This window comes from Curtobacterium sp. APC 4022, from assembly GCF_030407555.1.
Taxonomy (GTDB): domain Bacteria; phylum Actinomycetota; class Actinomycetes; order Actinomycetales; family Microbacteriaceae; genus Curtobacterium.
Map to the genome: position 1 here is coordinate 1 of NZ_JASDDD010000028.1, position 42542 is coordinate 42542.

Sequence of the window (42542 nt, forward strand, 5' to 3'; positions counted from 1 at the left end):
CACCGCCCTCGCCCGCTTCTCCGGACGGGCGACCCCCGGGCACCAGGTGCGGGTCGCCGAACCCGCCGTCCCCTCGGCCTCGGTCTGCCGTGCCCTCACGAGCACCGCCGGCTCGTGGTCCTGCGTCGGGACGGTGCGCTCCGGCCCCGCGCAGGTCTTCACCGTCCTCGACACGACGGCCTCCGCCCTGCCGAGTGCCGACGCCGCTCCGTCGGACGTCATCGTGCCGCCGACCATCGACGCCCGACGGCCCACCACCGGGACGGTCACCGGGACGGGCCTCCCCGGCGCCACGGTCACCGTCAGCCGGTCCGGTTCCACCGCGGTGCTGACCGCCGTCGTCACCGCTGCCGGCACGTGGACTGCCCGGTGGGGATCCGGTGCGAGCGCCCCGGCCGAGGGCACCGTCAGTGTCAGCGCCACCCAGACCGCGAGCACCGCCACCGGGTACCGGTCGGACCTCCGGAGCGCCGCTTCCGCCGCGCGGACCCTCGTCGTCGACCGGACCGCGCCCGCTGCGCCACGGATCACCGCGCCGGCCGGATCCGGCGCCGTCGGTCCGCAGCGCGTGCGCATCGCGGGGACCGCCGAACCACAGACAGTCGTCACCGCGTACGTCGACTCGACCGCGGTGTGCCGGGCGTCGGTCGCTGCGGACGGGACGTGGTCCTGCCGGGTCGCGGACAGCCTCCGCGCCGGCACGCACGAGATCCGGGCGGTCGCACAGGACGAGGCGGGCAACACCTCGGCGGCCGCGAGCGCCACCACCTTCCGGGTCACCGGCGACGCGTCCGCGACCCCGACGACCAGCACGCCCGGGGCGACCCCCGGCAGCGGAGCCGGCAGCGGCACCCCCGGTGGCGGGACGCACGGCGGTGGGACGCACGGCAGCGGACCCGGCAGCGCCGACGGCACCACCGGCCCGACCAGCGGGTCCGGCACCGGCCCGACCGGCGGCACCGGACCGACGGACGGCACCGGCACGGGCACCAGCGGCGACGGGACCCCCGGCAGCGCACTGCCCGGTGGAGGCCCGAGCAGCCACGCCGGCGGCCCCGACTGGACGGGACCCGCAGGCGACTGGACCGTCGCGACCGGGTACGACCACGCCGTCCCCACGATCCAGTCCGCGTTCTCGTGGCGCACCCTCGCCATCGCCGGCGGCGTCGCCGCCGCGTTCCTCCTGCTCGTCGCCGGCCCGGGGCGGGTCCTCGCCGGTGCCCTGCGCGGACGGATCCCGTTCGGCGCCGCCCGCTTCACCGGCCGCAACCGCACCCGCTCGGAACGTCGCCACGGTGACGACGCCGTGGCGAGCTGGGTCACCGTCACGATCGGGATCGCCGTCGCCGGTCTGCTCGCCCTCCTCGGCACCGGCATCGCACTCGAGGCCCGCTACGTCCGTCTCGCGATCGGCGTCGTCGCCGGCGTCGCGGTGCTCAGCGCCGGCGTCGTCCTCGCCACCCGCTGGACCGCGGGCGAAGACCGCCACACCGTCACCTACCGGCTCTCCCCCGGCCTGCTCCTCGCCGCGGTCCTGGCGAGCGGACTGACCCGTGCCGCCGACCTCTCCCCCGCCCTCGTCGTCGGGGTCCTGCTGGTGCCGGTGGCCCGGACCGACCTCGACACCGCCACCCTGCACCTCGGCCGGAGCGTCGCCGCCTGCGCGCGGAGCGCCACCTGGCGATCGGTTGCGCTGCTCGTCCTCGCGGTCGTCGGCTGGGTCCTGCACAGCGTCACCCCGTCCGTCGGCTTCGCCGGATCGCTCGTCTCCGAGTTCGCCAGCACCCTCTGCGTCGGTGGCCTCGGCTCCCTGGTCGTCACGCTGCTGCCCCTCCGCGGGACGGCGGGCGCCGCGCTCGCCTCGGTCTCCCGGCCCCGGTACGCGGCCCTCGCGGCGGTCGGCGTCGGTCTCGCCGCCGCGGTCTACTCCGGTGCGGCCGGCACGCACGTCCCCGTCGCCGCGATGGCGACCGGTGTCGGCGTGGTCCTGGTGGCGGCAGCTGCCGCCTGGGCATGGCTCCGGTTCGACGGGGCCGCCGTCCGGTCCTGACCCGGGTCCGGCGCGGCCGGTGGACAGGGCGGTCCGACCAGCCGGGAGGCTCGACGCGGCCCCGCCACGGGCCTCCCGTCCGTCGTCGGCACCGTCACCGAGGCGTGTCCAGCGACCCGACCGGGCCGGGCCTCCCGTCCGTCGTCGGCACCGTCACCGATCCGTGTTCGACGACCGGAGGGGGCCCGATTGCGCCGGACCGCCGTCGGCCGGGGCCCGGCCCGGTCGTCGTGCGTCAGCACGCCGATGCGTTCGCCGTTCAGCGCGTCAACGTGTATATGCGTCAGTGCGTCAGTGCGTCAGTGCGTCGGGGGCGTCAGTGCGTCAGTGCGTCGGGGGCGTCAGTGCGTCAGTGCGTCAGTGCGTCGGGGGCGTCAGTGCGTCGGGGCCGAGCGGGCGAAGAGGCCGGGCAGGAGGCCGCCGATCTTCGTGCCGACGCAGAGGCTGATGAACGTCGCGAGCGGCGTCGCGAGGGCCCCGGCATCGAAGGTCGAGAGCGCGACGAGCCCGACCGTGCCCGGGACGAGCAGCAGGAACGCCGGACGGAACGACACCGTCGCCGGGATGACGGGCACGATCCGCTCCAGGACGCGCGTCGCGACGAAGAGCAGCGCGGCGGCCAGCCCGGTCGCGACGACGCTGCCGCTGAACGGGGTCAGCCACGAGACGACCGCGTAGGCGGTGACCATCACGACGACCGAGGCTGCGGTGAGCCGCCAGCCCGAGCCGAAGACCAGGCTGATGCCGGTCGCCAGGACCACGACGGCGACCCAGGACGCCCACAGTGGTGGCACGGCCTCCCACCCGGCGCGGTCCGTGCCGATGCCGGCGACCTCACCGACCAGGGCCGCCGAGGTCGGGTCGACGTGCAGACCGGTGACGGCGCTGCCGGCCGCGATGCCCGCCGCCATGAAGCCGAGCATGATGAGGCCCTGCATCAGTCGCGCCGACCCGGTGACGATGTCGGCCGCGGTGAGCTCGAGTAGGGCGTTGGTGATGAGCGCTCCCGGCACGAACACCGCGACCGGGGCGCAGACGGCGTAGAGGGGGACGTGGTCGAACCCGGTGCTCGCGGCCACGAGCCCGACGACCGCGGTCGCACAGAACGCCGCGAGGAACGGGACAACGGCGATGGCCTCGCGGAAGCGCCGGAGCAGCAGGCCGATCACACCGACGAGGGCGCCGACCGCCAGCGCGACCAGGACCGCCCACCACGGGCAGCGGAACACGACCGCCAGGCCGGCCGACGTCAGCGCGTTGCCGAGCACCCAGGGCAGCGGCGCCGGCGGACGGGTGCCCTGCCGGATGCTGCGGACCCGTGCGGGGATCTCGGCCAGGGCGATCGCGCCGCGTTCGAGTCCGAGGACCAGGCGGTTCGCCCGTGCGGACTGCCGGAACGACAGTTCGATGCCCTCGGCGTTCACGATGGTGGCGGCACCGGTGGCCGCCTCGCTGACGATCACCAGCGCCGGCAGGACGCCGATCGCCAGGCCGTCCACCCCGGCGGCGTCGCGGGTCTTCTCGAGGGCCGAGCGGACGTCGGTGACCGAGCTGCCAGCATCCAGCAGCAGGGCGCCGAGCGTGCCGAGGAGCATGCCGATCGGGACGGTCTCGCCGTCGATGACCTCGACGTGGGCCTCGGGGCGACGGAGGGCGTCCCGGAGGTTCGTCAGCGCACTCCCGATCCCGACCACAGGGTCAGCGTAACGAGTCCGGCAGCCCGTCCGGTTCGGGTGCCCGTCCGGTTCTCGTACCCCCGGTGGGACTCGAACCCACAACTCAGCGATTTTAAGTCGCGTGCCTCTACCGATTGGGCCACGGGGGCGCACGACCGCTGCCGGTCGGGCCCGATCAGCCTACCGACGCGGGAGCGGGCGGCCACCCATGGGGGGACCGCCCGCTCTCGGACGTGCTCGAGCTGTCCGCTCGGCCTGCTTACTCGGTCTTCGCCGACTCACCGGCGCCGACGGGCGCGGCTTCCTTCGAGACGTCCTCGGCGGGCGTCGCGTAGGCGGGACCGGCAGCGCCGGCAGGCTGGCCGGCGGCCGGGGACTCCGCTTCCGGAGCGGCCTCGACGGCCGGCTTCGGGCGGGAGGCCCAGGCCTCGAACGCGGCGCGCGGGGTCTCGCGGTCGTCGAGGGACGCGATGTCGCGGCCCAGGAAGAAGTTGCCGACCCAGTCGCCGACGACGCGGATCTTGCGCTCCCACGACGGCATGGCCAGACCGTGGTAGCCGCGGTGGGCGCCCCAGGCCAGGAAGCCCTTCATGGCGAACTTGCCGGACTGGAACACACCGATGCCGAGACCGAGGCCCGCGACGGCGCCGAGGTTCTCGTGCTTGTAGTCGACCGTCGCTTCGCCGCGGATGGTGGCGACGAGGTTCTTGGCGAGCTGCTTGGCCTGACGGACCGCGTGCTGGGCGTTCGGGACGCACATGCCGCCGACGCCACCGCCGGTGAGGTCCGGGACCGCCGCGACGTCACCGCAGGCCCAGGCGTCGGTGATGACGGTGTCCTCGTCGACGATGCGGAGGTCGGGCTGCACGGTGATGCGGCCGCGGGGCTCGAGCGGGAAGTCGGTGCCCTTGACCATCGGGTTCGCCATGACGCCGGCGGTCCAGATGATCAGGTCGGACTCGATGACCTCGATCGACTCGTCCTTGGCCTTGAGCTGGCAGACGCCACCCACGGCCGAGGCCAGCTGCGTCTCGAGGTGCACCGTGGCTCCGCGCTCGGCGAGGTTCTTGAGCACCCAGTGCGAGGTCTCGAGCGAGACCTCGGGCATGATGCGGCCCATCGCCTCGACCAGGTGGAAGTGCGTGTCCTCGAAGGCGATCTGCGGGTAGCTGCTGAGCAGGTCGGACACGAAGGAGCGGAGCTCGGCGAACACCTCGATGCCGGCGAAGCCACCGCCGACGACGACGACCGTGAGCAGACGCTGCCGCTCGGGGCCGGCCGGCATGTTGGCGGCCTTGGCGAAGTTGGTGAGGATCTTGTCGCGGATCGCGGCGGCCTCTTCGATGGTCTTCAGGCCGATGGCCTCGTCCGCGACGCCCGGGATCGGGAACGTGCGGGACACGGCGCCGGCCGTCATGACGATCTGGTCGTAGGACTCTTCCCACGGCTCGCCGAGCTCGGGGGTGATCGTCGCGGTGCGGTTCGCGTGGTCGACCTTGGTGACCTTCGCGGTGACGACGCGCGTCGACTTGAGGTGACGGCGGTGCGAGACCACGGCGTGACGCGGCTCGATGGAGCCGGCGGCGACCTCGGGCAGGAACGGCTGGTACGTCATGTACGGCAGCGGGTCCACCATCACGACGTCGGCTTCGCCCTTGCGAAGGTGCTTCTCGAGCTTCCAGGCGGTGTAGAAGCCGGCGTAACCGCCGCCGACGACGAGGATCTTGGGCACGGTTCGTGTTCTCCTTGGGGTGGGGTGAGCTGCTGGGAGGCTGGTCAGTTCTCGCCGCCACCCGCCCCGACTCCGGCGTCTGCATCCTCATCATATGCCCGGCATTCACACCGGGAGGGCGACCAGTCCGCGCGCTCCAGCGCGAGGTCGCCGATGGGGTTGACTCCGGGGCCGGCGGCGAGGGCGTGACCGACGAGCGCATGCAGGCACTTGACGCGGGTGGGCATGCCGCCCGCGCTGATGCCCACGATCTCCTCGACGTGCTCGATCGACTCGCGGTCGTCGAGGTACGCCTGGTGTGCGCGGCGGTACTGCTCAGCGGTGTCGGGGTCCTCGAGGAGGGCAGCCAGTTCGGGCATGACCTGGTTCGCCTCGAGGGTGCTGACCGCCGCGGTGGCAGCGGGGTGGCACAGGTAGTACAGCGTCGGGAACGGGGTGCCGTTGCCCAGGCGGGGCTTCGTGGACACGACCGTCGGGTTGCCGCAGACGCAGCGCGCCGCGATGCCGATGACGTCACGAGCGGGACGTCCGAGCTGGGCGGACACCACCCGGACGTCGTGGGCGGTCGGCGGGTCGAACGGAGGGGTCGTCACGGGGACGTGAGCCTACCGGAATCCCGGCGTCGGCCCTACTTCGATGACGAGCCGCTGTCCGTGCTGCCGCTGCGCTCGAGTTCGCTGCGGGTCTCGTCGGACAGGCCGGCCTGCAGCACCGAGGACAGCATCGACTGCACCCAGTCCACCTTCGGCGTCTGCACGCTCGAGCTGACCGGCGTGCCGGAGTCCGTGGTCGGTGCCGGCGTCGCCGTGGTGCCCTTCTCGGCACCCATCACGAGGTAGCTCTCCTCGCCCGGGTACACGTAGAGCAGCCGGTCGCGGGCCTGCGCCTCGATGTAGGCGGGGTCGTCCCAGCGGGCCAGGTCGTGCTTCTTCTGCGCCACGTCGGCCTTCTGCGCCGCCACCTGTCGCTGCATGCCGGTGATCTGCTCCTGCTGCTGCACCAGGGTGCGGAGCGAGGGTGCCAGGACCACGACGAAGAGCACGATGATGGCGAGCATCAGCAGGCTGAAGCCGGAGAAGTGCAGCGAGCGGTACCAGGGCTGCTCGGCGGCGGCTCCCTCGGGCATCGCCACGGGGACGCGGCGGACACGGGGCTTCTGGCTGGGCACGTCTCGACGATAACGCGGCATCGGGGCACCGGTACCTCCGGCACGCGCGTGTGCCGGACCCTCTCAGGGACGGCAGCCGGTCTGGAGGCGCGCCACGGGCCTCCCGGCTGGCTCGCCTCACCGAGACGCCGTGAAGTCCGCGAGACGCCGCGGTGTTCGCAAGACACCGCCGGGATCCGCGGCGTCTCACCCAGAGCGCGGCGCCATCCGCAGACGGCGGCGTCTCGGCCGGGAGGCCCGCCACCCCTCCCCGGGTTCGCCCCCGGCTCATAGCACGGCAGAACGCCGCCCTCCCCGGCGGGGAGGACGGCGTTCCGAGGGTGCTGGTTACAGCGAGGCCGAGCGCGGGAACGCCGAGCGGCCGGCGTAGACCGCGGCGTCGCCGAGCTCTTCCTCGATGCGGAGGAGCTGGTTGTACTTCGCGACACGGTCCGAGCGGGCCGGCGCACCGGTCTTGATCTGGCCGCCGTCGACCGCGACCGCGATGTCGGCGATGGTGGTGTCCTCGGTCTCGCCGGAGCGGTGGGAGAGGATCGCCGTCATGCCGTGGCGCTGGGCGAGCGAGACCGCGTCGAGGGTCTCGGTCAGCGTGCCGATCTGGTTCACCTTGACCAGGATCGAGTTGCCGGCCTTCTCGTCGATGCCGCGCTGCAGGCGCTTCGGGTTCGTGACGTAGAGGTCGTCGCCGACGATCTGCAGCTTCGAGCCGAGCTCGGCGGTCAGGTGGGTCCAGCCCTCCCAGTCGTCCTCGGCCAGCGGGTCCTCGATCGTGGCGAGCGGGTAGTCGCGCGCCAGGTCGACGAAGTACTGGGTGAACTCCTGGCTGGAGAGCTGCTTGCCCTCGAACGCGTACTTGCCGTCGTGGAAGAACTCGGTGCTGGCGACGTCCAGGCCCAGCGCGATGTCCTTGCCCGGGGTGAAGCCGGCCTTCTCGATGGCGGCGAGCAGGAAGTCGAGCGCTGCACGGTTCGAGGCGAGCTCCGGAGCGAAGCCGCCCTCGTCGCCGAGGCCGGTCGCCAGACCCTGCTTCTTCAGCTCACCCTTGAGCGCGTGGTAGGTCTCGACGCCCCAGCGGAGCGCTTCCGAGAAGGACTCGGCACCGTAGGGCACCAGGAAGAACTCCTGGATGTCGACGTTGGTGTCCGCGTGGGCACCGCCGTTGACGACGTTCATGAGCGGGACCGGCAGCGTGTGCGCGTTCGGGCCACCGAGGTAGCGGAACAGCGGCAGGTCGACCGAGTCGGCCGCGGCACGGGCGACGGCGAGCGAGGCGCCGAGGATCGCGTTCGCGCCGAGGCGGGACTTGTTCTCGGTGCCGTCGAGCTCGATGAGCGCGGCGTCGACGAGGCGCTGGTCGGTGGCGTCGAAGCCCTCGAGCGCCGGGCCGATCTCGTCGAGCACGGCCTCGACGGCCTTGAGCACGCCCTTGCCGCCGTAGCGCGAGTCGTCGCCGTCACGCAGTTCGTACGCTTCGAAGGCGCCGGTGGAGGCACCGGAGGGGACGAGCGCGCGCGAGACGACGCCGTCATCCAGGAGGACCTCGACCTCGACCGTCGGGTTGCCTCGGGAATCGAGGACTTCGCGTGCGCCTACGGCATCGATCACTGCCACTGGGTACTCCCTGTCGTTGGGTTGTTGTGGTTCACGGTCGATCCTAGCGACGCCGGTCATCGCCGACGGCGGCCTGTGGATGACCGGTGGGCGTCGATCAGGCGAGCGGCCGGAACGCGACGCCGTCGAGCGTCGTCGTGTCCGAGTCCACCGTCGCGAACGACCCGAAGCCCTGCTCCACCAGGCCGGCGAGCAGGTTCTTCATGTTCTTCGTGCGCTTCTCGAGGCGCACCCGGTGGTGCGACCCGAGGGCCTCGGTCTTGAGTGCGGCGAGGCGCACCGGGTCGATGTCCTTGTCGTACACGAGCACGACGGCGTCGTCCGCGTCGGCGTCCGGCAGCGTGACCAGGTCGACGAGCCGCTCGAACCCGAGCGAGAATCCGACCGCCGGCACGTCCTGGCCGAGGAACCGGCCGATCATGCCGTCGTAGCGTCCGCCGCCGCCCAGGCTGTAGCCGAAGTCCGGGTGGGCGACCTCGAAGATCGTCCCGGTGTAGTACCCCATGCCGCGCACGAGCGTCGGGTCGAAGCGCAGGTCCACACCGGGCAGCGCGGCCCGCAGGCGCTCGAGGTCCGCGAAGGCCTCGACGTCCAGCCACGCGGCGCCGCGGACGCTGTCCCAGTCGGCGGACTCGAGCGCGCGGATCGTGTCGGCGAGCCCGGCACCGTCGATCTCCAGCGTCTCGCCGAGCTCCTTCGCGACGCCGTCCGGCCCGATCTTGTCGAGCTTGTCGACCGTGATGAGCGCCCGGTCGGCGGCCGCCTGCTCGGTGATCCCCCACGAGGCGAGGAGCGCGAGCAGGATCCGGCGGTCGTTGATGCGGATCGCGGTGCCGGCGATGCCCAGGGCGTCGAGCGCCGCCGTGGTCGCACGGATCAGTTCGATCTCGGCCAGTTGCCCGGGCTCGCCGAGGATGTCGATGTCGCACTGCACGAATTGGCGGTAGCGGCCCTTCTGCGGTCGCTCGGCACGCCAGACCGGCGCGATCTGCACGGCCCGGAAGACGGTGGGCAGCTCGGCGCGGTGGGACGCGTAGAAGCGGGCGAGCGGGACGGTCAGGTCGAACCGGAGGCCGAGGTCGGCGAGCTCCAGCGGCGTCTCGGCCCGTTGCAGGTCGTCGACGCCCAGGCCGCGCTTCATGACCGCGAACGCGAGCTTCTCGTTGTCGCCGCCGAGTCCCGAGTGCAGGCGAGCAGCGTCCTCGAGCACGGGGGTCTCGATCTCGTCGAACCCGTGGCGCGCGTAGACACCCCGGATGACGCCGAGCACGTGCTCGCGCCGCGCCTTGTCGGCCGGGAGGTGGTCTCGCATGCCCCGGGGGGCCGTCACGGTCGTCGCCATGTGGTCGATTCTCGCAGAGCACCGAGGGCGGTTGCAGACCGCTGGTGTCCGCTGATATGCTTCATCCAGAACCTCGGCCGGTGGGTGCCTGATCCACGCATCGGTCGTCAGCGAGGGCAAGTGCTGCAAACGCCCACGCGGTTCGAGCGGGATCCCCTGACGACGTTGCTCCCTGGTGGCGTCTTCTCCCGCTCGCGGGCGTCCTCCTTTTTCGGGTTAGGAGGACGCCCGCTCTTCGTCTCCGTGCGCGCGCTCCGGCGCCGAGTCCAGCGCAGCTACGGCGCCCTACTCCGCTGCGGGGTCCGCTGCCGTGGTGTCCGGTGCCACCGCCGACTCTTCCTCCGCCTGGCGAGCTGCCGCCTCCAGCAGCGTCACCGCCGCCCGCAGGCTGGCCACCGGGTCGATCCCCTGCTCGTGCACCACCGCCACCTCGGCGAGCATCCCCGCTCCCCAGGCGGCGTCGACACGACTGCCGAACGGCTGCTGGACCATCCCGTCCGCGGCCGGACCAGCGCTCCCGACGTCCAGCCCGACGTCCACCCCGACCTGCTCCACGACACTGCCGTCCGCGACCGACGCGACCGCTGCGTGCAGGTCCCCACGCTCCTCCAGCCGTTCGAACAGCTTCACCGCACGCTCGAGCGGCGGCATCGCCCGCGGCACGCCGGCGTACACGCTGCTGCGTCCCGCCTTCTCGGCGGCCTTCGCCGCACGCCAGACCCGAACGACGTCCTCGACGGTGTGCGCTTCCTCGTCCCCGAAGACGTGCGGGTGGCGGCGCTGCATCTTCTCGCGGACACCGTCGGCGACGTCGTCCAGGTCGAACCGCCCCTGGTGCGCGGCGATCCCGGCGTGCAACACCACCTGGTAGAGCACGTCGCCGAGTTCTTCGCGCAGTTCGTCGGTGTCGTCGCCGTCGATGGCGTCGACCAGTTCGTAGGTCTCCTCGACGGCGTAGCGGGCGAGGCTCGCATGGGTCTGCTCGCGGTTCCAGACGCATCCGTGCTCGGGGTCGAGCAGGCGGTCCACGACGGCGACGAGTTCGTCAACGGAGGTCATGCCGCCATGCTGCCACCGCCGGCTCCGCATCGATCGGACCCGTCGGCGCCGGTCGCACCCGTCGGACGCCGATCGGACAGCGGCCGCAGCCGCAGCCGCAGCCGGTACGATGGTCGAGGCGTGTCGGGAAGTCTGGTCGACGATCCGTTCCCCGTACCCGAATCGCCTCCGGAGTCGCATGCCCTCCTTCGTCCGTTCCCCCCGGTTCAGCGCCATCGCGCTGCTGTCCGCCGCCGTCCTCGGCCTGGTCATCGCGAACACCGCGCTCGGCCCGGGCCTCGAGCGCGGCCTCGACTGGCACACCCCGTGGGGAGCGATCGGGCTGGACCTGTCGATCGCGCACTGGGTCAGCGACGGCCTGCTGGCGGTGTTCTTCCTGCTCGTCGCCGTGGAGCTGAAGCACGAACTCGTCGCCGGCGAACTCGCGAACCCCAAGACCGCCGTGGTCCCCGCCATCGCAGCGGTCGGCGGTGTGCTCGTCCCGGCGCTGGTCTACCTGCTCGTCACGTCCGGCGCCCCGTACACGCACGGCTGGCCGATCCCGACGGCGACGGACATCGCGTTCGCACTCGGGGTCCTGGCGATGTTCGGTCGGGGTCTGCCCTCCACGATCCGGGTGTTCCTGCTGGCCCTGGCCGTCCTCGACGACCTCATCGCGATCGTCATCATCGCGGTGGTCTTCGCCCACGGCACCGACTTCCTGGCGCTCGGCGGAGCCGCGGTCCTGCTCGTGGTCTTCGCGGTCCTCGGCCGACGGCTGCGCCCCGGCAGCCGGGCGCAGCCGTTCCTCATCGTCGCGATGGTCGGCATCGGCCTGGTCACCTGGTGGCTCGTGTACCACTCGGGGGTGCACGCGACGATCGCCGGTGTCGCGCTCGGCCTGGTGCTCCCCCGCCGTCCGGGCGGCACGCTCCACGAGCAGGTCGAGCCGTACTCGAACGCCATCGTCCTGCCGGTCTTCGCCTTCGTCTCCGCCGCGGTCGTCATCCCCGCGGTCGGGATCGCTGAGCTCTCGCCGACGTTCTGGGGCGTCGTCCTCGCGCTGCCGGTCGGCAAGGTCATCGGCATCACCCTGTTCGGCACGATCGCGGGTCGACTGTTCCGCGGACCCGGTCGGTCGACCCTGTCGTTCGGTTCGGTGATGACCGTCGGAGTGCTCGGCGGCATCGGGTTCACCGTGTCGCTGCTCATGAACGAGCTGGCGTTCGCCGCGAACGAGGAGATCGTCGACGAGGGCGTCCTCGCCGTGCTCGTCGGTTCCGGCATCGCGATGGTCGCCTCCGCCGTGGTCGTGTCGGTCCGCGCCCGCCGCTACCGGCAGCGTCGCGAGCTCTCCGAAGCCGAGGCGACCGAGTAGCGTCCGTCAGGTGCGAGCGACGAGCACGTCGGGTCGTCGGTCAGACCGTCGACGCCTCTTCGCGCGCCGGCGCGCCGTAGACGGCGGTGAGGATGCTCTCCACCCAGCCGATGAGCGCGTCGTCGGGCAGGGTCTCGCCGTGCGGCTTCGGCACCGGGATGCTCGCCGCGTCCTGCTGCGGGAACCAGCGCGCCCCCGGGAACATCCGCTTCAACCGGACCTGTGCCGAATCGGCCAGTTCCTTGCCGGCGACGCGGAGGTTCGAGCCCATCACGACGACGTCGGACAGGCCGACCTGCTGCGCCATCCGGCGGAGACGGGAGACCTCGATGAGGGTGAGGACGGCCTGCGGCGGGGTGCCGTAGCGGTCGGTGAGCTCGTCGAGGACCATGTCGATCGCCTCGGCCTGCGCGGCCGGGGCCGAGGCAGCGGAGAGCTTCTGGTACGCCTCGAGACGCAGCCGCTCGGACTCGACGTAGTCGTCCGGGATGTGCGCGTCGACGGGGATCTCGAGCCGGAGTTCGGTCTGCCCCTCGGCGACGTCACCGCGGAACTGCGACACCGCCTCACCGATCATGCGGAGGTAGAGGTCGAAGCCGACGCCCGCGATGTGGCCGGACTGCTCGCCACCGAGCAGGTTGCCCGCGCCGCGGATCTCGAGGTCCTTCATCGCGACCTGCATGCCGGCGCCCAGCTCGTTGTTGGCGGCGATCGTCTCGAGGCGGTCCTGCGCGGTCTCGGACAGCGGCTTCTCGGCGTCGTAGAGGAAGTACGCGTAGCCGCGCTCCCGGCCACGACCGACCCGGCCGCGCAGCTGGTGCAGCTGCGACAGGCCGTACTTGTCGGCCTTGTCGATGATCAGCGTGTTCGCGTTCGCGATGTCCAGGCCGGTCTCGATGATCGTCGTCGACACCAGGACGTCGAACCGGCGCTCCCAGAAGTCCACCATGACCTGCTCGAGCGTGCCCTCCGCCATCTGCCCGTGCGCGACGCCGATGCGGGCGTCCGGCACGATCTCGGCCAGGTGGGAGGCGACCGACTGGATGTCCTTGACGCGGTTGTGCACGTAGAACACCTGCCCCTCGCGGAGCATCTCGCGCTTGATCGCCGCGGCGACCTGCAGGTCGGACTGCGGCCCGACGAAGGTGAGGATCGGGTGCCGGTCCTCCGGCGGGGTCGCCAGGGTCGACATCTCACGGATGCCGGTGACCGCCATCTCCAGCGATCGCGGGATCGGCGTCGCGGACATCGCCAGGACGTCGACGTTGGTCTTGAGCTTCTTCAGCTGGTCCTTGTGCTCGACGCCGAACCGCTGCTCCTCGTCGATGATGACGAGCCCGACGTCCTTGAACTGCACGTTCTGCGACAGGATCCGGTGCGTGCCGATGACGATGTCGACCGTGCCGTCGGCGAGGCCCGCGAGCGTCTCCTTCGACTCCTTCTCGGTCTGGAACCGGCTGAGGGCGCGGAGGTTCACCGGGAACCCGGCGAAGCGCTCCTGGAACGTCTCCATGTGCTGACGGACCAGCAGCGTTGTCGGCACGAGGACCGCGACCTGCTTGCCGTCCTGCACGGCCTTGAACGCCGCACGGATCGCGACCTCGGTCTTGCCGTAGCCGACGTCGCCGGACAGCAGCCGGTCCATCGGGATCGGGCTCTCCATGTCGCGCTTGATCTCGTCGATGGTGGTCAGCTGGTCGGCGGTCTCCGCGAACGGGAACGCCTCTTCCAGCTCGCGCTGCCACGGGGTGTCCGGGCCGAACGCGTGCCCCTTCGACGCCATCCGCGCCGAGTACAGCTTCACCAGGTCGACGGCGATGTCGCGGACGGCCTTGCGCGCCTTGGACTTCGCCGCGGACCAGTCCGAGCCGCCCATCTTCGACAGGGTCGGGTTCTCGCCACCGACGTACCGCGACAACTGGTCGAGCTGGTCGGTCGGCACGAACAGCTTGTCGCCCGGGTAGTTCCGCTTCGACGGCGCGTACTCGAGCACCAGGTACTCACGCTGCTGCTTCACCGCGTTCCGGCCGCCGCTCGAGACCTCGCGACTGACGAGCTCGACGAACTTGCCGATGCCGTGGGTCGCGTGCACGACGACGTCGCCCGGCTTGAGCTGCAGCGGGTCGACGACGTTCTTCCGGCGGCTCGCCAGCTTCTTGACCGTCCGGGCGCCCTGCTGGACGCTCCGGCCGTAGAACTCGGCCTCGCTGAAGAGCGCGATGCGCGGGTCGGCGACGGCGAACCCGTGCTCGACGCTGGCGGTCGTGACGATGGCGACACCCGGTTCGGGAGGCCCGTCCAACGCCCCGGCGCGCGCGGCCACCCCGGCGTCGGCCAGCACCTGCACCGCCCGTTCGACGAGCCCCTGGCCCTGCGCGGTCACCACGACGGCCCACTGGTCGGCGGTGAGTTCCTTGACGTGGGCGACCGCTCCGTCGGCGCTGCCCGCGAAGCTCGGGATCGACTCACCCGGCACGCGGATGTACTCCCCCGCCTCGGCCACGGCGTCGGAGTCGGTGATCGGCTCGTCGGCACCGGAGTCGAACGGCGACACCGTCCACCACGTGCGCTGCCCGCGGGTGTTCTTGAGCTGCTGCACCGTCATGAAGTTGCCGGCGTCGAGGTCGATCGGCGCCTGCGCTCCGGCGACCGCGGCGCTCCAGGCGGCCTGCAGGAACTCCTGGTTGGTTTCGGCCAGGCTGTGCGCGCGACCGCTGACCCGCTCGGGCGAGAACACGGCGATCGTCGCTGCCTCGGGCAGGTAGTCGGTGACCGGTACGAGCTTCCGGACCAGTGCGGGTGCGAGGGACTCCATGCCCTCGACCGGGATCCCCTCGGCGACCTTGGCCAGCATCTGGGACAGGTTCGGGAACTCGTGCAGCATCTCTCGCGCGCGCTGCCGGACGTCGTCACTGAGGAGCAGTTCGCGGGAGGCCGTCAGCTCGACCGAGCCCAGGTCGTCCTCCGTCGAACGCTGGTCGGCGACGGAGAACGCCTTGACGCCGTCGATCTCGTCGCCGAAGAAGTCGACGCGGACCGGGTGGTCGGCGGTCGGCGGGAAGACGTCGAGGATGCCACCGCGGACGGCGAACTCGCCACGACGGGTGACCAGGTCGACGCGGGCGTAGGCCAGGTCGACGAGCTGGGAGGCGAGCCGGCTGAGGTCGTTGCCACGGGACCCGGTGTGCAGGACGACCGGGGCGAGCTCGGTGAGGTTGTCGGCGATCGGCTGCAGGGCCGCACGGACGCTGGCCACGACGACGGTCGTGCGACGCTCGTCCACCGGGGTGTCCTGCCAGCGCTGCAGTGCACGGAGTGTGGCGATGCGGGTGCCGACCGTCTGCGGGCTCGGGCTGAGGCGCTCGTGCGGCAGGGTCTCCCACGCCGGGAACTCGAGCACGTCGGCGTCCGGGATCGTGCAGCTCAGGGCGTCGCGGACCGCCTCGGCTTCACGGCCGGTGGCGGTGATGACGAAGGCGCACTGCGGGCCGGTGCGAGCGGCCAGGAGCGCGGCGAACAGCGGCACGCGGAGCCCGTCGATGACCGAGAAGTCGGCGTCACGAGGAGCGGCACGGAGCGCACGATCGAAGGAGGAGTCGCGCGAGAGCGCAGGGATGAGGCCCGAGATCGTCACTCACACGATGGTACCGGCGGCCCCCGACAGCGGTCGCCCCGTGCGCGACGGGCGAACAGGAGGCGCGTGGCGGGGCCGGGACGTGCCTCCCGTCCGGTCCGCGTTCAGGACCTGCGGTCATGCGGGCGCGTGGAAACGCTGCTGCGCGGCGAGCAGGCCATCAGTCACGATCGCCTCGACCGCGTCGGCGGCGTCGGCCAGCAGGTTCGGCAGCAGCTTCTTCTCGGCTGCGGCGAAGTCACGCAGCACGTAGTCGGCCGGGTCCTGGCGACCGGGCGGACGGCCGATGCCGACCCGCACCCGGGCGAACTCGTTCGTGTTCGTCGCCTTGATGACGTCACGGATGCCGTTGTGGCCGCCGTGCCCGCCGTTGCCCTTGAGGCGCACGGTGTCGAACGGCAGGTCGAGCTCGTCGTGGACCAGGATCAGGTCCTCCGGCGACGCGGAGTAGAACCCGAGGACGGCCGAGACCGGTCCCCCGGAGGTGTTCATGAACGACCCGGGCTTCGCGAGGACGAGCTTCGGGCCACCCGGCACCAGGCGCCCCTCGGCGACCTGGTTCGGGGTCTTGTGCTTCTTGAACGTGGCACCCATGCGGGCGGCCAGTTCGTCGAGGACCATCTGGCCGACGTTGTGGCGGTTGCCCGAGTAGTCGGGCCCGGGGTTCCCGAGCCCGACCACGACGAACGAACGATCTGCCATCAGCGTCGACCAGATGTCTCTACGGGGTGTTGCTTACTCGGAGTCGACCGGAGCGGAGCCGCCCTCGGCACCGGCTTCGGCGCCCGCCTCGGCGGAGGCCTCGTCAGCGGCCTCGTCGTCAGCGGTGCCACGCGGGGTGACGATCTGCACGACGAGTGCCTCGGGGTCGGTCTCGAGCTCGGCGCCCTCGGGGAGGGTCAGCTCGGAGGCGACGATCTGCTTGCCGTCCTCGAGGCCCTCGACGTCGACGACGACGTGCTCGGGGATGTCCGTCGCCAGGACGAGCAGCGAGACGGTGTTGAGGTCCTGCACGTGGATGGTGCCGGAGAAGGACTCGCCCTCGACGACCACGGGGACGTCGACGGTGACCTTCTCGCCACGACGGAGGACGACGAGGTCGATGTGCTCGATGATCTGGCGCACCGGGTCACGCTGGACGTCCTTGACGAGGGCGAGCTGGGCCGCACCCTCGATGTCGAGGTCGACGACCGCGTTGGCGGTACGGACGAGCAGCATGGTCTCGTGGCCCGGCAGGCTGATGTGCTTCGGCTCGGTGCCGTGGCCGTAGACGACGGCGGGGATCTTGTCGGCAGCGCGGAGCTTGCGCGCCGCACCCTTGCCGAACTTGGTGCGGACTTCCGCCGCGAGCTTGGTGTAGTCAGCCATGATGCCTCCTGGTGTCGGGGACGACGCCGGAGTGCCGGCATCGGGGGTCTGTGGTGTTGCAACTCGAACGCGTGCGCGCGTGAGGAACGGTCCCAGAGTCTGGCCGGGTCTCCCACTGCGTCGATCACGGCCGCGCGTACGCGGCCCTCGCCGAAGTCGTGGGAAAGCCTACCAGTACCGGCCCGGGCGTGTCGGACCACGTCGTCCGTCCGGGCACAGACCGGACGGGAGGCTCGTGGCGGCGCCGCCACGAGCCTCCCGTCCGTCAGCGGGTTCAGTCGACGTCGGCCGGCGCCTCCGGCGCGAGGCGCTCGATCGTCCGGTCGAGCCGTCGGTCGACGGCCAGCTGCTGCGGCTCCGCCGCCCCGAGCGCGGCGGCGTCGGTCGCGGTGACGTGCAGGAGCCGGTGCCACTCGGCGTCGTACAGTGCCCGCCGGTAGCCCGAGGACGCCTGGCAGGCGACGTCGCGCTCAGCGACCGCGACCTCGGCGTCCTGGACGGGCGTCGATCCGATGTCCGTGCCGAACTGTCGCCGCACGGACTCCGACGGCATCTCGGCGGGGGACGCTGGCAGGTCCCGCACGCCCGACGGTGCCATGCAGCTGCGCCACCGGGCGGCGGCGGCCACGACGGCGTCGTCCTGCCGAGCGGCCGTCGCCGCGACGTACGTCAGGCGTTTGGCGGTCATCGACGCGGTCTGCGCGGTGCCGTCCTCGTCGTCCAGGCCGAGGGTCCGGTAGCCCTCGTGGAAGCACCGGCTCACCGCCGGCTGCGATGCGTCCGCGAACGCGGCGTTCCGCTCCGGGTCCTGACCCCACTCGCGGATGCCGTCCTCGTTCGCTCCGGCGGCCGAGGGGCCGTGGTAGCCCCGCGTCCGTGCGAGGTCGGCGTCGAGCGGCCTCGTCCACGAGAGCGCCGGCGAGGGGTTCCCCCGCTCGGGCGTCTCATCGGCGTCAGAGGCCGCTTCGAGCCCGGCCGAGGTGGCCCACGGCACCGGGAAGTCGATGCCCGCGTGGCGGAGGCACGGCTGGACGGCGAGGTTCTCCGCGTAGTCCTGCTTGCCGCCGGCCGGCTGGGCCCACCCGTCGAGCGGCATCGTCCACGCGGCCTGGTCCCGCTCGACCGACGGCCTGACCGCGACGTCGGCGGGCTCGGGCAGGCCGTGGACCACGCCCGCGACGAGGCCGAGGACGACGAGGCCGAGCGTCCCGGTCTTCGCGACCCGTGTGGTGATCTGCATGGTTCCCCCTAGGCGCGGACGAGGCCGCGTTCGTGTGCGGTGATGACGACCTGGATGCGGTTCCGGAGCCCGAGCTTCATGAGCACCGACCGGACGTGGCTCTTCACGGTGGCCTCGCTGAGGAACACCGACGCCGCGATCTCGGCGTTGGTGAGGCCCTTCGCCACGAGGAGGAAGACCTCGCGTTCGCGGGCGGTGAGGGCGTCGAGCACCGCGTCACGACGGTCCACCCCGACCGGGGTGCCCTGCGCGCGGAGCAGTTCCAGCGCCTCAGCCTCGGTCGGTGCCGGGCGTCCTTCGTGCACGTCGCGGATCGTGGCCGTGACGACCTCGGGCAGCGCGTCCTTCGTCAGGAACGCGGCGGCCCCGGCACGCAGTGCGGCGAGGACGGCGTCGTCCCGACGGATGGTCGTCAGGGCGATCACGCGCGGGCGGTCCCCGTCCCGCTCCCCCAGCCGCGCAAGCGTCTCGATGCCGTTCAGCACCGGCATCCGGAGGTCGAGCAGCAGGACGTCCGGGTGCGCGACGTCGCAGAGCTCGAGGGCGGCGGCACCGTCGCCGGCCGTCCCCACGCAGGCCATGTCGTCCTGGGCGTCGACGAGCATCCGCATGCCGGAGGCGAACAGCCGCTGGTCGTCGACGACCGCGACCCGGATCGCGGTCACCGTGCGACCTCGAGTTCGGCCGCTGCGGTCGGTGCTGTCGGTGCGACCGGTCCACCCGCGGGCACCCACGCGGTCACGACGAACTCGTGTTCCTCGTCCCCGGAGCCGGCGCGGAGCCAGCCGCCCGCCAACCGCGCCCGTTCCTGCATCCCGATGATGCCCGTCCCCACCCCGTCGAGTACGACGAGGGGTGCGGCGCCGCGCGACGACACCACGACGCCGAGGCCCGGTCCGCGCCAGTCGAGGACCACCCGAGCGCTCGCGGTCCGGCCCTGGTGCTTGAGGACGTTCGTCAGGCTCTCCTGGACGATCCGGTGCACTGCGGCGGCCACGCCGGGGAGCAGCTCCGCCGGATCGCCGTGCTGCTCGAACGTGGCGTCCATGCCGAGCTCCCGCATGTCCGCGACGAGCGGTGGGACGTCCGCCAACCCGTACCGGGCGTCGTCGCCCGCGCCCTGGATGCGCTCGACGAGCGCGCGGACGTCCCCGAGCGCCGACCGGCTGACCTCGGCGATGTCGCGGAGTGCGGTCGCCGCGTGCTCGTCCCGCACGGCGATCGCCGCGGCACCCTGCGCCTGGGAGACCACGACCGCGAGCGAGTGCGCCAGCGAGTCGTGCACGTCGCGGGCGATCCGCGCACGCTCCTGCTCGGCGTGCAGCTCGACCGTCGTCACCTGGGTCTCCCGCTCGGCCTCGACCACCCGGACCCTGGCCAGGCCGATGCGCCACGTCGCGCCGATCGCCACCCCGATCGCCCAGCCGATGCCGCTCGCTCCCGCCAGGGACAGCGCGATGAGCACGAGGTTCGTCCGGGTCCCGGCCACGGAGGCGACCCAGTTCGCCCACACGTCCTGGTCGGCGACCGTCGGCACCACCATCGCCCAGGCCGCCGCGGCGCTGGCGACCGCCAGCACGGGGACGGCGAGCCACCGGAGCAGGTCCGAGCGCCCGGCCCCCACGATGCCGACGACGATCACGATCGCCAGGTACTCCGGCCAGGTCGTGTCGGTGGGGCGGTGCAGCAGTCGGAGCGCCTGCAGCAGCGGGACGACGACGATCAGCCCGAGGGCGGTCGAGGGCATCCAGGCAGCCAGACCGATGGCCACCGCGAAGGCGGACACCACGACGACGTGGTCGGCGAGTCCGGCCCTGCCGGCCTCGGCGACGATCCAGAGCACGAGGTAGACGACGCCGGTGGCGGGTGCCAGCAGGTGTCGGAACCGTCGGAGGAAGGTGGTCATGCCGCCGAGCGTATGGGGACGCTGCGGCGGTCAGCGAGCCGTGCGCGCGGTTTTCATCCGAGGTGATGAAGGGGGTGGTCAGCGGCCGAGGGATCGGCGGTGCTCCTGCGCGGCCGCGAGGAGGTCCCGCGCGCGGTCGCTGGCCGTCTCGGCGTCGTCGCGGGAGCGTTCGAGCCGCTCGACCTCGGCGGTGGCACGCTCGAGCTCGCGCGCGAGTCCGGCGCGGCGGTCCTCGGCGGCGCCGAGTTCACGCTCCGCTTCGTCGAGAGCCGCGTCCGCCTCGCGGGACTCCGTCCGCGCTGCGGTCTCAGCCTGGCGGGCGGCGCGGCGCTCGGCAGCGGGGTCGGGCGTGGGATCCGGGGCGCGGTCCTGCTGGTCCTGCTGGTCCTGCTCGTCCTGTTCGGCCGGTTCGGCCGGTTCGGCCTGTTCGGCCTGTTTCTCCGGCCTGGAGGATCGGGTCGACCTCCGTGCGCGCCGCCCCTCCTCGATGTCGATGGGCGGGGCACCGCTGCCCGACCAGGCGTCGGGGACCGCGTCCGGCACGGCGAGGGCGCCGTCGAGGTCGACGTCCTCGAAGCCGACGCTCTCCAGGGGCTGCACGAGGAGCCCCGAGCGGACGGCGGCTCCGGCGTGCGGGTCGGCCATCGCGGCCTCGATCGTGGAGCGGACCTGCTCGAGGACCGCCGGCGTGGCAGGGTGGCCGGCATCCGTGGCCAGGTCTGCCCCGGCCTGTGCCAGTGCATCCACCACGCTCGTGCGCTGGCGACGGAGCGCGCTGATCTCCTGCGGGTCCGCGTTCGCCTGGGCCTCACGCAGGGACGGGCCGAGGTCGACCGCCTCGTCGAGGGCCTGCTCGTGCGCCAGCAGGTCGACCACCCAGGCGGCCGGAGTCGGTTTCCGGAGCTTCCCGATCGCCGCGGCCGTGTCGCGGTCGTCAGCGCGCATCGCCCGCTGCCGGGCGGTCCGCTCGGCGACGAAGTCCGCCGGCGCGACGAGCAGGAGCTCACGGGCGGCCGCAGCGAGCGTGTCGATGTCCACGCTCGCCGAGGCTACCCGCGAGGCCTCACCAGTCGTGGACGGTGCCGTCGGCCAGGCGGTTGAACGGCAGGTAGGCCTGCTCGTACGGGTACTTGCCCGCCTCGTCGACGTCGAGCGACACCCCGAGGCCGGGCTCGTCGCCCGGGTGCAGGTAGCCGTCGGTGAACGTGAACGACTGCCGGAACACCTGGTTCGTCCGGGGACCGTGCTGCATGTACTCCTGGATGCCGAAGTTGTGGATCGCGAGTCCGACGTGCATCTGGGCGGCGAGCCCCACCGGCGAGATGTCGGTCGGCCCGTGGAACCCGGACCTGACCTGGTACAGCGCGGCGTACTCCATCGTCTTCTTCAACGGGGTGACCCCGCCCATGTGCGTCACGGCGCCGCGGACGTAGTCGATGAGCTGGTCGCGGATGATGTCCTTGAAGTCCCAGATGGTGTTGAAGACCTCGCCGATCGCCAGGGGCGTCGTGGTGTGCTGCCGGACGAGCTTCAGGGCCTCTTGGTTCTCGGCGGGGGTGCAGTCCTCGAGCCAGAAGAGGTCGTACGGCTCGAGGGACTTGCCGAGCTGCGCGGCCTGCATCGGGGTCATCCGGTGGTGGCCGTCGTGCAGGAGCGGCAGCTCGGGGCCGAACTCGTTGCGGACCGCCTCGAACACGGCGGGCACGTGCCGCATGTAGGCGCGGGTGTCCCAGTCCTCCATGGCCGGGAAGGCCCCGCGTTGTGCGGGCTCGAAGTCGTACCGCACCCCCTCGTTGCCGGACGTGGTGGTGTTCGACGCGATGCCGTAGATGGACTGCAGGCCCGGCACACCGGTCTGGACGCGGATCGAACGGTAGCCCTCGGCCTGGTGTGCGCGGATCGAGTCGAACAGCTCGGGCAGTTCCTTGCCCGAGGCGTGGCCGTACGCCATCAGCCCGGTGCGGGAGGCGCCGCCGAGCAGCTGGTAGAGCGGCATGCCGGCGACCTTGGCCTTGACGTCCCAGAGGGCCATGTCGACGGCGGCGATCGCGGCCATGGTCACGGGGCCGCGCCGCCAGTACGACGAGCGGTACAGGAACTGCCAGGTGTCCTCGATGCGGCTGGCATCGCGCCCGATCAGCAGCGGCACGACGTGCTCGGACAGGTACGCAGCCGAGGCGAGCTCCCGCCCATTGAGCGTCGCGTCGCCGAGCCCGACCACGCCGTCGGCGGTCGTGATCCGCAGGGTGACGAAGTTCCGGTCCGGGCTGGTCACGATGACCTCGGCCGTGTCGATCAGCTGTCCGCGGTCGGCGCTGGCCCAGGTGTCGGGGCGCCCCGCGGTGGCGTCGCCGCTGCGGTCGTCCGTCGCGCCCGGCACGGGTGCTGCCGGGTCGGTCGTGTTCGTGGTCCCGGTCGGAACTGCGGTGGCGTCGGTCATGCGGTGACTCCTTCGTCGGCGGGCTGGCGTTCCGCTGCCGCGGCGGTGCGGATGCGGTCGGCCGCGGCGGTGACGGCCGCGACCACGGGTGTGGTGTCGAGGTCGGGCGCGACGACGGCCAGGACGTCGTGCACGTCCGAGCCTGCTCCCGGTGCACCCGGGTCGTTCACGAGGTCCGGCTGCGTGGTCACGTGGAGCCACCACGCCGCGAGGAGCGTCGCCGCCCCGGGTCCGATGCCGGCCGCTGGATCACGGTCGAGGCGGTGCCGGACGACGTCGACCACGCGCACGGGCAGCTTCTGCGAGCCGCCGGCCGCGATCTGCACCAGGGTGTGCCGGATGCGCGGGTTCGCGAAGCGCTCCACCAGGGCAGCTCGTGCTCCCGCGATCTCGTCCGCGGGCAGCGGGAGCTCCTGGGCGGCCTCGTCCCAGAGCTGTTCCACGGCGGCCCGGCAGACCGGGTCTGCCATGGCCTGCGCGACGGTCTCGTGGCCGAGCAGCAGTCCGAGGGAGGCGAGCAGGGAGTGCGACCCGTTGAGGAGCCACAGCTTCCGCTGCTCGTACGGGGTCACGTCGTCCACGATGCGCGCGCCGGCGGTCTCCCACGCGGGGCGCTCCCCCGCGAAGGCGTCCTCCACCACCCACTCGGTGAAGGGCTCCGTGACGACGGGCACCCGGTCGCCGTCGAGGGCTCCGGGCAGCGCGGCGAGCGCCGCGACGTCGTCCTCGGTCGTCGCCGGGGTGATCCGGTCGACCATCGAGCTCGGGAACGTCACGGAGGCGTCGATCCAGGCCTGGAGGCCCGGGTCGGTCACGGCGTCGCGCACGGCCTGGCGCAGGACCTCGCCGTTGTGGGTGAGGTTGTCGAGGCTCATGAGCGTCAGCGGCCCGGCGTCGGCACGCCGACGAGCGTCGAGGCCACTGACGAGGCGTGCCGGGACGTCGGAGCCCTTGCGGTACCCCTGCTCGGTGACGGTCAGCGTCACGACGGTCGTGTCCGGTGCCGCGAGCGCCGTCGTCCACGCGGTCTCGTCACTACCCGGGTGTGCGGCAACGACGGCGTCGATCACCTCGGCGGTGTCGCCGTCCGCGGCCCGGGTGACGAGCGTGTAGCGACCGTCCTGCGCGGCGAGCGCCTCGGCCATGTCCGGGGAACGCCCGGTGAACGCGGTGATGCCCCATGGCTGCCCCGTCGCGTGCTGTGTGTACCAGGCGAGGTGGGCGCGAGCGAAGGCACCGACCCCGAGGTGGACGATGCCGGGTCGACGGCTCACGCGGTCACCGGCACCAGGGAGCGCAGGTAGGCCAGGTTGTCGGCCGTGCGCTCTGCCAGGGGTAGGTCGGTGGAGAAGTCCTCGATCGTCACCCAGCCGTCGTACCCGAACGTGCGCAGGTCGTCGAGGTACGCCGACACCGAGGCCTGACCGGAGCGCAGCGGCGCCCACTCGTGCTGCCAGGTGCTGCTGCCGTCGGCCCGGGCGGCGCCGGTGTCGACCCAGCGGGCGTTCTTCACGTGCACGTGCGCCAGGTACGGGCCGAGCATCTCGAACGCGGCGAGGTGGTCCTCGTGGCCCTCGATGACGAGGTTGCCGAGGTCGTGGATGACCCCGACGTGCTCCGGGTCGAGGCCGTCGACGAGCCGCAGGGCCGCCGAGGCCGAGGGCGTGATGGTCATGTGGTGCAGCTCGACCAGGGCCTTGACGCCGAGGTCCGCCGCGCGGGACACCGCCCACTCGAGGTCGGCGCGGGTGCGGTCGAACAGCTGCGGGTAGGTCTCACCGGTGCGGGTCTTCTCCTGCCGGTAGACGGGCATGCTGATCCGCACCTGCCGGGCACCGAGCTCGCTCGTCACGCGGAGCATCGTCTCGACGCCGTCGTGGTCGTCGGCCTGCTGGTAGCCGCCGATGCCCGAGTACGCGAGCCCGGCGCCGTCGGTGATCCGGGCGATCTCCCCGACCTGGTCGGTGATGCCCGTGTACTGCCAAGTCGATTCGTTGCCGGCCCAGAAGGCGCGCTCGGCGGGGACCGTGGCGCCGTCGGCGGGACGGTCGTCGACGATCCGCCACTCGATGCCGTCCCAGCCCTGCGCGGCGAGGGTCTCCGCCGCCTGCGACGGGGTCCAGTCGGGGGTGGACGCGGTGAACACGGAGAACTTCATCGTGCTGCTCCTTCTGCTGCGGCGACGGGCGAGGCGTGCACGACGGGGACGACGGGGACGACGTCGTCGTACCGTCCGTCGATGACGTCGGCAATGCGCACGGGCTGTCCCAGCGTGGCGCTCACGTAGAGACCGCGGACCGTGGCGAGGGACACGAGGGCGTCGTCGACGGTCACGCCCGGGTCGCGACCGGTGCGGATCGCGTCGACGATGTCGTCGTACTGCCGGCCGTGCCCGGCGAGGAAGTGCTCGGCCTCCGGCGGTCCACCGACGACGTGCTCGGTGGGGACGACGTCGGACTTCTGGTCGACGGCGTCGGCGACCGCGGTGGCGTTCGCCGTGGTGGCGGCCGACTGGAGCGTGTCGGCGTCCGGCGCGACGTGGAAGTAGGCGAGTCGGTCGTCGTCGACGACGGCCGATCCCTGCGTGCCGTAGACGGCGTAGCGGGCGGACAGGCCCGGGTACGCGGCCGTGGTGCAGTGGATGACCCCGAGCGCGCCCGTGTCGAATCGGACGGTGGCGACGGCGGTGTCCTCGACCTCGATCCGGTCGTGGGCGAGCAGCCCGATCTGCGCGGAGATCTCCACCGGACGTCCGAGGCTCCAGACGAGCAGGTCGACGGTGTGCACCCCCTGGTTCATCACCGCGCCGCCGCCGTCGAGCTCCCAGGTGCCGCGCCAGTCGCCGGAGTCGTAGTAGCCCTGCGAGCGGTACCACGCCACGCTCGCGACACCCGAGGTCACCCGGCCGAAGCCGCCCCCGTGTGCGGCTCTCGCGACCGCGACGGACGCCGGGTCGAAGCGGTGCTGGCTGATCACGCTGACGACGAGCCCGCGCTGCCGGGCGGCCGCGGCGAGCGCCGCGATCTGCCGGGCGCGGGGCATCGTGGTGTCGAGCGGCTTCTCGATCACGACGTGCTTGCCCGCGTCGAGCGCCGCCTCGGCCAGCTGGACGTGCATGCCGGACGGGGAACAGATCGCGACGACGTCGATGTCGATCTGGGCGATGGCGTCCTCGATGGTGGCGGTCGTGAGCGGGCGGGGTGCCCCCGAGGCCTCGATCTCGTCGGCGGCGCCGGTGGCCGCGGCCGGGACCGCGTCGACGAGGGCGACGACGACGAGACCGTCGTTCGCGAGGGCGACGCGGGCGTGGTGGCGGCCGATGACGCCCGCGCCGACGACGGCCAGGCGGAGCGGTGCGGTGGGGCTGGTGGTGTCTGCGGTCATCGCAGGGTCACTCCGATCTGGTCGGTGAGGGTGCGGAAGGCCCGGCCGGCGCGGCCGAACGCCGCCGGGCCGGAGAACCCGCCGAGGGCGGTGAAGTCGCTGAGGTGGGGTTCGAGCGAGGCGTACCCGGAGTACCCGGCGTCGCGCAGCGCCGTGAGCGTGAGCAGGAGCTCGCCGTCGCCCTCGCCGGCGGGGACGACGGACGAGTCGGCGGCGAGGGCGTCCTTCACCTGCAGGTAGTCGACGTAGGGGGCGAGCTGCGCCCAGCCGTCGGTGAAGGGCGGCACGCCGCACTGGACGTAGTTGGCGTTGTCCCACGCGAGCCGGAGCGACGAGGACCCGACGCTCTCGACGAGGTCGAGCACCCGGGAGGGCACGTCGCCGTAGATGTCCTTCTCGTTCTCGTGCAGCAGGGTGATGCCCTCGCGCTCCGCCAGGTCGGCGAGCGCCCGCATCCGGACGAGCACGTCGTCGCGGACGGACTCGGGGGTGCGCCCGGCGAAGTAGAACGAGAAGATCCGGATGTTCGTCGTGCCGAGCGCGTGTGCGGCGGCGATCGCGCGCCGGAGCCGGACGAGCTCGTGCTCGACGGGTTCGTCGACCGGGACCTTGCCGATCGGCGACGCGATGGCGGACACGGTCTGGCCGCGCTCGTCGAAGAGGCGGTGCAGCCCGGCGAGCTGCTCGTCGTCGAGGTCGACGACGTTGACGCCCCAGGCACTGCGGACCTCGATCGCGTGCGCGCCGAGGGCCTGCAGCACCGCGACCTGGACGACGGGGTCGGCGTCGATCTCGTCGCCGAAGCCGGACAGTTCCCAAGTGGGTCGATCGCTGGTGGGCTGGGTCATTGCGTTCCCTTCATGAGGACCAGGGTGACCGGCGGGGCGGACGCGCGCCGGGCCTCCAGTCCGATCTGTGGACGAATCGCTACTTCACACTCCCGGCGGTCAGCCCGCCGACGAGGTAGCGCTGGAAGACCAGGTACAGGGCGACGACCGGCAGCGCGCAGACGATCGAGGCGGCCATCATCTGGCCGTAGATCGGGACCGCGCCGCCCTCCTGGGTGGTGCCGAGCACCTGCAGGACCACGGCGACCGTCCGGGTGTTCGGGGTCGTCATGATCGTGGAGAACAGGACGTCGTTCCAGCCGAGCAGGAAGGCGAAGATCGCGGACACGACGATCCCCGGCCAGGACAGCGGCAGGACGATCTTCATGAGGATCCCCGTCGAGGACGCGCCGTCGATGCGGGCCGCTTCCTCGAGTTCCTTCGGCAAGCCGCGGAGGTACGTGACCATCACCCAGGTGGAGAACGGCAGGGCGAACGTCAGGTAGGTGACGAACAGGCCCCAGCGGGTGCCGATGATCTGCACACCCGTGGCGCTCGCGATGTTGGCGAAGACGACGAACACCGGCAGCAGCAGGAGCGTGCCGGGGATCGACTGCAGTGCGAGCAGCCCGCGGAGGAACGTCAGGCGGCCGAGGAACCGGAATCGGACGAGCACGTAGGCCGTCGACACGGCGAGTGCGGCACTGCAGACGGCGACCGCGCCGGCGGTCAGGATGCTGTTGACGAGTCCCTGTCCGAGGGCGACCGTCGACCAGATGTCGGTGTAGTTGGCGAGGGTGAACTCGGACGGGAAGTACTCGCCACGGGCGACCGCGACGTCCGAGTTGACCGAGCCGAAGACGATGTAGAGCACCGGGACGGCGATGAACGCGACGATGACGGCGATCACGGTGACGAGCAGCCAGCGCGGCAGCAGCCGGGTGACGTCGGTGTCGTAGGGGCGCTTCGGTCGGCGACCACCGCCCGGGGCCGTGATGCTCTCGGTGAGCGTCGCTGTCGGACGGGTCCTGGTGGTGCTGTACCCGCTCATGCGCGTGCTCCCTCGACGTCGGCGGCGGCCGGGGCGGCCAGCACGGCGCGGTCGGCGCGGCGCTGCTTCCGGTTCGGGCCCGCGTCGTCGCCGGTGTCGAGCTGGACGGCCCGCAGGTAGACGAAGAGCGGGATGGCGACGATCACGAGCGAGCAGATCGCCATCGCGGCGGAGAGACCGAAGCGGAACGACTGGAAGCTCGCGATGTACGTCAGGACGGGCATGACCTCGACGCTCGAGGGCAGCGGGATGCCGAACAGGACGAACGGCAGCGTGAAGTTGTTGATGTTGTGCAGGATCGCGATGATCACCGCCAGGCTCAGCGGACCGCGCAGGTACGGGAACACGACGTCGCGGAGCTTGATCCACCAGGTCGCGCCGTCGAGCGACGCGGCCTCGTGCACCTCCAGGTCAACGGCCTGGAGGCCCGCCAGGCTCAGCAGGTACACGAACGGCCACGACGTCCAGACCATGACGCCGGCGAGCGCCCAGTAGGACGCCGAGCCGTTCAGCCAGAGCACGTCGGTGTGCAGGACCGAGTTCACCACGCCCTGCGGCTGGAGCATCGTGCGGAAGAACGTGCCGACGACGAACGCCGGGAGCACGTACGGGATCAGGTAGACCGACCGGACGAGTCCGCGACCGCGGAACCGGTTCTGCGTCGAGATCGCGGCGGCGACACCGATGGGGACGGTGACGGCGGTGACGAGCACGGCGAGCGACACCGAGATCCAGATGGAGTGCAGCAGCGGGGAGTTCGTGACGGCCTCGGTGAAGTTCGCGAAGCCGACGAACGGAGCGCTGAACCACTGCCGGAGCGTGTACTGGTCGAGGTCGAGCATCGCGATGAAGAACCCGACGAGCAGCGGGACCACGATGATCGCGAGCATGAGGAGGCCGCCGGGGAGCAGCATCCAGAGCGGACGCTCCCGCTTGTAGAGCGGGGTCGTGCCGTGCGGGCGGACGGGTTGGTGTCCGTCGGGTCGCCGCGTGGTGGGCTTGGTCTGCGTGGTGGTCATCACAGACCTCCGTTCTTCTGCCGGTCGAGCGTGGCCTGGGCGTCCCGCTGCGCGTCCTGCAGGCGCCTGCGGAGTTGGTCGTCGGTGACCTCGCCGCGCTTGAGCGACGGGATCGACTGCACGACGACGTCGACGAGTGCGAGCTGGATGTCCGACCACGCGCCGGTGAAGGCGGTGGGCTTGGACAGGCGGCCGGCGTCGATGATGGGCTTGAGCTGGGGGTTCTCCGCGGCGAGCTGTGCGGCGGCGTCCACGTTGGTGGGCAGGTTGCCGAACAGGTCGTAGTACTCGAGCTGCGCCTTCTTGGTGCTCAGCTGCTTGATGAACTCGAACGACAGGTCTTGCTTGGTGCCGTAGTCGGCGACGACGAAGTTGTCGCCGGACAGGATGCTGGCGGCCTCGATGCCACCAGCCGGGCGCGACGTGGCGCCGGGTGGCACGGTCGGCAGCAGGGCGAACGCGTACTTGCCGTCGACCTTCGTGTCCTTGAAGGAGTTGATGGCGGTGGTGGTCGTCATCGGGAAGAACGCGGCCTTGCCGTCGGTGAACTGCGCGAGGGCCTGGGCGTTGTTCCACCCGATCGCGGCTTTGTCCACGACGCCGTCCTTCGTGACCCAGTCGAAGTACGTCCGGTAGGCCCGCTGCACGGCGTCCGCGTCGAGCTCCGCCCTCGAGCCGTCGACGATGGTGTTACCGGCGTTCTCGGACATCCCCCAGATGAACTTCCACGGATCGAACCCGTCGGCGTAGGCGATCGCCATGCCGTGCCGGTCACCGGTCGTCGTGGCCTTCGCGTCCGCGGTGAGCTGGTCCCACGTGGTCGGCATCTCGGTGATGCCGGCCTGGGCGAGCAGGTCCGTGTTCACCGCCATCACGAACGGGCGGCTGGCGAACGGGATGCCGATCTGCTTCGACGCGCTCGGACCCGAGATGCCGAACGACGCCGGGTCGAACTGGTCCTTGCCGCCGATGGCGTCCCACTGCTCCTCGCCCATGCGGACGAACGCGCCGGTGGCGTAGGCGGTGGGGGTGAAGGTGGTGCCGATCGCGTACACGTCCGGGCCCTGGCCCGAGATGACGCTCGTCTGGATGGCGGTCAGTTCCTCCTGGCCGGAGGAGTACGTCTCCCACTGGATGTCCGCGCCGGTGGTGCGCTTGAACTCGGCGGCGGTGTCCCGCTGCCACTGCTTGCGTTGGTCGGGGTAGGTCGTGTCCGCGCCCATCATGACGCGGAGTGTGTTGGGGTCGTCGCCACTGCCGTTGACGATCGCGCATCCCTGCAGGGACAGCGTCGCGAGGGCGACCACGACCACGGAACCGATCAAGGTCCGTGTCTTCATGGGGGTTTCCTCCTCGAAGCCTCCACCCGAGCGGCGCTGCTCGGGGTGTCGCCGGGGCGAGCCGGCTGACGACCACTGTCGCGCGGGTGGCAACAGGCGGCAACCGGTTGCCACTTGTTGCCAGACCGGCCTAGCGTTCGGGACGTGCCGCACAGGACAGGGAGGTTCGCGTGACCGAGACCGACTCGTCCCGCCGCGTCACGATCCGCGACGTCGCCACCGCCACCGGTGTCGCACCGTCGACGGTGTCCCGCGCCCTGTCGCTCCCCGGCCGTGTGAACCCCGCCACGCAGCAGCGCATCCAGCAGGCCGCCCGCGAGCTCGGCTACGTCGCGAACTCGCAGGCGCGTGCGCTGACGTCCGGCCGGACCCGGGCGGTCGCGGTCCTGGTGTCCGACATCACCAACCCCTTCTACTTCGACGTCATCCGGGGCACGCAGCACCAGCTCGCCGCCGCCGGGTGGACGCAGCTGCTCGTCGACACCGAGGAGTCCGCCGACGCCGAGATGGCCGCCCTCAGCGCGGTGTCCACGAAGGCCGACGGCGTCGTGCTCACCGCGTCGCGCCTGTCCGACGTGCAGATCGCGAAGTTCGCCGAGCGCACCCCGCTCGTGGTGGTGAACCGCCGTCCGGCCGGGGTCCCCTCCGTGCTCATCGACACCCCCGGCGGTGTCGAGCAGGCGGTGCAGCACCTCGCGTCGCTCGGGCACCGTGACGTCCTGTACGTCGCGGGACCGGACAGCTCGTGGTCGAACGAACGTCGCTGGCGTGCCCTGGTGCGCGTCGCGAAGCGCCTCGACGTCCGCGTCGCCCGCATCGGTCCGCACGCCCCGTTCGTGGACTCGGGTGCCGCCGCGGCCGACGCAGCCGTCAACGCGGGAGCGACGGCCTGCATCGCCTTCAACGACCTCATCGCGATCGGCATGCTCGGCCGGCTCCGGGAGCGCGGTGTCCGCGTGCCCGAGGACATCAGCATCGTCGGTTGCGACGACATCTTCGGCGCCGACTTCTGCAACCCGCCGCTCACCACGATGACGTCACCGATCGAGCGGGCCGGCCGCGTCGCGATCCGGATGCTCCTCGGTCGGCTCGGTGCCGTCCCGGCCGACGAGCTCCCCGGCGAGCACATGAGCGGTGCCGTCGCCCTGCCCACACACCTCACCGTCCGCGAGTCGACCGGCCCCGTGCCGGCCACCCACCACCGTCCGTCCTGAAGGAGCCGACGATGCCCCGTACCGACACCGCCACCCCGCTGGCGCCGCACCCCGACCGCCTGTTCGCCGCCGACCCGGGAGCGCGTGCGGTCGCGCGCACCCTGTACGAGGCCGTCGCCCATGCGCCGATCATCTCCCCGCACGGGCACGTCGACGCGGCCCTGATCGCGGATGACCAGCCGTTCGCCGACCCCGCCGCGCTGCTGATCACGCCGGACCACTACGTCCTGCGGCTCCTGCACGCGAACGGTGTCGGACTGGAGGCGCTGGGTCGCACCGATCTGTCGGGAACCGGCACCGTGCCTCCAGGCCGCCAGATCTGGCGGACCCTGGCGGAGCACTGGGACGACTTCCTCGGCACCCCCGTCCGGTACTGGTTCGAGACGGAGCTGCACGACGTCTTCGGGCTGACGGAGCAGCCGTCGGCCGCGAACGCGGACGTGCAGTACGACCACATCGCCGCGCTGCTGCAGCAGCCGCAGATGCGGCCGCGCGCACTGTTCGACGCCTTCGGCATCGAGGTCCTCGCCACCACCGACGCCCCGGACGCCGACCTCACCGCCCACGCGCAGCTCGCTGCCGACCCCACCTTCCGCGGCCGGGTGGTCCCCACCTTCCGCGCGGACGCCGTCTTCGACCCGTCCCGTCCGGACTGGAGGCTCGTGGTCGCGTCCGTCGGCCAGGCCGCGGGCATCGACACGGGCACCCACGACGGGCTGCTCGCCGCACTCCGCGCACGTCGGCAGTACTTCATCGAGCACGGTGCGACCGCGACCGACACCGGGGTGCTCGACGCCGGGTCGACCCCGCTGTCACCGTCGGAGCGCGCGCGGATCCACACGGCTGCGCTGCAGGGGCCGGCCGGGGTGACCGCGGCAGAGGCGGTGGCGTACCGGCACGACATGCTCTTCCGGTGGGCGGAGATGAGCGTCGACGACGGTCTGGTCATGCAGCTGCACCCGGGGGTCGTCCGGAACCACCACACGCCGACACTCGAGCGCTTCGGGCCGGACACCGGGCACGACCTGCCCGCGGTCGGCGCGTTCACCGAGCCGCTGCGGCCCCTGCTCGAGGCCTTCGGCACCGCGCCCGGGTTCCACGTGGTGCTGTTCACCGTCGACGAGACCGTGTTCTCGCGGGAGATCGGACCGCTCGCCGGGTTCTACCCCGCCGTGTACGCCGGGGCACCGTGGTGGTTCATCGACACACCCGCGGCGATCGGACGCTACCGGTCGGCGATCACCGACTCGACGTCGTTCACGAAGACGTCCGGGTTCATCGACGACACCCGGGCGTACTGCTCCATCCCCGCCCGGCACGACATGGCGCGGCGGGCGGATGCGGCCTACCTGGCGTCGCTCGTCGTGACGCACCAGCTCTCCGAGGAGGACGCTGTCCGGACCGCACGGCGGATCGTGTCCGACATCCCGAGGGCGACCTTCAAACTCTGAGGGCGACGGATCGGACCGGGGCGGCGTGCGAGCTGTCCGTCAGGGCAGGATCGCGAGGATGGCCGCGACGGTCTCGTCCACCGATCCGCGGATCGGGACCGCCGCCGATGCCTCGTCGGACCCGGGACGCTCGAGCGTCTCGAACTGCGAGTCGAGCAGCGAGTTCGGCATGTACTCGTGGTGCCGGTGGCTCTGCCGCTCGGCGATGAGTTCGCGCGACCCGTCGAGGAACGCGATGAACAGGTCGGGGGCGTCCTCACGCAGACGGTCGCGGTAGGCGCGCTTCAGCGCGGAGTTCGCCATCACGCACCGGGCGCCGGACCGCTGCACCTCGGCGATCCGTGCCGAGCAGGCGTCGAGCCACGGGCGCCGGTCGTCGTCCGTCAGGGGGACGCCGGCGTGCATCTTGTCCTTGTTCGCCTGCGGGTGCAGTCCGTCAGCGTCGACGAACTCGGCTGCCTGTCCCCGTTCGACGAGGGCACGCGTCAGCGCTTCACCCACCGTCGACTTGCCGGATCCGGAGACCCCCATCACGAGCACGGGCGGGAGGACGGTCGCATCGGCCATTCCTCCACAGTACGAACCGGGGGCCTCGTGGTCCACAGGATGCGGAAGACCTGGGTGGTCACACGGGCGGCTGCATAGATTGGCGGTGGCCGTCCAGACACGAAGGAGTCGACGTGGCAGAGAACAACGACAAGGCGAACATCGGGGTCATCGGCCTCGCGGTGATGGGCTCGAACCTGGCGCGGAACCTCGCGTCGCGTGAGGGCAACACCGTCGCGGTCTACAACCGCACCTACGCCCGCACCGAAGAGCTCATGAACGAGCACGGCGACATGGGCTTCATCGCGTCCGAGGACATCGACGGGTTCGTGGCGTCCCTGTCGAAGCCGCGCACCGCGATCATCATGGTCCAGGCCGGCAAGGGCACCGACGCGGTGATCTCGCAGCTCGCCGACCGGTTCGAGGAAGGCGACATCATCGTCGACGGCGGCAACGCGAACTTCCACGACACCATCCGTCGCGAGCACGACCTCAAGGAGAAGGGCCTCAACTTCGTCGGCACCGGCATCTCCGGTGGCGAAGAGGGCGCCCTGCACGGGCCGTCGATCATGCCCGGTGGCTCGGACGAGGCGTGGGAGACCCTCGGGCCGATCCTGAAGTCGATCGCCGCCGTGGCCGAGGGCGAGCCCTGTGTCACACACGTCGGTACCGACGGTGCCGGCCACTTCGTGAAGATGGTCCACAACGGCATCGAGTACGCCGACATGCAGCTGATCGCCGAGTCGTACGACCTGCTCCGCCGCGTCGGTGGCTACAGCGTCGACCAGCTCGTGCAGGTGTTCGACGAGTGGAACAAGGGCGACCTCGAGTCCTACCTGATCGAGATCACCGGCGAGGTCCTCAAGCAGCAGGACGCCGACACCGGCAAGCCCCTCGTCGACCTGATCCGCGACGAAGCGGGCTCGAAGGGCACCGGCGTCTGGACCGTGCAGAACGCCGTCGGCCTGGGCATCCCGGTCTCCGGCATCGGCGAGGCGGTGTTCGCCCGTGCGGTGTCGTCGAAGCCGACGCAGCGCGAAGCGGTCCGGAAGTCCGTCACGAAGCGCCCCGACATCGCCGAGGTGCCGGACACCTTCGCCGACGACGTCCGGGCCGCGCTCTACGCCTCGAAGGTCGTCGCGTACGCGCAGGGCTTCGACCTCATCATCGCCGGGGCCAAGGAGTACGACTGGGACATCGCGCTCGGCGACATGGCGAAGATCTGGCGCGGTGGCTGCATCATCCGTGCCCAGTTCCTGAACCGCATCGTCGAGGCGTACGACAAGGACCCGGAGCTCGCGTCGCTGCTCGTCGACCCGTACTTCGCCAACGCCGTCGCCGAGGGTGAAGCAGCCTGGCGACGCATCGTCGGGATCGCGGCTGCCTCGGGGATCCCGGCGCCCGGGTTCTCGTCGGCGCTGTCGTACTTCGACTCGCTGGCGTCCGAGCGACTGCCCGCCGCCCTGATCCAGGGGCAGCGCGACTTCTTCGGTGCGCACACCTACCAGCGCACGGACAAGGACGGCACGTTCCACACGCTGTGGTCCGACGACGGGCGTCCCGAGGTCGAGCAGGAGCCGTCGACGCACTGATACCGATCGTTCCGACCCGAGGGCCTCGTCGTCGACGGGGCCCTCGGTGCGTGCTGCGGCCGCGGGGTGCGGATCGCGGGGCGGGGGCGCGTGCGGCGTGCGGGCCGCGGGGTGCGGTCGGGCCGGGTCGTCTGTCTCAGGCGACGATGCGCTCGCGGGCCAACCGGGCCAGGAGCTCGTCCAGCCGGTCGCCGCGGCCGAGCAAGCGGTCCGAACCAGGTGCCGCACGCACGAAGAACGTCGCGACCGCGGTGGTGTCGTCGGGCCGGACGTAGTGCACGACGATCGCGGGCGCGGTCCGTCGTCCGGCCCCGGGCACCAGGACGTCCTCGACACCGACGTGCACCACGCGGCTCCACCGGATGACGAGCAACCGCGTGGCGCGACGTTCGTCGAGTTCCCACAGTGACGCTTCGGTCGCACCGAACGCCCAGGTCACGTGCCGTGCGAGCGGGACCTCGGGGCGCACCGCTTCCAGCGTCCCGCGGAGCTCCGGAGTCGCCGAGGCCGGGACGAGCCAGACGGTCGGGTCGACCCGACGGACGGCGGTGGCGAGCAGGTCGTCCGCGCGGCGGCGGCTGATGGACCGGGCACGGAGGACGGCGATCACGATGACCGTCACCCCGATGACGACGGCGACGACCTCGGCGATGCCGAACGCGGTCAGGTCGGCGTCCGGATCGGCGTTCACGACGAGGATCCGCGCGGTCACCAGGGCGGCCCAGAGCCCGACGATCGCCCACCGCAGCGCGAGGAGTCGGCGGTACGGCGACCAGCGCTGCCGGTCCCCGCGGGCACGACCAGGACCCGGAACACGGATCGGTCGCCTCGGCACGGTGACGATCCTGCCACGACGACGGCGTCCACCGGCACGACCGGGGATGAACGCTCCCCCAACCCGTTCCCCGCAGCGGACCGCCCGTTCCCAGCGGCGCTGACTTACCATCCGTGGGTGACCGAGCCTGACCCGCGCCTCCTCCCGCACCGTCGCTGGGCCGCCGCGCTCGTCGGGGTGATCGCCATGCTCGCGTTCCTCGCCGTCGCGGAGCTCGGTGCGCTGCTGCTCGGCGGCGCCGGCAGCCCGCTCGTGGCCGTCGGCTCCGCGGTCATCGACCTCGCACCCCGAGGCGCGAAGGACCTCATGGTGTCGCTGTTCGGCACCGGCGACAAGGTCGCGCTGTTCGCACTCATGACGGTCCTGCTCGTGGTCATCACGGCCGGTGCCGGCATCCTCGAACGTCGTCGGCCGCCGTGCGGCGCGCTGGTGTTCGCCGCCGGTGGGGTGCTCGCCCTGCTCGCCGTCACCACCCGTTCCGGCAGCGGCACCTTCGACGGCGCCCCGACGGTGCTCGGTGTGGCCGCGTCGATCATCGTGCTCCGGCTCCTGCTGCAGCGCCTCCGTCGGTGGGAGGACGCCCGCGCGGTGCCCACCGCCGACGCCGAGCGCGCTGGCGGCGTGCAGCGCCGCTCGTTCATCGGGTGGGCAGTGACCACCGCAGCGGTCGCGGCGGTGGTGGGCAGCGCCTCCCGGCTGGGGTCGGCGTCCCTGCAGGCCGCAGCCGCGGTCCGCCGGGCCGTGCGACTGCCGACGCCGGCGACCACCGCGCCGCCGGTGCCGGCCGGTGCGAGCCTGGACGTGACGGGCATCACGCCCTACGTCACCCCGAACGCCGACTTCTACCGGATCGACACGGCTCTGCGCGTGCCGTCGATCGACCCCGCCGACTGGTCGCTGAAGATCCACGGCGAGGTCGAGGAGACCGTCGAGATCACCTGGGCGGAGCTGCTGGCCCTTCCCCTCGAAGAGCACATGGCGACGCTGAGCTGCGTCTCGAACGAGGTCGGCGGCAACCTCATCGGCAACGCGCTCTGGCTCGGCTACCCGATCCGGTCGCTCCTCGCCCGTGCCCGGCCGAAGTCAGGCGCGGACATGGTCCTCTCGCGGAGCATCGACGGGTTCACCGCGGGGACGCCCCTCGACGTCCTGCAGGACGAGGGCACGCAGGCGCTCGTGGCGGTCGGCATGAACGGCTCGCCGTTGCCCGCCGAGCACGGGTTCCCGGCGCGGCTGGTCGTCCCGGGGCTGTTCGGGTACGTCTCCGCCACGAAGTGGGTGACCGAGCTCGAGGTCACCCGGTTCGCGAAGGCGCAGGGCTACTGGACACCGCGCGGCTGGTCCGAGCGCGGCCCGGTGAAACTCGAGTCGCGGATCGACACCCCCGGCGACGGCACCTCGGTCAAGGTCGGCGACCGTGTCCCGATCGCGGGCGTCGCCTGGCAGCCGCACGTCGGTGTGAAGGCCGTGCAGGTGAAGGTCGGCTCCGCCGGGTGGCAGGACGCCGAACTGGCCGACTCGGCCTCGGCCGACACCTGGCGGCAATGGGTGTACCGGTGGACGGCCGTCGCCGGGCAGCACGAGGTGCAGGTCCGCGCGGTCAGCGCCGACGGCGAGGTGCAGACCAGCGTGCAGCGGCCGCCGGCCCCGAACGGTGCGACCGGCTGGCACGGGGTCACCATCTCCGCGTCCTGACGGGAGGCGCGGGTCACCGTCTCGGCGACCTGACGGGAGGCGCGGACCACCGCCCACGGGTCCGTCCCGCCGGCGAGACGCCCCCGTCTGCACTCGGCGCCGCCGGGGAGGTCGGACGCCGCCGAGTTCTGCGGCGTCTCAGCGACTCCGCGGTGTCTCGGGGCGCTCGGCGGCGTTCTCGGGGCGCTCGGCTGCGGTCTCGGCTCGGCGGAGTCAGCCGGGGAGCGTCGCGACGACGCAGGTGCCGTCGACCTCGTCGTCGCGAGCGAGTTCCGCCGTGAACCCGGCAGCGCGGAAGAGCCCGGCCGACACCGGCGCCTGGACGCCCGACACCTCGATGACGACGGCGCCGCCGGGCCGGAGCCACTCGGCCGCACCGGCAGCGATCCGCCGGTGCACGTCGAGGCCGTCCGCACCGCCGTCGAGGGCGACCCGGTGCTCGTGGTCCCGCGCCTCGGTCGGCATCGAGCCGATGGCGTCCGTCGGCACGTAGGGGGCGTTCACGGTGAGGACGTCGACCTGCCCGCGGAACCGGGTCGGCAGCGGCGCGAACAGGTCGCCCGTGACGACGATCCCCCGGTCCCCGAGGTTCTCGGCGGCGACCTCGGTGGCGTCCGGGTCGATGTCGGCGGCGACGAGGTCGAGCGCGCCGATCCGTTCGAGCAGCGCCATCCCGATCGCTCCGGCACCGCAGCACAGGTCGACGACCCGGTCGTAGCGGTGCAGGCGTCGAGCGCCCTCGACGACGACGACCCGGGTCCGGGCCCGCGGCACGAAGACCCCGGGGGTCACGCGCACCCGGCGTCCGTCGAAGGCCGCCCAACCGAGGACGTACTCGAGCGGCTCCCCCGCCAGACGGCGCTGCAGCAGCCCGCGGAGGCGCGTCGGGTCGCCGTCACCGGCAGCGAGCAGCAGGTCGGCTTCGTCCTCGGCGAAGACGCTCCCGCCCGCCCGGAGCCGGGCGGCGAGAGCGTCTCGCGGAGTCAGGGCCACGCTGGTGTCCGAGGACTCAGGCGGCGCCGTCGAACATCGACGTCACCGAACCGTCGTCGAACACCTCGTGGATGGCGCGGGCGATGAGCGGTGCGATCGGCAGGACCTCGAGCTTGTCCCAGCGCTTCTCGTGCGGGACCGGCAGGGTGTCGGTGACGACGACGCGGTCGATGAACTCGCTCTGCAGCAGCTCGGTCGCCGGGTCGGAGAACACCGCGTGGGTGGCGGCGACGACGACGCCCTTGGCGCCGCTGGCCTTGAGTGCTTCGGCTGCCTTGGCGATCGTGCGGCCGGTGTCGATGAGGTCGTCGACGAGCAGGCACCAGCGGCCGGAGACGTCGCCCACGATCTCGTGCACCGAGACCTGGTTCGGGATGAGCGGGTCGCGGCGCTTGTGGATGATCGCCAGCGGTGCACCGAGCTTCTCGGACCAGATGTCGGCGACGCGCACGCGGCCCATGTCGGGCGACACGACGGTCAGGGTCGCGGGGTCGAGCATCTCGCGGAAGCGCTCGAGCAGCACCGGCATCGCGAACAGGTGGTCGACCGGGCCGTCGAAGAAGCCCTGGATCTGCGGGGCGTGCAGGTCGACGCTCATGATGCGGTGGGCGCCGGCGGCCTTGAACAGGTCGGCGACCAGGCGGGCCGAGATCGGCTCGCGGCCGCGGCCCTTCTTGTCCTGCCGGGCGTACGGGTAGAACGGGGCGACGACGGTGATGCGCTTGGCAGAGGCGCGCTTCAGGGCGTCGACCATGATGAGCTGCTCCATGAGCCACTCGTTGATCGGGGCGGTGTGCGACTGGATGACGAAGGCGTCGCACCCGCGCACCGACTCGTCGAAGCGGGCGTAGAGCTCACCGTTGGCGAAGGTCCGGGCGTCGGTCGGGACGAGGTCGACACCGAGCTCTTCCGCGATCGCCGTCGACAGTTCCGGGTGCGCTCGCCCTGCGACCAGGACGAGTCGCTTCTGGCCGGTTGTCTTGATTCCGGACACGTGTGGTGCTCACTCCCTGACCCCGTGAAGGGGTCGATCTGACCCGCCGGGGCCGATGTCCTGGGCTCCGGTCGGGGCCCACCGCTGACGGCCACGGGGACCGTCGAAGGTGTCATTCGCCTCGCGCGCGCCGAGCTGCCTCGGCCGCCGGGGTACCGGGTCGGTTCTCCTCGACCCATCCCTCGGAGTTGCGCTGTGGGGCGTAGCTGATCGCGAGCGACCCGGCCGGCACGTCCTTGCGGACTGTCGTGCCTGCACCGGTGTACGCCCCGTCGCCAATCCTAACCGGGGCGACGAACACGTTGTGCGATCCGGTCCGGACGTCGGAGCCGATGACGGTGCGGTGCTTGTGGACGCCGTCGTAGTTCGCGGTGATGGTGTTCGCACCGATGTTGGAGTCCTCGCCGACCTCGGTGTCGCCGATGTAGGACAGGTGCGGCACCTTGCTGCCACGACCGATCACGGCGTTCTTGGTCTCGACGAAGGTGCCGATCTTGCCGCGCTCGCCCAGGATGGTGCCCGGACGCAGGTAGGCGAAGGGTCCGACCGAGGCGCCGTCACCGATGACCGCCAGGGTGGCGTCGACGCGGTTGACGGTGGCGCCGGCGCCGACCTCGGTGTCGCGCAGGGTCGTGCCCGGCCCGACGACGGCGCCGCTGGCGATCGCCGTCGCGCCGATCAGCTGCGTGTCGGGCAGCAGTTCGGCGTCGGGTTCGATCGTGACGTCGAGGTCGATCCAGGTCGAAGCAGGGTCCTGCACGGTGACGCCGGCCAGCTGGTGACGACGGACGATCCGGGCGTTGAGCTCTCGGGCCGCGTCGGACAGCTGCGCGCGGTCGTTGATGCCGACGACGAGCCACGGATCGGTCAGCGTGACGACGTCGACACGACCACCGCGGGCGGCGACGAGGGCCGGGACGTCGGTGATGTACTTCTCGCCCTGGGCGTTCTCGGTGGTCAGCGACGGCAGGACCGCACGGAGGTGGGTGACGTCGAACGCGTAGATGCCGGCGTTGGCCTCGGTGATCTGCAGCTGCTCCGGTGTGGCGTCCTTGTGCTCGACGACCCCGGCGAACGCCCCGTCGGCATCGCGCACGATGCGCCCGAGCCCGGTCGGGTCGGGAGCGATGGCGCTGACGAACGTGGCGCCGTGTCCGCCGTCGCCGTGCGCGGTCACGAGGGTGTGGAGGCTCGGCGCATCGAGCAGCGGCACGTCGCCGGAGAGCACCACGACGACACCGTCGAAGTCGGCCGGCAGCGCGTCCACTGCGACCTCCACCGCACGTCCGGTGCCCGGGACGTCGTCCTGGTCGACGACGAGGGCGTCGGGCGCACGCTCGGTGATCTCGGCGGCGACGCGGTCACGTTCGTGCCGGACGACCACGACGACGTGTTCCGGGGACAGGGACTCTGCGGTCCGGAGCACGTGGGCGATCAGGGGCAGGCCGGCGAGCCGGTGCAGCACCTTGGGGAGCGAGGACTTCATGCGTGTGCCCTGCCCGGCGGCGAGGACGACGACGGCGATCCGCTGGTCGGTCATGCGTCCCATCCTGGCCCACCGTCCCCGCCTCGGACGACCGTGGGGCCGACGTGTGGGGAACTCCGCGGAGAACCGCATCGGTGCAGGAGAAGCCGCACCGACCGTCGCGGCGTGACCGCCTGGAGGCCCGGTGCCGGCCCGTGGGACCGGCACCGGGCCTCCAGGCCGACACCGCGTGACGCGCAGCGCCGGCCCGGTCAGGCGGCCCGATCAGGCGGTCAGGTCCGTCAGCTCGACCTTGATCCAGCCGGGTTCGCGGCGGTCGAAGGCCTCGTAGGCCTCGATCGCGGAGCCGATGCCCTCGTGTTCGGTGATCAGCGCCGTCGGGTCGAACTGCCCGGCCGCGACCATGTCGATGAGCGGCGGGGTGACCGAGTGGTGGTCGCAGTTGCCCATCCGGATCGTGAGGTTCTTGTTCATCGCCTCGCCGATCGGGTACGACTGCGCGGTCGGCCCGTACACGCCGATGATGCCGATCCGGCCGTACTTGGCGACCGAGGCGACCGCCCACTGGGCGACCTGGGAGGGCCCGTCACCCGGCTTCCACTGCTGCTGCTCGCCGAACCCGTCGGGCGAGGCGTCGGGCGCGACCTGCTGCACCTCGGCGTCGAACGCGGCGGCCTGTTCGTCGGACACCGCCGCGGGGCCGCGCTTCGGGCGCTCCGCGTCGACGCCGACCGCGTCGATGACGGCGTCCGCACCGACGCCGTTGGTGAGGTCCAGGATCGCCTGGACCGGGTCCTCCTTGTTGTAGTCGACGACCTCGCAGTGCTGCGCGAGGGCCGCGGCGAGCCGGGTCTCGTGCCCGTCGACGACGATGACGCGTCCGGCGCCCTGCTTGTAGGCCGAGGCGGCCGCGAACTGGCCGACGATCCCCGCGCCGAACACCACGACGACGTCACCGCGGCGGACCCCGGCGAGCTCGGCGCCGAACCAGCCGGTCGGGAAGATGTCGGAGAGCAGGATCGCCTGCTCGTCGCTGACGTTCTCGGGCAGCGGGTGCATCGTGTTCTGCGCCCACGGCACCCGGACGTACTCGGCCTGCAGGCCGTCCACCGGGCCGGTCGACTGCGGGCCGCCGAAGAAGCTCGTGCCCGCTTGGGGCCCGTTCGGGTTCGCCACGTCGCACTGCGCGGTCTGGCCCATGCGGCAGTACCGGCAGGCGCCGCACGAGATGGTCGAGTTGATGACGACGCGGTCGCCCGGGCTGAACCCGCGGACGGCATCGCCGACCTCGGAGACGACGCCGACCGCCTCGTGGCCGAGGATCGTTCCCTCGACCATCGGTGCCATCGTGCCGCGGACGAAGTGCAGGTCGGTGCCGCAGATCGCGGAGCGGGTGATGTGCACGATCGCGTCGTGCGGGTCCTGGATGGTGGGCTCCGGGACCTCGTCGAGCCGGATGCCGCCGATGCCGTGCCAGACAACTGCCTTCATGGGGTTCCTCCTCGTGGGTCGTCCGGGCGGACGCTACGCGC

Annotated in this window: 34 protein-coding genes and 1 tRNA gene; 6 read left to right on the top strand and 29 right to left on the bottom strand. The window is 71.9% G+C overall.

Annotated features, from left to right (window positions below):
• Positions 1-2050 (top strand): Ig-like domain-containing protein (locus QL987_RS10160; protein ID WP_290157542.1); only part of this gene is annotated, 2050 nt, incomplete at its 5' end.
• Positions 2051-2424: 374 nt separating this feature from the next.
• Here QL987_RS10160 and QL987_RS10165 read toward each other — a convergent pair.
• The 8 genes from QL987_RS10165 to QL987_RS10200 all read right to left on the bottom strand — a co-directional run bounded on the left by QL987_RS10165 (position 2425) and on the right by QL987_RS10200 (position 10638).
• The gene (locus QL987_RS10165) at positions 2425-3744 is read right to left on the bottom strand and encodes a threonine/serine exporter family protein (protein ID WP_181439377.1); all 1320 of its coding nucleotides are present in this window, start codon (positions 3742-3744) and stop codon (positions 2425-2427) included.
• 57 nt (positions 3745-3801) lie between these two features.
• A tRNA-Leu gene (locus QL987_RS10170) sits at positions 3802-3875 on the bottom strand.
• Between the two features lie 110 nt (positions 3876-3985).
• Positions 3986-5458: an FAD-dependent oxidoreductase gene (locus tag QL987_RS10175; protein ID WP_253467584.1), complete on the bottom strand. Its 1473-nt coding sequence runs from the start codon at positions 5456-5458 to the stop codon at positions 3986-3988.
• 44 nt (positions 5459-5502) lie between these two features.
• Positions 5503-6051: a DUF501 domain-containing protein gene (locus QL987_RS10180; protein ID WP_111076422.1), complete on the bottom strand. Its 549-nt coding sequence runs from the start codon at positions 6049-6051 to the stop codon at positions 5503-5505.
• Positions 6052-6086: 35 nt separating this feature from the next.
• Positions 6087-6626, bottom strand: a complete 540-nt coding sequence (locus QL987_RS10185; RefSeq protein WP_253467582.1) for a septum formation initiator family protein — start codon at positions 6624-6626, stop codon at positions 6087-6089.
• A gap of 327 nt (positions 6627-6953) precedes the next feature.
• Positions 6954-8237, bottom strand: coding sequence for a phosphopyruvate hydratase (gene eno / locus QL987_RS10190; protein ID WP_111076424.1), 1284 nt, complete (start codon positions 8235-8237; stop codon positions 6954-6956).
• A 97-nt stretch (positions 8238-8334) separates the two neighbouring features.
• Positions 8335-9579, bottom strand: coding sequence for a histidine--tRNA ligase (hisS, locus tag QL987_RS10195; RefSeq protein WP_290157544.1), 1245 nt, complete (start codon positions 9577-9579; stop codon positions 8335-8337).
• A gap of 285 nt (positions 9580-9864) precedes the next feature.
• Positions 9865-10638, bottom strand: coding sequence for a MazG family protein (locus QL987_RS10200; RefSeq protein ID WP_290157545.1), 774 nt, complete (start codon positions 10636-10638; stop codon positions 9865-9867).
• A gap of 178 nt (positions 10639-10816) precedes the next feature.
• Between QL987_RS10200 and nhaA the strand changes: the two genes are divergently transcribed.
• Positions 10817-11995, top strand: a complete 1179-nt coding sequence (gene nhaA, locus QL987_RS10205; RefSeq protein WP_290157546.1) for a Na+/H+ antiporter NhaA — start codon at positions 10817-10819, stop codon at positions 11993-11995.
• Between the two features lie 40 nt (positions 11996-12035).
• Here nhaA and mfd read toward each other — a convergent pair whose 3' ends face one another.
• The 15 genes from mfd to QL987_RS10280 all read right to left on the bottom strand — a co-directional run bounded on the left by mfd (position 12036) and on the right by QL987_RS10280 (position 30204).
• A complete protein-coding gene (mfd, locus tag QL987_RS10210) occupies positions 12036-15629 on the bottom strand; it encodes a transcription-repair coupling factor (RefSeq protein WP_290157547.1) in 3594 nt (1197 codons plus the stop codon).
• 117 nt (positions 15630-15746) lie between these two features.
• Positions 15747-16331, bottom strand: coding sequence for an aminoacyl-tRNA hydrolase (pth, locus tag QL987_RS10215; protein ID WP_111076429.1), 585 nt, complete (start codon positions 16329-16331; stop codon positions 15747-15749).
• A 33-nt stretch (positions 16332-16364) separates the two neighbouring features.
• On the bottom strand, positions 16365-16997 hold the full coding sequence (locus QL987_RS10220; RefSeq protein ID WP_111076430.1) for a 50S ribosomal protein L25/general stress protein Ctc: 633 nt from the start codon (positions 16995-16997) through the stop codon (positions 16365-16367).
• Between the two features lie 274 nt (positions 16998-17271).
• The gene (locus QL987_RS10225; RefSeq protein ID WP_290157548.1) at positions 17272-18237 is read right to left on the bottom strand and encodes a hypothetical protein; all 966 of its coding nucleotides are present in this window, start codon (positions 18235-18237) and stop codon (positions 17272-17274) included.
• 8 nt (positions 18238-18245) lie between these two features.
• Positions 18246-18902 carry a response regulator transcription factor gene (locus QL987_RS10230; RefSeq protein ID WP_290157549.1) on the bottom strand — a complete coding sequence of 219 codons (657 nt, stop codon included), beginning with the start codon at positions 18900-18902 and terminating at the stop codon, positions 18246-18248.
• On the bottom strand, positions 18899-20143 hold the full coding sequence (locus QL987_RS10235; RefSeq protein ID WP_290157550.1) for a histidine kinase: 1245 nt from the start codon (positions 20141-20143) through the stop codon (positions 18899-18901). Before QL987_RS10235 ends, QL987_RS10230 begins: the two co-directional genes overlap by 4 nt.
• A gap of 78 nt (positions 20144-20221) precedes the next feature.
• Complete coding sequence (locus QL987_RS10240; RefSeq protein WP_290157551.1) at positions 20222-21181, bottom strand: hypothetical protein; 960 nt, start codon at positions 21179-21181, stop codon at positions 20222-20224.
• Positions 21182-21206: 25 nt separating this feature from the next.
• A complete protein-coding gene (gene manD / locus QL987_RS10245) occupies positions 21207-22583 on the bottom strand; it encodes a D-mannonate dehydratase ManD (protein WP_290157552.1) in 1377 nt (458 codons plus the stop codon).
• Positions 22580-23857 (bottom strand): mannitol dehydrogenase family protein, encoded by a 1278-nt coding sequence (locus tag QL987_RS10250; RefSeq protein ID WP_290157553.1) that lies wholly within the window; start codon positions 23855-23857, stop codon positions 22580-22582. Before QL987_RS10250 ends, manD begins: the two co-directional genes overlap by 4 nt.
• Positions 23854-24741 (bottom strand): sugar phosphate isomerase/epimerase family protein, encoded by an 888-nt coding sequence (locus tag QL987_RS10255; RefSeq protein ID WP_290157554.1) that lies wholly within the window; start codon positions 24739-24741, stop codon positions 23854-23856. Before QL987_RS10255 ends, QL987_RS10250 begins: the two co-directional genes overlap by 4 nt.
• Entirely contained in the window at positions 24738-25967 is a 1230-nt protein-coding gene (locus QL987_RS10260) for a Gfo/Idh/MocA family oxidoreductase (protein WP_290157555.1), read from the bottom strand. Before QL987_RS10260 ends, QL987_RS10255 begins: the two co-directional genes overlap by 4 nt.
• Positions 25964-26815: a sugar phosphate isomerase/epimerase family protein gene (locus QL987_RS10265; RefSeq protein ID WP_290157556.1), complete on the bottom strand. Its 852-nt coding sequence runs from the start codon at positions 26813-26815 to the stop codon at positions 25964-25966. Before QL987_RS10265 ends, QL987_RS10260 begins: the two co-directional genes overlap by 4 nt.
• Positions 26816-26894: 79 nt before the next feature.
• Positions 26895-27845, bottom strand: a complete 951-nt coding sequence (locus tag QL987_RS10270) for a carbohydrate ABC transporter permease (protein WP_221849422.1) — start codon at positions 27843-27845, stop codon at positions 26895-26897.
• Positions 27842-28864, bottom strand: a complete 1023-nt coding sequence (locus tag QL987_RS10275; protein ID WP_221849423.1) for a sugar ABC transporter permease — start codon at positions 28862-28864, stop codon at positions 27842-27844. The genes QL987_RS10270 and QL987_RS10275 overlap by 4 nt, the downstream gene beginning before the upstream one ends.
• Positions 28864-30204, bottom strand: a complete 1341-nt coding sequence (locus QL987_RS10280) for an extracellular solute-binding protein (RefSeq protein ID WP_290157557.1) — start codon at positions 30202-30204, stop codon at positions 28864-28866. The genes QL987_RS10275 and QL987_RS10280 overlap by 1 nt, the downstream gene beginning before the upstream one ends.
• A 170-nt stretch (positions 30205-30374) precedes the next feature.
• Between QL987_RS10280 and QL987_RS10285 the strand changes: the two genes are divergently transcribed.
• Positions 30375-31418, top strand: a complete 1044-nt coding sequence (locus QL987_RS10285) for a LacI family DNA-binding transcriptional regulator (RefSeq protein WP_253467552.1) — start codon at positions 30375-30377, stop codon at positions 31416-31418.
• 11 nt (positions 31419-31429) lie between these two features.
• Entirely contained in the window at positions 31430-32869 is a 1440-nt protein-coding gene (gene uxaC / locus QL987_RS10290; protein WP_290157558.1) for a glucuronate isomerase, read from the top strand.
• A gap of 39 nt (positions 32870-32908) precedes the next feature.
• Here the strand turns inward: uxaC and QL987_RS10295 are convergent, their stop codons facing one another.
• A complete protein-coding gene (locus QL987_RS10295) occupies positions 32909-33436 on the bottom strand; it encodes a gluconokinase (protein ID WP_290157559.1) in 528 nt (175 codons plus the stop codon).
• A 113-nt stretch (positions 33437-33549) separates the two neighbouring features.
• On the opposite strand from QL987_RS10295, the gene gndA reads away from it, so the two are divergent.
• A complete protein-coding gene (gene gndA / locus QL987_RS10300) occupies positions 33550-35007 on the top strand; it encodes an NADP-dependent phosphogluconate dehydrogenase (RefSeq protein WP_290157560.1) in 1458 nt (485 codons plus the stop codon).
• A gap of 136 nt (positions 35008-35143) precedes the next feature.
• Here the strand turns inward: gndA and QL987_RS10305 are convergent, their stop codons facing one another.
• On the bottom strand, positions 35144-35842 hold the full coding sequence (locus tag QL987_RS10305; RefSeq protein WP_290157561.1) for a hypothetical protein: 699 nt from the start codon (positions 35840-35842) through the stop codon (positions 35144-35146).
• 117 nt (positions 35843-35959) lie between these two features.
• Here QL987_RS10305 and QL987_RS10310 point away from each other — a divergent pair, with 117 nt between their 5' ends.
• Positions 35960-37537, top strand: a complete 1578-nt coding sequence (locus QL987_RS10310) for a molybdopterin-dependent oxidoreductase (protein ID WP_356841036.1) — start codon at positions 35960-35962, stop codon at positions 37535-37537.
• A 213-nt stretch (positions 37538-37750) separates the two neighbouring features.
• Here QL987_RS10310 and QL987_RS10315 read toward each other — a convergent pair whose 3' ends face one another.
• From QL987_RS10315 to QL987_RS10330, 4 genes are all read right to left on the bottom strand, one after another.
• Positions 37751-38530 carry a putative protein N(5)-glutamine methyltransferase gene (locus QL987_RS10315; protein WP_290157562.1) on the bottom strand — a complete coding sequence of 260 codons (780 nt, stop codon included), beginning with the start codon at positions 38528-38530 and terminating at the stop codon, positions 37751-37753.
• A 16-nt stretch (positions 38531-38546) separates the two neighbouring features.
• The gene (locus QL987_RS10320) at positions 38547-39524 is read right to left on the bottom strand and encodes a ribose-phosphate diphosphokinase (protein ID WP_290157563.1); all 978 of its coding nucleotides are present in this window, start codon (positions 39522-39524) and stop codon (positions 38547-38549) included.
• A 112-nt stretch (positions 39525-39636) separates the two neighbouring features.
• Positions 39637-41064, bottom strand: coding sequence for a bifunctional UDP-N-acetylglucosamine diphosphorylase/glucosamine-1-phosphate N-acetyltransferase GlmU (glmU, locus tag QL987_RS10325; RefSeq protein WP_290157564.1), 1428 nt, complete (start codon positions 41062-41064; stop codon positions 39637-39639).
• Positions 41065-41274: 210 nt separating this feature from the next.
• A complete protein-coding gene (locus tag QL987_RS10330; protein WP_290157565.1) occupies positions 41275-42501 on the bottom strand; it encodes an alcohol dehydrogenase catalytic domain-containing protein in 1227 nt (408 codons plus the stop codon).
• Positions 42502-42542 lie beyond the last annotated feature (41 nt).

Coding starts and splice junctions, on each gene's coding strand:
- glmU (WP_290157564.1), bottom strand. CDS start 41,064: ATGACCGACCAGCGGATCGCCGTCGTCGTCCTCGCCGCCGGGCAGGGC.
- QL987_RS10330 (WP_290157565.1), bottom strand. CDS start 42,501: ATGAAGGCAGTTGTCTGGCACGGCATCGGCGGCATCCGGCTCGACGAG.
- QL987_RS10265 (WP_290157556.1), bottom strand. CDS start 26,815: ATGACCCAGCCCACCAGCGATCGACCCACTTGGGAACTGTCCGGCTTC.
- uxaC (WP_290157558.1), top strand. CDS start 31,430: ATGCCCCGTACCGACACCGCCACCCCGCTGGCGCCGCACCCCGACCGC.
- nhaA (WP_290157546.1), top strand. CDS start 10,817: ATGCCCTCCTTCGTCCGTTCCCCCCGGTTCAGCGCCATCGCGCTGCTG.
- hisS (WP_290157544.1), bottom strand. CDS start 9,579: ATGGCGACGACCGTGACGGCCCCCCGGGGCATGCGAGACCACCTCCCG.
- QL987_RS10220 (WP_111076430.1), bottom strand. CDS start 16,997: ATGGCTGACTACACCAAGCTCGCGGCGGAAGTCCGCACCAAGTTCGGC.
- QL987_RS10200 (WP_290157545.1), bottom strand. CDS start 10,638: ATGACCTCCGTTGACGAACTCGTCGCCGTCGTGGACCGCCTGCTCGAC.
- QL987_RS10235 (WP_290157550.1), bottom strand. CDS start 20,143: ATGACCACCTTCCTCCGACGGTTCCGACACCTGCTGGCACCCGCCACC.
- QL987_RS10255 (WP_290157554.1), bottom strand. CDS start 24,741: ATGAAGTTCTCCGTGTTCACCGCGTCCACCCCCGACTGGACCCCGTCG.
- QL987_RS10275 (WP_221849423.1), bottom strand. CDS start 28,864: ATGACCACCACGCAGACCAAGCCCACCACGCGGCGACCCGACGGACAC.
- QL987_RS10225 (WP_290157548.1), bottom strand. CDS start 18,237: ATGCAGATCACCACACGGGTCGCGAAGACCGGGACGCTCGGCCTCGTC.
- QL987_RS10270 (WP_221849422.1), bottom strand. CDS start 27,845: ATGAGCGGGTACAGCACCACCAGGACCCGTCCGACAGCGACGCTCACC.
- QL987_RS10280 (WP_290157557.1), bottom strand. CDS start 30,204: ATGAAGACACGGACCTTGATCGGTTCCGTGGTCGTGGTCGCCCTCGCG.
- manD (WP_290157552.1), bottom strand. CDS start 22,583: ATGACCGACGCCACCGCAGTTCCGACCGGGACCACGAACACGACCGAC.
- pth (WP_111076429.1), bottom strand. CDS start 16,331: ATGGCAGATCGTTCGTTCGTCGTGGTCGGGCTCGGGAACCCCGGGCCC.
- QL987_RS10295 (WP_290157559.1), bottom strand. CDS start 33,436: ATGGCCGATGCGACCGTCCTCCCGCCCGTGCTCGTGATGGGGGTCTCC.
- QL987_RS10260 (WP_290157555.1), bottom strand. CDS start 25,967: ATGACCGCAGACACCACCAGCCCCACCGCACCGCTCCGCCTGGCCGTC.